At 50.1% G+C, this 57671-nt stretch carries 53 protein-coding genes, 1 tRNA gene and 1 riboswitch (1 of these 55 running past the window's edge); of the genes, 20 read left to right on the forward strand and 34 right to left on the reverse strand.

Features of this window, described 5'->3' with window-relative positions:
* The 6 genes from KJB30_RS14720 to KJB30_RS14745 all read right to left on the reverse strand — a co-directional run.
* Window positions 1–2678: MBG domain-containing protein (locus KJB30_RS14720; RefSeq protein ID WP_214300679.1), on the reverse strand; the 2678-nt coding region annotated here is incomplete at its 3' end.
* Window positions 2679–2716: 38 nt separating this feature from the next.
* Window positions 2717–3682, reverse strand: a complete 966-nt coding sequence (locus KJB30_RS14725; RefSeq protein ID WP_214300681.1) for a peptidylprolyl isomerase — start codon at window positions 3680–3682, stop codon at window positions 2717–2719.
* Between the two features lie 52 nt (window positions 3683–3734).
* Window positions 3735–5243, reverse strand: a complete 1509-nt coding sequence (locus tag KJB30_RS14730; RefSeq protein ID WP_214300683.1) for a S8 family peptidase — start codon at window positions 5241–5243, stop codon at window positions 3735–3737.
* A 98-nt stretch (window positions 5244–5341) separates the two neighbouring features.
* Window positions 5342–6739 carry an IPT/TIG domain-containing protein gene (locus KJB30_RS14735; protein ID WP_214300685.1) on the reverse strand — a complete coding sequence of 466 codons (1398 nt, stop codon included), beginning with the start codon at window positions 6737–6739 and terminating at the stop codon, window positions 5342–5344.
* 312 nt (window positions 6740–7051) lie between these two features.
* Entirely contained in the window at window positions 7052–12250 is a 5199-nt protein-coding gene (locus KJB30_RS14740) for a CxxxxCH/CxxCH domain c-type cytochrome (RefSeq protein ID WP_214300687.1), read from the reverse strand.
* Between the two features lie 71 nt (window positions 12251–12321).
* Complete coding sequence (locus KJB30_RS14745) at window positions 12322–13680, reverse strand: NHL repeat-containing protein (protein WP_214300689.1); 1359 nt, start codon at window positions 13678–13680, stop codon at window positions 12322–12324.
* Window positions 13681–14227: 547 nt separating this feature from the next.
* On the opposite strand from KJB30_RS14745, the gene KJB30_RS18515 reads away from it, so the two are divergent.
* From KJB30_RS18515 to KJB30_RS14770, 5 genes are all read left to right on the forward strand, one after another.
* On the forward strand, window positions 14228–17455 hold the full coding sequence (locus tag KJB30_RS18515; RefSeq protein ID WP_214300691.1) for a YhdP family protein: 3228 nt from the start codon (window positions 14228–14230) through the stop codon (window positions 17453–17455).
* 88 nt (window positions 17456–17543) lie between these two features.
* Entirely contained in the window at window positions 17544–17975 is a 432-nt protein-coding gene (locus KJB30_RS14755; protein ID WP_214300693.1) for a Fur family transcriptional regulator, read from the forward strand.
* Window positions 17976–18049: 74 nt separating this feature from the next.
* The gene (gene feoB / locus KJB30_RS14760) at window positions 18050–20023 is read left to right on the forward strand and encodes a ferrous iron transport protein B (protein ID WP_214300695.1); all 1974 of its coding nucleotides are present in this window, start codon (window positions 18050–18052) and stop codon (window positions 20021–20023) included.
* A gap of 212 nt (window positions 20024–20235) precedes the next feature.
* On the forward strand, window positions 20236–20880 hold the full coding sequence (locus tag KJB30_RS14765; RefSeq protein WP_214300697.1) for a metal-dependent transcriptional regulator: 645 nt from the start codon (window positions 20236–20238) through the stop codon (window positions 20878–20880).
* A gap of 119 nt (window positions 20881–20999) precedes the next feature.
* Window positions 21000–22196, forward strand: coding sequence for a cofactor-independent phosphoglycerate mutase (locus tag KJB30_RS14770; RefSeq protein WP_214300699.1), 1197 nt, complete (start codon window positions 21000–21002; stop codon window positions 22194–22196).
* A 71-nt stretch (window positions 22197–22267) separates the two neighbouring features.
* On the opposite strand, the gene KJB30_RS14775 is transcribed toward KJB30_RS14770, so the two are convergent.
* From KJB30_RS14775 to nudC, 4 genes are all read right to left on the reverse strand, one after another.
* Window positions 22268–22927 (reverse strand): NHL repeat-containing protein, encoded by a 660-nt coding sequence (locus tag KJB30_RS14775; protein ID WP_214300701.1) that lies wholly within the window; start codon window positions 22925–22927, stop codon window positions 22268–22270.
* Complete coding sequence (locus KJB30_RS14780) at window positions 22924–23736, reverse strand: hypothetical protein (protein WP_214300703.1); 813 nt, start codon at window positions 23734–23736, stop codon at window positions 22924–22926. Before KJB30_RS14780 ends, KJB30_RS14775 begins: the two co-directional genes overlap by 4 nt.
* Window positions 23717–24388, reverse strand: coding sequence for a heavy metal response regulator transcription factor (locus KJB30_RS14785; protein WP_214300704.1), 672 nt, complete (start codon window positions 24386–24388; stop codon window positions 23717–23719). Before KJB30_RS14785 ends, KJB30_RS14780 begins: the two co-directional genes overlap by 20 nt.
* Window positions 24389–24476: 88 nt before the next feature.
* Window positions 24477–25346, reverse strand: a complete 870-nt coding sequence (gene nudC, locus KJB30_RS14790) for an NAD(+) diphosphatase (RefSeq protein WP_246545718.1) — start codon at window positions 25344–25346, stop codon at window positions 24477–24479.
* 113 nt (window positions 25347–25459) lie between these two features.
* Between nudC and mltG the strand changes: the two genes are divergently transcribed.
* Window positions 25460–26443 carry an endolytic transglycosylase MltG gene (mltG, locus tag KJB30_RS14795; protein ID WP_214300706.1) on the forward strand — a complete coding sequence of 328 codons (984 nt, stop codon included), beginning with the start codon at window positions 25460–25462 and terminating at the stop codon, window positions 26441–26443.
* A 19-nt stretch (window positions 26444–26462) separates the two neighbouring features.
* On the opposite strand, the gene KJB30_RS14800 is transcribed toward mltG, so the two are convergent.
* The 11 genes from KJB30_RS14800 to KJB30_RS14850 all read right to left on the reverse strand — a co-directional run bounded on the left by KJB30_RS14800 (window position 26463) and on the right by KJB30_RS14850 (window position 33466).
* Window positions 26463–27617, reverse strand: coding sequence for a metallophosphoesterase (locus KJB30_RS14800; protein WP_214300708.1), 1155 nt, complete (start codon window positions 27615–27617; stop codon window positions 26463–26465).
* Window positions 27614–28252 (reverse strand): ribonuclease HII, encoded by a 639-nt coding sequence (rnhB, locus tag KJB30_RS14805; protein WP_214300711.1) that lies wholly within the window; start codon window positions 28250–28252, stop codon window positions 27614–27616. Before rnhB ends, KJB30_RS14800 begins: the two co-directional genes overlap by 4 nt.
* 54 nt (window positions 28253–28306) lie before the next feature.
* A complete protein-coding gene (gene rplS / locus KJB30_RS14810; RefSeq protein WP_214300714.1) occupies window positions 28307–28663 on the reverse strand; it encodes a 50S ribosomal protein L19 in 357 nt (118 codons plus the stop codon).
* Between the two features lie 44 nt (window positions 28664–28707).
* The gene (locus KJB30_RS14815; RefSeq protein WP_214300717.1) at window positions 28708–29280 is read right to left on the reverse strand and encodes an RNA methyltransferase; all 573 of its coding nucleotides are present in this window, start codon (window positions 29278–29280) and stop codon (window positions 28708–28710) included.
* The gene (gene trmD / locus KJB30_RS14820) at window positions 29280–30008 is read right to left on the reverse strand and encodes a tRNA (guanosine(37)-N1)-methyltransferase TrmD (RefSeq protein ID WP_214300718.1); all 729 of its coding nucleotides are present in this window, start codon (window positions 30006–30008) and stop codon (window positions 29280–29282) included. The genes KJB30_RS14815 and trmD overlap by 1 nt, the downstream gene beginning before the upstream one ends.
* Window positions 30005–30526 (reverse strand): ribosome maturation factor RimM, encoded by a 522-nt coding sequence (rimM, locus tag KJB30_RS14825; protein WP_214300720.1) that lies wholly within the window; start codon window positions 30524–30526, stop codon window positions 30005–30007. The genes trmD and rimM overlap by 4 nt, the downstream gene beginning before the upstream one ends.
* Complete coding sequence (locus KJB30_RS14830; RefSeq protein ID WP_214300722.1) at window positions 30526–30756, reverse strand: KH domain-containing protein; 231 nt, start codon at window positions 30754–30756, stop codon at window positions 30526–30528. The genes rimM and KJB30_RS14830 overlap by 1 nt, the downstream gene beginning before the upstream one ends.
* 68 nt (window positions 30757–30824) lie before the next feature.
* Window positions 30825–31082 carry a 30S ribosomal protein S16 gene (rpsP, locus tag KJB30_RS14835; RefSeq protein WP_214300723.1) on the reverse strand — a complete coding sequence of 86 codons (258 nt, stop codon included), beginning with the start codon at window positions 31080–31082 and terminating at the stop codon, window positions 30825–30827.
* A 54-nt stretch (window positions 31083–31136) separates the two neighbouring features.
* Window positions 31137–32495, reverse strand: coding sequence for a signal recognition particle protein (gene ffh / locus KJB30_RS14840; protein ID WP_214300725.1), 1359 nt, complete (start codon window positions 32493–32495; stop codon window positions 31137–31139).
* Between the two features lie 88 nt (window positions 32496–32583).
* The gene (gene yedF, locus KJB30_RS14845; RefSeq protein WP_214300726.1) at window positions 32584–33162 is read right to left on the reverse strand and encodes a sulfurtransferase-like selenium metabolism protein YedF; all 579 of its coding nucleotides are present in this window, start codon (window positions 33160–33162) and stop codon (window positions 32584–32586) included.
* Window position 33163: 1 nt separating this feature from the next.
* Window positions 33164–33466: a putative Se/S carrier protein gene (locus KJB30_RS14850; protein WP_437179737.1), complete on the reverse strand. Its 303-nt coding sequence runs from the start codon at window positions 33464–33466 to the stop codon at window positions 33164–33166.
* A gap of 85 nt (window positions 33467–33551) precedes the next feature.
* Between KJB30_RS14850 and KJB30_RS14855 the strand changes: the two genes are divergently transcribed.
* The 3 genes from KJB30_RS14855 (at window position 33552) to KJB30_RS14865 (ending at window position 34707) form a co-directional block, all read left to right on the forward strand.
* The gene (locus KJB30_RS14855; RefSeq protein WP_214300728.1) at window positions 33552–33821 is read left to right on the forward strand and encodes a hypothetical protein; all 270 of its coding nucleotides are present in this window, start codon (window positions 33552–33554) and stop codon (window positions 33819–33821) included.
* Window positions 33805–34284 (forward strand): DciA family protein, encoded by a 480-nt coding sequence (locus KJB30_RS14860; RefSeq protein WP_214300730.1) that lies wholly within the window; start codon window positions 33805–33807, stop codon window positions 34282–34284. The genes KJB30_RS14855 and KJB30_RS14860 overlap by 17 nt, the downstream gene beginning before the upstream one ends.
* 63 nt (window positions 34285–34347) lie before the next feature.
* Window positions 34348–34707, forward strand: a complete 360-nt coding sequence (locus KJB30_RS14865) for a CxxCxxCC domain-containing protein (RefSeq protein WP_281415678.1) — start codon at window positions 34348–34350, stop codon at window positions 34705–34707.
* A gap of 114 nt (window positions 34708–34821) precedes the next feature.
* On the opposite strand, the gene ettA is transcribed toward KJB30_RS14865, so the two are convergent.
* A complete protein-coding gene (gene ettA / locus KJB30_RS14870; RefSeq protein WP_214300732.1) occupies window positions 34822–36501 on the reverse strand; it encodes an energy-dependent translational throttle protein EttA in 1680 nt (559 codons plus the stop codon).
* Window positions 36502–36661: 160 nt separating this feature from the next.
* Here ettA and KJB30_RS14875 point away from each other — a divergent pair, with 160 nt between their 5' ends.
* The 3 genes from KJB30_RS14875 to KJB30_RS14885 all read left to right on the forward strand — a co-directional run bounded on the left by KJB30_RS14875 (window position 36662) and on the right by KJB30_RS14885 (window position 39776).
* Window positions 36662–37153 carry a ferritin-like domain-containing protein gene (locus KJB30_RS14875; RefSeq protein WP_214300734.1) on the forward strand — a complete coding sequence of 164 codons (492 nt, stop codon included), beginning with the start codon at window positions 36662–36664 and terminating at the stop codon, window positions 37151–37153.
* A gap of 164 nt (window positions 37154–37317) precedes the next feature.
* Window positions 37318–37392: riboswitch (cyclic di-GMP riboswitch) on the forward strand.
* Between the two features lie 88 nt (window positions 37393–37480).
* Window positions 37481–38485: an HD-GYP domain-containing protein gene (locus tag KJB30_RS14880; protein ID WP_214300736.1), complete on the forward strand. Its 1005-nt coding sequence runs from the start codon at window positions 37481–37483 to the stop codon at window positions 38483–38485.
* A gap of 484 nt (window positions 38486–38969) precedes the next feature.
* On the forward strand, window positions 38970–39776 hold the full coding sequence (locus KJB30_RS14885) for a YkgJ family cysteine cluster protein (RefSeq protein WP_214300737.1): 807 nt from the start codon (window positions 38970–38972) through the stop codon (window positions 39774–39776).
* Between the two features lie 32 nt (window positions 39777–39808).
* Here KJB30_RS14885 and KJB30_RS14890 read toward each other — a convergent pair whose 3' ends face one another.
* From KJB30_RS14890 to KJB30_RS14905, 4 genes are all read right to left on the reverse strand, one after another.
* The gene (locus tag KJB30_RS14890; RefSeq protein ID WP_214300815.1) at window positions 39809–41317 is read right to left on the reverse strand and encodes a DHA2 family efflux MFS transporter permease subunit; all 1509 of its coding nucleotides are present in this window, start codon (window positions 41315–41317) and stop codon (window positions 39809–39811) included.
* 253 nt (window positions 41318–41570) lie between these two features.
* On the reverse strand, window positions 41571–42704 hold the full coding sequence (locus tag KJB30_RS14895; RefSeq protein WP_214300738.1) for an HlyD family secretion protein: 1134 nt from the start codon (window positions 42702–42704) through the stop codon (window positions 41571–41573).
* 101 nt (window positions 42705–42805) lie between these two features.
* Window positions 42806–44077 (reverse strand): TolC family protein, encoded by a 1272-nt coding sequence (locus tag KJB30_RS14900; protein ID WP_214300739.1) that lies wholly within the window; start codon window positions 44075–44077, stop codon window positions 42806–42808.
* A complete protein-coding gene (locus tag KJB30_RS14905; protein ID WP_214300740.1) occupies window positions 44058–44501 on the reverse strand; it encodes a MarR family winged helix-turn-helix transcriptional regulator in 444 nt (147 codons plus the stop codon). Before KJB30_RS14905 ends, KJB30_RS14900 begins: the two co-directional genes overlap by 20 nt.
* A 117-nt stretch (window positions 44502–44618) precedes the next feature.
* Here KJB30_RS14905 and rimI point away from each other — a divergent pair, with 117 nt between their 5' ends.
* The 6 genes from rimI to KJB30_RS18600 all read left to right on the forward strand — a co-directional run bounded on the left by rimI (window position 44619) and on the right by KJB30_RS18600 (window position 48088).
* On the forward strand, window positions 44619–45083 hold the full coding sequence (gene rimI / locus KJB30_RS14910) for a ribosomal protein S18-alanine N-acetyltransferase (RefSeq protein ID WP_214300742.1): 465 nt from the start codon (window positions 44619–44621) through the stop codon (window positions 45081–45083).
* Between the two features lie 103 nt (window positions 45084–45186).
* Complete coding sequence (locus KJB30_RS14915; protein WP_214300744.1) at window positions 45187–46005, forward strand: dihydroorotate dehydrogenase electron transfer subunit; 819 nt, start codon at window positions 45187–45189, stop codon at window positions 46003–46005.
* Between the two features lie 4 nt (window positions 46006–46009).
* On the forward strand, window positions 46010–46924 hold the full coding sequence (locus KJB30_RS14920) for a dihydroorotate dehydrogenase (protein WP_214300747.1): 915 nt from the start codon (window positions 46010–46012) through the stop codon (window positions 46922–46924).
* Between the two features lie 163 nt (window positions 46925–47087).
* Window positions 47088–47339, forward strand: a complete 252-nt coding sequence (locus tag KJB30_RS14925) for a hypothetical protein (RefSeq protein ID WP_214300750.1) — start codon at window positions 47088–47090, stop codon at window positions 47337–47339.
* A gap of 75 nt (window positions 47340–47414) precedes the next feature.
* A tRNA-Sec gene (locus tag KJB30_RS14930) sits at window positions 47415–47512 on the forward strand.
* Between the two features lie 192 nt (window positions 47513–47704).
* Window positions 47705–48088 carry a hypothetical protein gene (locus tag KJB30_RS18600; RefSeq protein WP_246545719.1) on the forward strand — a complete coding sequence of 128 codons (384 nt, stop codon included), beginning with the start codon at window positions 47705–47707 and terminating at the stop codon, window positions 48086–48088.
* Between the two features lie 47 nt (window positions 48089–48135).
* Here KJB30_RS18600 and KJB30_RS14945 read toward each other — a convergent pair whose 3' ends face one another.
* Window positions 48136–48909, reverse strand: a complete 774-nt coding sequence (locus tag KJB30_RS14945) for a PEP-CTERM sorting domain-containing protein (protein WP_214300756.1) — start codon at window positions 48907–48909, stop codon at window positions 48136–48138.
* A 1006-nt stretch (window positions 48910–49915) separates the two neighbouring features.
* Between KJB30_RS14945 and KJB30_RS14950 the strand changes: the two genes are divergently transcribed.
* Window positions 49916–50131 carry a hypothetical protein gene (locus tag KJB30_RS14950; protein ID WP_214300759.1) on the forward strand — a complete coding sequence of 72 codons (216 nt, stop codon included), beginning with the start codon at window positions 49916–49918 and terminating at the stop codon, window positions 50129–50131.
* Between the two features lie 86 nt (window positions 50132–50217).
* Here KJB30_RS14950 and KJB30_RS14955 read toward each other — a convergent pair whose 3' ends face one another.
* Window positions 50218–52323: a PAS domain-containing sensor histidine kinase gene (locus KJB30_RS14955; RefSeq protein ID WP_214300762.1), complete on the reverse strand. Its 2106-nt coding sequence runs from the start codon at window positions 52321–52323 to the stop codon at window positions 50218–50220.
* A gap of 23 nt (window positions 52324–52346) precedes the next feature.
* Window positions 52347–52892: a two-component system sensor histidine kinase NtrB gene (locus KJB30_RS18085; RefSeq protein WP_246545720.1), complete on the reverse strand. Its 546-nt coding sequence runs from the start codon at window positions 52890–52892 to the stop codon at window positions 52347–52349.
* Here KJB30_RS18085 and KJB30_RS18090 point away from each other — a divergent pair.
* Entirely contained in the window at window positions 52884–53093 is a 210-nt protein-coding gene (locus KJB30_RS18090; protein WP_246545721.1) for a hypothetical protein, read from the forward strand. The two genes, KJB30_RS18085 and KJB30_RS18090, sit on opposite strands and share 9 nt — an antisense overlap.
* Here KJB30_RS18090 and KJB30_RS18095 read toward each other — a convergent pair.
* From KJB30_RS18095 to KJB30_RS14980, 5 genes are all read right to left on the reverse strand, one after another.
* On the reverse strand, window positions 53090–54199 hold the full coding sequence (locus tag KJB30_RS18095; protein WP_246545722.1) for a cache domain-containing protein: 1110 nt from the start codon (window positions 54197–54199) through the stop codon (window positions 53090–53092). The two genes, KJB30_RS18090 and KJB30_RS18095, sit on opposite strands and share 4 nt — an antisense overlap.
* 474 nt (window positions 54200–54673) lie before the next feature.
* Window positions 54674–54946, reverse strand: a complete 273-nt coding sequence (locus tag KJB30_RS14965) for a PilZ domain-containing protein (RefSeq protein WP_214300764.1) — start codon at window positions 54944–54946, stop codon at window positions 54674–54676.
* 113 nt (window positions 54947–55059) lie between these two features.
* Window positions 55060–55377 carry an RNA recognition motif domain-containing protein gene (locus KJB30_RS14970; RefSeq protein WP_214300766.1) on the reverse strand — a complete coding sequence of 106 codons (318 nt, stop codon included), beginning with the start codon at window positions 55375–55377 and terminating at the stop codon, window positions 55060–55062.
* A 194-nt stretch (window positions 55378–55571) separates the two neighbouring features.
* Window positions 55572–56387 (reverse strand): formate/nitrite transporter family protein, encoded by an 816-nt coding sequence (locus KJB30_RS14975; RefSeq protein ID WP_214300768.1) that lies wholly within the window; start codon window positions 56385–56387, stop codon window positions 55572–55574.
* Window positions 56388–56409: 22 nt separating this feature from the next.
* Window positions 56410–57671, reverse strand: the 3' portion of a protein-coding gene (locus KJB30_RS14980) for an alpha-amylase family glycosyl hydrolase (RefSeq protein WP_214300769.1). Its footprint extends 82 nt past the window's final position; only the last 1262 of its 1344 coding nucleotides appear in the window; its start codon lies off the right edge, out of view; it ends in the stop codon at window positions 56410–56412.

Raw genomic sequence — 57671 nt, forward strand, 5'->3', positions numbered from 1 at the left:
GTTGGAGTTGTCTTGGTGCTGACCGTCAGCGAAACCGTAGCTGATGCAGTAGAATAGTTGACAGCATCGGTCGGTGTAAAATCAGCCTTTAGCGTCTGCGATCCTGCCGTATTCATCACGGTTCCAGAAACCGGGGTGTAGACGAAGGTACCACCGACAGTTGATGTTGCGTTGAGCTGTGCAGCTGAAAGCGCAGTTCCGACAAATACCGGAGCAGGAGTTGGCCAAGTGATTGCCGGAGTAGCCTTGGCAATGGTCAATGTCCCGGTAGCGCCGCCAATGTAGTTAGGATTATTTACCGTAGCCACGACTGCATAAGAACCTGCTGCAGTCGGAGCAGTTGCACTGCCTGCATAGGTAATTGCAACTGAAAGACCAGCCGGAGTTGTTGCTGCTGTTACTGCCTTGGCGCTGCCGTTATAGGTAGCGGTCAGACCCGAGAGGGTGACCGTCGCCGCTGCCTGGTTGACGTTTAGGGTGACCGTCTTGGTGGTGGTGTTGTAGGTAGTGGTATCGGTAGGTGTAAAGGTAGCGGTCAGAGTCTGGTTATTACCTGCGTTCAGTACCGTACCGCTGGCTGGAGAATAAGTGAATGTACCAGCCACTCCACCGGCTGTTGCATTCAGCTGGGTGGCGGAGAGTGCTGTACCGTAGGTGATTGCTGCCGGAGTTGCCCAGGTGATGGTCGGAGTTACTTTTGTGCCTGGGATACCAACAACAATGCTGTAGCTGAAGGTTGCTATGCCGCCAAATCCATCACTCACCTGTGCGGTTACTTGATGAGTTTTATTGTTTTGAGCCGCAGTTGGAGTCCAGCCGATAACACCAGTGGTACCGATTGTCATTCCTGTGGGCACTGGATCTGGGTTAGCTATAAGAGAAAAGGAAAGAGCATCACCATCAGGATCAGTAGCGGTTACTGGATAACTGTAGAATACTCCGACAGTAGCAGTGGCTGGTGGCGCCGTTGCAAGTGAAATATCGGGAGGACTATTCACGTGGGTCACAGTAATGGTGAAATCCTGATACACATAATGGCCTTGGCCATCCGAGACCATGGCCTGGACCGCCTGGGAACCAACCTGAGCCTTGGTTGGCATCCACGTAATAACGTTTCCTGTGAGTGCCATACCAAGGGGAGCGTTGATAAGGGCATAACTTACCGTATCTCCGTCAGGGTCGGTGGCGGTAAGTGTGTATGTATAAGGTTGATTGTCAGTAGCTGTGATTGGAGGTTTACTGGTTATTGATGGAGCAAAGTTGGGCTTTTGAACGGTTAAATTAAAAGCTCTGCTGGCCGACAATTTTCCTGTGCCCGCATCAGTAGCAGTGGCGGTGACAATATAAGTGCCTGCAACGCTAGAAGCCCAGCTGATAAGGCCGGTGGATGATACTGTCATACCAGCAGGGGCTCCGCTTAAAGTGTAGGCCAAAGAAGTTTTGTCCGGATCGTTGGCAACAACTTGATAATTAAAGGCCGTTCCTGCTTGAATGGTCACATCAGGAATCACATTCATCGAAGGGGGGTGATTACAGAGTGCTGCAAAGTCGGTGATTCTAGTCGGAAAAGCTTGGTCGCTGGTAAGTAGAACTTCATTCGTGATGTCTATTGCCGAAGAGACAAGCACTGACAATGAATTTGTCTGTTGGCTTGAGGCTGCAGCAATGGAAGCCACGTTCCAAGAAACAGTGTTAGTAGCAGCGTCATAAATACCTCCATTTGAAGGGGGGGAGGCAACCGCAGTGTTTTTAGGGAGAAAGTCAAGAATTCTAACATTGGTGAGGCTGTCGACAACATTGTTTAGATTGTCAAATGCAATAGTGTAATTTGTCTGTCCGTTATAGTCAATGCAGGCCCCAGAATGGGTTTTGCTGGCTGTCAAAGGAAGAGTTGGATAAATATTGTCACTAATAGTGAAAGAAACTTTCTCACCTGCAGGAATCGTAAAATCCCACTGGTAAGCAAACTGCATCTCATCCTCGTAGCTATACGTTGTCTGCGGTGTGAAGAGTTCGGTGGGGCTTGCATCTTTCATTTCAGGTTTTAAATAGATTTGATTGCTGTCAAGATCCCACTTGCTGGGTGGAATCGATGCTTCATGTACAAGAGTAACTCCGCTACCGTCCAATTGAGTGCCATTCTGATACATCTTGTTGTTAATACCCTCCAGGTTATCGTTGTCACCTCCTATAACTCCGGTATCGCTAAAATCGAAGTCCGAATATTCAAAAAGATGATAATCAAGTTCTGCTCCAGAGGTATTGGTAATGGTAACGGTTTTTTTAAGAATGGCCTTTTTAATTCCGCTAGGGTAGGACTGTAGTTCATAAAGAATTGAGATATCGAATTTACCAGCAAGGGTGTACGTAACAAGGAGGCTTAAAGGTGTAGGTTGGCTGGTGGCAACTTTTTTAGGCAGTTTGTCCAGTGAGGTTTCACCACCGGCAGCTCCTATTCTGTACCAGAACCATTGTTGAAAGGCTCTTTCAACACCATCCACGACGAATGAATTCAGGCCGGTAAGGGTTGATGTACTGTCATCAACTTTGACAGCCGTATCAAGGTTGACAGTTGAGTCTCTTAGTGTTCTGTTGACTGCCTCGCTGTTTGAAACAAGTGACAAACTTGTCAGCATTGTGATTACAGCTACCAACATTACCTGGCAGAATCTTTTCATGATTTGCTCCCCGTAACTCTTATTCATTCTCAGTCCAACTACTTAATAAGGATTTCAATTGCCGCGTTCTTTTTTAGTTCTTGAACTAGGTCATTAATTTTGCGCTGTTGATAATCTTTCTGAAGATACCCCGCAATAAATTGCTTCACTTCAGGGAAACTCATTTGCTTCTCAGGGAACTGCTCCCCAACTCGGATGATATGCAAACCATCCTTGCAATTGACAATGCCGCTGGTTTCACCAGGTTTAAGCGTAAAAGCGATGGCATCGAACTCTTTGGATATGTAATTCTCTTTGATGACGCCGAGGTCACCCCCGTTCTCCTTGTTTGGAGAATCCGAAAACTGGCGTGCTACTTCAGCAAAATCTTTGCCTTTTTTAAGCTCGGAAAGAGCTGTTTCCGCTTTCTGGCGTGCCTCCAATGTCTGGGCCGCTGTAGGCTTCTGAGGCAAACGGATCAGAATGTGTTGTGCTTTCACTGATTTGGATTCGATGAAGCTCTTGCGGTTTTTCTCGTAGAAGCTAAGTAGTTCCTGCTCATCGACCTTTAGATCAAGTAATCCCTTATGTTCGAGAAAAACTTCTTGAAGAGTTTGTTTGCGTAGATTTTCTTTGGTTTTAGAATCAATTTCGTTGGATGAATGTATGGCCAGGCGTTTTTCGAGTCGTGCTTCAATATCCTTAGGTTTCAGGGAATCACCTGCCTGGGCCAAAAGCTCTTTCCCTATCACCCCATCCACTTCTTTTAGCAGAAATTGTTTTCGCAGTTGATCTGGGGACAGCTTTGATCCCATTTTCTGGTACTGGGCTATCCGTTTTTCAATCCCTGGTGCAATATCGTCGCTATAAATCGGAACTCCATTAACCCGTGCAATAATCTGGGCAGAATTTTCAGCACCGGATGAAGAGCTGGCTAGTACCAATTGGGCTAATGTGCAGGCAGAAATAAATTTAATTATTGATTTTGTAAGTGGACGGTACTTCAGATGTGATACGTAAAACACAATAAATCCTTTGTCATTTGCAGCCGCAATGAAGAATTATTTTGCGGCAGGTTTAAGGAACAGGAGTTATGCTGATAGAAGCGGTTGAACCGCGTTTTCCACCCGGAAGAAAAATAAGAGTACCTTCAGCTCCGATGGATACTTTGAATGAGAAAACAACAGGAACTGCGTCTGTGGAGTCCCGTTTTTTCTCTTTACAATTGGTTTCTATTTTAATTTTTCTGATGCCATCGGCATCCTTAACGGCAACTTGAACTGCCATGGTGCTTGCCACCTTCACAGAGTAGGTGCCGGCTCTAAGAGGGACCTTCAATACATCATCTAGAGGAAGGGCATGGCTTCTGGTGATGGTGTATTGTAGCGTAACGGGTGGGGGAGGGGCCAAGGCCTTGATAAGATCAATACGCCCGAATCCGAAATATTGGTCTCTGCCCGCTGGTCCTAAATCTGTAGCGCTAGCACCGAGAAGATTCCTGATATCATCAGCATAACGGCCGTCACCGTTTGTATCAGAGATCTTTTTTGAGAATAGAATAGCTGCTGCACCGGCAGCATGCGCGGTTGCCTGGGAGGTACCGCTTAGGACTCCATATCCTCCGCCACGCAGAGTGGAATTAATTTTGACACCCGGTGCGGCCAGCTCAACCTTTTGTCCGTAATTAGAGAAGGTTGCAATAGTGTCAGTTTCATCCAGAGTGGTTGCGGGGTCATCGAGAGTGGTTGCAGAAACAGCAATAACCGAGTCATATGCAGCCGGAAATTCAACTGAATTACTATGTGTGTTTCCGCTTGCAGCAACTATGACAATGCCAGCTTGATATGCCCTGTCACAAACATCCTTGAAAGCAGCTGAGTTAATCGGTGCTCCGATACTCATGTTAATTACATTCATCTTATTCGTTATTGCCCACTCCATGCCTGCCAGGATGTCACTGAGATCACCCATAACCATTCCACCTAATACTTTGACGGCATAAAGGGATACTTCAGGAGCTACACCAACGACCCCTGTTCCATTATTACGGGCACCTATAATGCCTGCTATGTGTGTTCCGTGGCTGATATATCCATCATCGAAAGGATCGTTATTGTCAGATACAAAGTTATAGCCACCCTTGTAGTTATCTTTCAGGTCAGGGTGGGAATAGTCAATTCCGGAGTCAAGCACGGCTACTTTAATGCCCGCACCGGTAAATCCAGCGGCTACGGCAGTGTTGCTGCCAATCTTTGCTACTCCCCATGAGTCAACGTACTCTTGTGAGAGAGGTATAAGTTCAAGAGGTTCTGAAACTCCAACTGTTATATCTGTTTCAATATAAGCTACAGTCGGATCATGTCTTAATTTCTCGATTTCTTCTTCTGGTAGTTGTCCTGAGACCGCGTTGATTAATTTATGGCTGCGCTTTAAACGCCCACCTGAACGATGAAATTTCTGTATTTTTTGATCTTCGGTTGTAGAAATGTTCTTTTTAAAGCCAATAATAACCTTTTTGTCGTCAGCAATGGCAATGGTCGTGAACCCGAATATTATGATGATTGTGAGTAGCAGCTTCTTTGGCATTTTTAGTCCTTCCCGATATGGAAGAGTCACTCGTTATTAATGATGTCATGGGGGGCTGATGCCCCCCATGACTTTTCACTGAACTGCTTGGTCGAAAATTACCTGCTTTTCTTTCCTGCATCCAGAACTGCTGCGGAAACTGCACCGTTAAGGGTTTTTACAGTAACCTGATTGCCAGCTTTAATGGATTGGAAAGCTGCTACGATTTTGGTGGGAGCCCAGGAAACGATCCTAGCCTGAGTTGTACCTGCAAAAACGCCGAGTCCGGATTTGTAATCAGCAGGAGGAATTGAACCAAATCCGCTGCCGCTGATAGTTACGTTTTTAGACGCAAGAATAATTGATTTTATTGCCAATTGTGGAACAACACTAAGTTTGGCTAGATTACTCTTAACCTCAACAATTCCACTTCCTTTAACAACGTTAAGGTCATAGTTTCCTTCAAGAAGAGCAGGGATAATAACCTGAATCTCGCTGTCAGTGAAAGACGTGGGGGTGAGAGTGATCGAGGTTGTGCTGTTGCTGATAGTTACTGTCGGATTGTAGGTAACACTGTCGCCGCCAACATTGGTGAAAGCAGAACCTGTCAGTGTCAAGGTAGCGGCTTTGTTTGCAGCCACAACGTGAGAGCTTTGTCCACCTATAGAAGGAACAGTGGCTTTAGCTGGATTTTGATCTGCATTGCCAAACCAGGACCAGTGGCAACCCTGACAATCCCAATTTGCACCGATGTGGCCGAGACCAGCGGTTTCGGCTCCTGGGATAACAGTACCTACTTTGGGCTGGATGTTATGCAGTGACTTTATGCCGTGGCATGATTCACACTGACGGATAGCCAGGCCTGGCTGATCAAAGTTATGGCACCACGTACATAGACCGACTCCGCCAGTTTCAGGATGGCCGATGTTTGTGCCATGATGAGTGTCTGCATTGCTTGAAATAGCACGGACAGTGTTTGTTTTGGGGTCAATTGCAGTTGCGTTTGGCTGATGGCAGGCAACACAACCTTGAACCGTAACGATAGCGCCGGTAGTTGGGTCAACAACCGGTCGCCCGTTGATCTTGGGAGTTACTGAAGTTACAGCGTAGGTTGGTATGGTGTGGCCGTCCAGCGGATTGTCGATGGTGCTACCATGGCAAAGCTGGCAATTCCGTGCAATTGCCGCAGCGGTGGTATGGTGCGGTGATGTAGAGTGGCATTTGTTGCATGTCCTGAAATCGTCGAATGTAAATCCGCCGGTTGGGTCAGAAATCAGGGTGTGGCAGTCAAGGCAGGCCTTGTTTTTGGTGTTGATCAGGTTGTGGTGACGTACAACTAGCACCTCATCGCTGACATGGCAACCGAGACACTCAGTTTTAGTGAACGAAGTGAACTTGGCATCGTAAAGACCAAAAGTCTGGGGAACCGGCGGTGGGGTTTGCGCCAGCAGGACCGTAGCAGCACCGAGCATAATAGCAATGGCTGCTACTACGTACATAACGACATTCTTTTTCATTCTGTTGCTCCTTTTAACTGGTTGTAATTACTTGTTCATTCTTCCAAAGTTAACTACTTCGCAATGTGTTTTGAGTCACCTCCCTATGAGATTATTGATTATTCTTTAATGGCAGTTTTGCTGGCCTAATGAATGTCGTGGAAAGGTAGAAACCTGACCTGACACATTGCAATACATTTCAGATATCCCGGCGGGAAGCCCGCCGGGATAACCAGCAGTCTAGCAAGGATGCACGTCTGCGGAACCAACTATTCTCGGCTTTACATAGGTCTGCTTTTTCATGTGTTCACCTCCTTTCGTTGTGATGGACGATTAGTTACTGAGTCTGAATGAATCGACATTCGACCACGCTGATGTCAGCGCATTGGCTGCATCGCGCGCCTGAACTCGCCAGTACCAGGTGCCGCTCGGCAGGATGGCGTTCCAGGTTCTTCCGGTTTGCCAGGCAGACTGGGTCTTGATCGAGGTGAACGTTGAGCTGTTGCTGACCTGGATCAAGTATTCCACGGTGCCACCGCTCGGGTTGGTGGAAGTGCTCCATGCCAGGCCGATGGAGCACCCGGAGTAGGTTCTGCATGTGCCGTCAGGTTCTGCGGTCAGAACCGGCTTGGAGGGCGGGGTGGTGACCGGAGCTGGGACCGAAATCACAAAGGTGTCCACCGTCGACCAAGCCGAGATCAATGCAGTGCTGGAGGCGTTGCGTGCCTGGACGCGCCAGTACCAGGTGCCGGCGGCGAGGCTCGGGGTATAGGTGGTGCCGCTGATCCAGCCGGAAGCTGCTGCTATTGTACCGAACGTCGAGCTGTTGCTGACCTCCACCGAGTACTGGGCAGTGCCGCCGGTGACGGAGGAGGCGTTCCAGGCCAGGGCGATGCCGCAGGAGGCGGTGGAACAGGTGCTGTCGGTTTCGGCGATCAGGGATGGCGTGGACGGTGCCGTTGGTGTTGGCGCCGGTACCGAGACCACGAAGCTGTCCACAGCGGAGTAGGCAGAAACGCGCGTGGTGGTGGAGGCACTGCGTGCCTGAACGCGCCAGTACCAGGTGCCGGTGCCGAGACTTGGGGTGTAGCTGGTAGTGCTGATCCAGCCCGAAGAGGCCTTGATCGTCGAGAAGGAGGAGCTGGCACTGACCTGGACAGAGTACTGGATTGCGCCGCTGGAGATGGCGGAGGGATTCCAGCTGAGAGTGAAGCCGCAGGAGGTCGCGGCGCAGGTGCCGTCTTCTTCGGCGATCAGTGCCGGTACCGTCGGCGTGGTGGACAGGGCGGTCGCCGAGATGGTGAAGCTGCCAACCGTTGACCAGGTCGATACTTTAGTAGTTGCCACGGAATCACGTGCCTGGACTCTCCAGTACCATGTGCCGTTGGCAAGGGTGGGGGCGTAGCTGGTGCCGCTGATCCAGCCGGAAGAGGCGGCTATGGTCGCGAAGGTGTTGCTGGAACTGACCTGAACCTGGTACTGCACTCCGGCGCCGCCGGTGTTGGTGGAGGCGTTCCACTGCAGGGTCACTGCGCAGGCGGAAGAACAGGTGGTGTTCGGTTCAGCAATCAGGGTCGGCATGGTCGGGCCGGTGGAGGGTGGAGCTGCGGTGGAGCTCCAAGGAGTTACATTGTTCCAGAGCTGTTTTGGATCATAGTTGTCATGGCAGATCGATGAAGCAGTCGTGCTGCCGGTGGAGCTCCAACTTCCGCCGCCCCAACTGCCACGGCCACTGCGTCCGCCTTCGCCGCCACCGAAAATGCCTGGCATCTGCCCGCCGCCGTTGCCTTCGTCGCCTCTATAAGAGGAGGATGTGACGGGGTTGCTGTTGTATCCTACGCGGCCGCGGTGTGTGGCATCAAGGCAATTGGTTACCATAAGTTTTGGGAGGTCGGAGTTATGTACCGTATGGCACTTTGAGCAGGAGTAGTTATGCTGCTTAGTTGTATTGGCAGTTTTCCAGCCCTTGACTGCCTGGTGAATGCGGTTTTTGTCCTTCCAAGTGTTTGTCGTACCGTTGGTAAGGTTCGCTTTGGTATGGCACCTTAGGCAAAGACCGCCGAACTGCACGTCTGTCTCTACGATGCCGGTAACAGCGGCGTTGTAGTTGGTGGTGGTGGAGAAGGTGTTCTGGTCGATATGGTATGAGTTAATGGCGTTCTGGAAGGCTGTTGTTGTAGCAGAGCTTGCCCTCGGCCCCTCTTCGCCACTAGTGTTGTCCATACCTTGATAAGCAGTGTTGTCGGCCGTTGCGACATCCTCTTTATAGGGAGAGGTTAGCCAAGTACCCTTGAGCAGTGGCACACCATACTGTTTATTGGTTCCGAGAACAGGACTGACACCATGAGGGTCATGGCAGGGCGTACAGAGACCGCTGATGCCATTCAAGGCAGGGGATGTCAGTGATGCGGAGGCCCCAAAGTGACCACCTTTATGGCCGGTAATGCCTTTATAGGAGTACCGCAACTGGTTGCCAAAGGTGTTGTTGCCGAAGTAGGCGCTATCCCAGTAGCTCATGATCTGCTGAGTCGAGCCGTAAGTTGTCTGGTAGCCCCAAGGGGTGGAGGTGGCCGAGTCTTTCATGTGACAGTCGAAGCAGATGCCGGCGCCTGGGGCGTAGGCATTTTTCTCTGCGACGGAACCGCCTGCAACAGGTTTGTACGAGACGGCGTAGCCGCCTTTATTGGCTTCGGTTTCCTTTAAAATACCGCCATTGATAGTGGCGCTGGCATAACTGGTGGTTGTGCCGCTGATGTTGGAGCCGTGTGAGTTGTGGCAGTCAAAGCAAAGGACATTGGCAGTTGCACCGCGATCTGCCCAGGTTTCAGCAGTATTCCATCCACCTTTGTTTGCTGCAGCGTTGCCGTGAGCTGAGAATGCCTTCACGACACCCGCTTTAGGCGTGATCTTGGTGCCGGTGTACTTGCCCCAGTTTGTGGTGGCGGTATCGGCGTACTTGGCGCCTGCACTCGAACCGTCCCATGCATAGATGGCCGGTGTTTTGCCGTCGCCGAAGGGCTGGATGGTCTTGTTCTGCTCACTGTGGCAGCCGATACAGACGCTGTTGAGCTTGGCCATTTCCGTACGGGAGCCATTGGCGAGGTATTGAATGGCGGTGGTGCCGACCGTGTAGGTGGTCGGGCGTGCACCGGCTCCGTAAATGACGAGCTCGACCGGACCGCCAGGAGTTGAAGAGTGGTGATAGTTGCGGTTTATGCTGCCATCACTGTTTGCTTCCCAGTGGCACTGGTAGCAGTGTTCACCGGAGACGGTCACGTCCTGGATATGATGTGAGTTGGCGCCGAACTGGGAGGTGATGGCGGCACGTTTGTTGATCGAATTTGCGTGGCAACCGAGGCAGCCCCCCTTGCCGCCCCATTGGGCGGAGGAGTTGCCGTGGCAGGCGATGTTGCTACAGGTGCCGGTAACCGGGTCGTAGCTGGCACTAGGGCCTGCTACTGCGGGATCAAAGTTTACGTTTACGACTTTGTTGAGGTGAGCAGAGTTGGTGACCAATTTGCCGCCGGTGGTACTTGCTGTGGCGAAGTGGCAGTTCGAACAAACACTGGTATCTGCATAGCCGGAAGTGTGTGCATTGTGGCTATTGGCCAATGCGGTTCCGGTGCCGCCGTTTGTATAGTCTGGCGCGCCGAGGGCGTTGCCGGTGCCGTGGCAGCCGTTGCAACCGTAGGTTGTGCTTGAATTCCAGGCAGCCGGATTAGTGTAAGCAAGAGCATTGGGATTGCCGTTGGAGTGGCAGTAAACGTTGCTGCACTGTTTTGTAGCGCTGTTATAGCTACCGGCGCGACTGCCGGAGTAATCTTTCATGCCGTTGACATGGTTGCTGCGGTTGCTGAAACTGGTGCTGGTGCTGATGGTTTTTGCATGGCACTCGGTACAGGCAAGCTCATCCACGTGGGCACCGTGTTTACCGGTCGTTATGGGATTTGCGCTGGTTGAAGTGCTGCCATGGCAACCAGTACAGCCAAGGCTTCCGGCGGGCGATGTCCAGGTAAAGGTCGTATTGTTCGGTGTGCCGCCATCGCCGTTACTATGGCAATAGACGGAGCTGCAGTTGGATGTGGACGTATTGTATTGGGGCACCATTCCGCCGGTCGCGGCAAGAATCCCCGTTTTGGCTATAAAGACCTGTTGGAAGTTGCCAGAAGCATGTCTGTTACCAGCATGACATTCGGCGCATTTGAAACCGTAGGGATTTTTACCGGCATGGACATCATGTGCGGTTTTGGTTTCATCTTTGAAAACACCGGAAGCTACATAATCATAGGTCCCGGTTTTTGCATAGCCATTGGGTCCGCCAGGCACGTTGAGAACAGGCGGAAACCCATGGCAGGTGGTGCAACCGCCGGAGAAGGACCCGGAGGTGGAGTTGTGAGAGTGGCATGATGCACAGACAGCAGGATCGGTGCTGGTGTGTTCAGGCGGATAGGCATCACCTGTCGGGACAGTATGGCACGCCTGACATACACCAAAAGGTCCGGCAAAGTTACGTTTAGAGCCGGTATACTGATAGAAAGCTTTTCTTCTATAAGAGTCCAGTTGGACTCCGCCGGAGTAGTTCATGTAACGGCGAACCAGCCAGACGTTAGGGGCCGTGCCGTCTCCCGCATCTACATGGCCGGCATGACAATCGGCACATTGGATGTTCTGGCCTTTGTAGTTGTGGGCAACTTTGTTGGCGTGGCAATTAGTACAGATGTTGATGGAGGTCGCTGAAGCACCGCGCATGTCGGTACGCAACAGGTAACCCTGAGACGGGGTCAGTTTACCCAGTGCCGATGAAGAATGGTTGTCAAAAGTATTAGAATTTGAATCGGTAAAGTGAACGCCGTGGCAGGTAGAACAGTTGAGCCTGCCGCTGGAAAGCTTCATGGCTGCAGTCGTGTTGGATGGATTGGAGCTTAACGGAAGTGCGTAGTAGTCACCTGGCTTGGTTCTGACCTTTGAGGTTGCGCTGGTGTAGTTAAAGTTGACGGGGTGGGTGCCGGTCAGATGGCTGCGTGTGTTGCGTGATCTGTGGCAATCGAAACAGAGTTTATCCCCTTCAAGAGGTAGACGGAGAAGTTTTGAGCTGATGCCTGCTTTTCCAGACCATGCATGCGGATCATGACAGCTGGCGCAACTAATGACCCCTGCAAATGTGGCTTTTGTATCTCTTATTGCTGGATCAAGTGCAATTTGGGCGCCGGCACCAGGCACATTCACTGGTGCGGCCCAATTATGTGACGACTGGATTGGTTCAGTTGTATAGGCGCCAAGGTCGGTGGAGCCAAAAGGATTAGCCATATCCTTGATATTAAAAGCACTGCTCATTTTTGCCGGGTTATGGCAGGTAAGGCAAAGATTGTTCACGCCAATGGTACCGGCTGCCGCATTGTTCATGACATCGAGGTGGCAACTGGTACACATGAGTGAGGGTTGGTGGGGCATATCTTCGGCATGTGCTGTCGGTGCCCCCACCATCAGTACAAACAGCATTGTTACCAAGACATGTAGAAAAAGTCTTTGCATAGTTCCACTCCTGAAGGTCTTATTATATTCAGTACGACTTTTCATAGTTAATCCTTGTTTGGTTTCTGTTGTCAGGGGGTATAGGTGATGCTGACAGAATGTTTTGAGACAACGCCGTTGAAATCTGTGGCGGTGATTGAAATTTGGTTGGGACCAAGAACAAGCCCTTTGATGATGCAGGTCCATGTGCCAGATGATGTGTAGGTAATAGTGGAGGCAGTAGCACTGGTATTTGTTTTTACTGTGATAGCGGCACTGGATTTTATGGTTCCGTTAACACTTATGGATGAGGTCCTGACAACATTGGGAAGTGGGGAAACGCTCAATGTTTGAGTGATTTCGGTGGGTGTCGCTCCACCATCTATGCCAAAAAAGCTGACTTTTCCTGATGAGCTGACAACCGCCAGGCGTTGGGTTGCAGGGTCGAATACAACATCTACAGGTTCTGTCAACTGGCCGCTGGCCAAACCATTGTTGCCGATAGTGGCGAGATATGCACCGGTTCCGGTGGCATCAATTACCTGAATGCTATTCAGATACGTATCAGCAACATACATTCTGTTTAGGCTGCCTGTTGTACTGTAGTCAAAGGCAATACCGCCTGGTGATCTGAACTGTAGTGGAGCAAAACCGAAGGTCCCAATGGTTTTGATATAATCATAATTACCAGAAGCATTGAAAAACTGGATGCGGCCATTTTGAGTATCAGCAACTGCAATTTGATTGGATGCTTTTTCGTAGGTTATTCCAGTAGGCATGGAAAATTGGCCCGGACCTGTTCCCTTCGACCCAAGCGTCTTTACAAACATGCCGTTTGCAGTGAAGACCTTTACATTGTTGTCCAGTGTGTCTGAAACGTATATGTAGCCTGCAGCGTCAATGGCAATCCCATTAGCTTTTTTGAACTGTCCCACACCAGAACCCAAATGGCCGATTTCGGAACCATTCTGATCCAGAATAGCGACTGAATTTCCCTGGCTAACAATCAAATTGCCTTGATCATTTATTGCTATTCCTTGTGGTGCCTCCGGTGTCTTGATTAATTGAATAAATTGTCCGAGGCTGTCGAACTTGGAAATTCCGCCCATTCGGGGATCAGTCACAAAAAATGCGCCTTTTGCATCAAAAGCCAAACGCAGAGGTGAACCAAGATGTTTTGTTACCGGCGGTGTCAATACAGTGGTAACTGGTGCAGTTGCGGCGAAAGACGCACTTGTAAGCGAAATCGCTAGGGCGGCTAGCGAAAAGGCTACCTTTTTCAGGATCGGGAACAATCTGTCTGGCATGTAATTTCCTCCGTTTATTGTTATTCTGATGAGCAGGAAGCGCAGGTTTTTAAAGCTAAATCTTAGGCGTAGTATGTGAAGACTGTTTCTTATAAAACCTAAGTTAATTATAATCAACAAATATTTTCTTTCGAAAACCGTCATATGATTTGCAAAACACTCGCCAAAATACATTTAGAAAATTGTGTGAATAAAAGTTTAAATAATTTCAACAAATTAAAAAAGTTTAAATTTAAAACGCCTAAAAAACAGTATATTGTAATTTTTATAGGTGGCCAGCAAATTTGTTTACACTTTTAAAGATATTTACACAATGAACATGATTTATTGGATTTGATGTGATGTACATCACAATTGTCGGGAGGGTGTAGAGTTTGAAAATAAAAGCCTGCGTGTTTCGAAAAACTACCTCTTCGATCTTTATAAAATCATTTCAGTCGTCCTGATTGACAATTAAAGGTGCACGAGTGAAAATGGGCAACACTATTGAAGATTCAGTGAATAAACACACCGCTGGATCTATTCTGGTTGTTTCAGAGAGATGCAGTGCTACAGTGCATCAGCATCAGATGCGCTGACTGCAGACAAATATGATGGTTTAAGCTTGCAGGTCACATCTGAGGGCCTGATTCGAAAGTTGACCAGGAAGTGATTCCAATATCATTTTTGAAATTAGACAACGGAATAAAATGTGCCTGCTTTTAGAAAAAACCCTTACATAAAAATTTCAGGATTATTTCTACTCACCATTGGTGCTACCCTGATCAGTCTTGCCTTCTTTCTTCCCCGTCTTATAGAGATCAACGCCTATCGCAATGACATAATAGAAATTCTGCAGCAATCTCTCAATCGCAAGGTAAGTTTCAGCCGCGGCGAATTTTCTATGCATCTCGGCCCAACCTTCACGTTTACCGATCTGACTGTCCGGGAACCAGACAACTCTGCGGATTTTCTTGTAGCCAAACGTATTATTGTTCATCTTTCACTGCTTCCGCTGCTGGACAAGAAAGTGGTTCTGCGTGATGTTGTCCTGGATGATTCCTCCATCCATCTGCAGCGAAACAGTCAAGGTGTATTGAATATTGCAGATCTGCTGAAACCTGAGCCTGGCGCCTATCGGATTCACCTTAAAAAGTTCCTGCTTCGCAAGGGTACTCTGTATTGGAAAGACATGACAATTCAGCCGAACGGTCTATCGGACACTGCTGAAAACATTTTCTTCTCAATGGATGGAATCTCGCGTGGACATAAGGGGGATTTCAAGTTGTCCTTTAATCTGCCATCGCAGAGGGGGGCCGGTGCTCAAGTCTTTTTCGCAGGTTCGGCCAAGTTACCGGCGTCTGCGCCGCTCTTGGAAACCGAACTTAAGGCTTCGTGCGAGCTGAAACAGGTAGAACCAGGGCGTTTTTGGGCTTACTACGGTAAATACATACCCTTTGATAATCCCGGGGGGGAAATTGACCTGTCCTCAAAATTTAAGGGCACAATTCGTGAGTTTAGCGCCAAGGGGAAATTAAGTATTGCTGGCACGGTCATAACATGGCCAGGGATTTTCCATCATCCTGTCAATCCGCAGCTTGCCCAGCTCGATTATGATCTCAAGCTGACAAAAGACAGCCTCAGCATGACATCACTTAAATTCTCCGCAGATGGATTCAAAATTAAAGGAAGCTGTCAGCTGCAGGACCTCAGGTCGTCTGATATCCGCATCATTGCTAAAGCATCTTCAGAACCTTTCAAGCTTGAAAATCTGCGCCAGTGGATTCCCTTTGGAATTATCGCTACCGATGCCTCCGAATATATCGAAGAGCATATTACCGGAGGGTTGTTCCGGCTCGATACCGGATTGCTCGATGGTCGCGTCAGTCAGATTGTCCACATGGAAAAGGGCACCAACTATAATGTGCTGCATATTAAAGGCACGGTTGAAAAAGGGGTGGTCAGCTATGGAAAGACTGTGCCAGCCTTCAGCAATATTAAGGCTGGATTGGAGATGCTTGGAAAGGATTTCATCATCAGTCAGGCAACCGGCACATTTGGAGGCTCTCCTTTTACGATGGAAGGTCGCATTACGGATTATCCTTTAGATACTCCTTGCCAGTACCCTTTTAAAATGGAAATGATACCCCGTTCGGCTGAAGTGTCATGGCTGTCGCATTTTGTGCGGGCGCAGAAACTTGATTTCGGCGGCAACTCGCTACTCAGCTTGAAAGGGAATGGTTATATTTCGGCATATCAGCTTTCTGGAGACTGGGAGTTGAAGCAGGCGGCATATGCTTTTCCCGGTGCTGTTCGCAAACCAGCAGGAATGCAGAACCATCTGACCTTCACCTCAGTCCTGGGGCGTAATGAAAGCCGGTTAACCAGCCTGACCTATACTCTTCCGCCATGCATTCTTTCTGCGACGGCACAATTCAAATATGGTGACAAGCCGTATCTGGGATTTGAAATCCAAACCAATCAGTTTTTGATGGGAGATTCTCTTCCCCTTTTCACCCAGTGGCAGTCCCATCACCCTCGAGGAAAAATACAGGCTCATGTTGCCGGCAGCGGTAATCCTGAAGATTTTGCCTCTATGGATTATAAAGGCGCCATCACGCTGAATTCCTTTGCTTTGCACCCCGGAGAAGGATTGCGACCTGTCAGCAACATTAATGGCATGATCAACTTCAAGGGAAGCAGTCTGGAAACATCCAATATCAACGTTAATTATGGTTCATCGTTAGTCACCGTCCAAGGCAAGATCAGGCAGTTCAAAAATCCATCGGCAGAAATAAGCCTGTCGTCACCGGAATTTTTTCTGCGTGACATCATGGCTGCTCCCCCAAAACAGGATGCCAGTATCCGAAGACTGCAGGCAGCTTTAACCGTACGTGATAATGCCTATATCATTCGAAGCCTCTCAGGATCATTCAATCGTTCCACATTTGTCGTTAATGGTGAATACACTGGCGGAACAGATCCCCAGGCCGATTTATCAATTGTTTCCTCCAATCTTGATATCGATGACCTTTTGTTATTGAGTGCAGCCAGTGCCCAGGGCAAAGGAGTGAGGAAGCCGTTGCCTGATATGAAGCTCAAACTATTAGCGGATGCGGGAAAGTATGGCGCTCTTGACTTCTCCCATCTCAAGGCAACCATTGCTGGAGAAGGCGGGGTTATTTATCTTCAGGGACTAGAAGCAGGTATGTATGGCGGTACAATCGCAGCCAAGGGAAGAATTGCCCCTATCGAGACGCAGGGCAGCCGATATGATCTAAATCTTAATCTTGCACGCATTCAGGCCGAACGACTGTTTCAGGCGCTGAATATTTCTCGTGAAGTGACTGGCACCCTGTTCCTTCAGGGGGATATTACTGCGCGAGGAGCTACCCTTTCGGATGTGAAGAAAAGTTCACTGGGTAATTTTCGCTTGCGCCTGGAGGAGGGGTCCTTGCGCAAGTTCAGCGTTCTTTCCAAATTGTTCTCCATCCTCAATTTTTCGCAACTGCTTAAATTTCAGCTCCCGGACATGATTGCTGGCGGGATGCCCTACAATGAGATCAAGGGCAGTTTCTCTGTTCGAGACGGCATCACTTCCACCAAAGATCTGTTTATTAAAGGTGATGCGCTCAATATCTCAATGATTGGCAGTGCTGATATTGTCAAAGAAGAGCTGGATTTTACGATTGGCGTTCAGCCCCTTCAGACCGTGGACAAGATCGTTAACCGCATTCCTGTGGTCGGCTGGTTGTTGACAGGCAAGGACAAGGCTTTTTTAACTGCATATTTTGAAGCCAAGGGGAAATGGTCCGATCCAGTCGTCAAAGCAATTCCGGTTAAATCCGTAAGCAAAGGTGTTCTGAATATATTTAAAAGAGTGTTTGAGTTGCCCGTTCGCGTTTTCACCGATACCGGAGAAGTTTTCCTGGGCAAGTAGTGCCGTGTGGACGATTTTAAATGAATCTTCCATTGACAGTTTTCTTCTGTTTGTATAATTTGATTTTCAACTTCAATATGGGGCTGCGATGATTATAGAAAAGAAAAAAGCATTCAATTCCTTTTCAGCAAAAAAAGGACTGCGTTCGACCCGACAGCGCGATATCATTTTGGATTTCTTCCTTTCGACGCATCAACACATCAGTGTTGAAGAGCTGTATCTCAAAATCAAGGCAATTCATCCAGGCATTGGCAATGCCACAGTGTACCGTACACTAAAATTGTTCGTTGAGGCCGGCCTGGCCCGTGAAGTGCTATTGCATGACGGCCAGACCCGTTATGAGCATATCATGGCCGGAGAGCACCATGACCACCTGGTTTGTACCGGCTGTAATTCCATCATTGAGTTTGAAAATGAAACCATCGAGCAATTGCAGAATGAAATTGCAGCTCGCCATGGATTCATGATTCAGAGCCATAAGATGGAAATTTATGGATTGTGCGCCAGTTGCCGGAGCTAAGAGGGGCGGCGCACAATTTTTTTTGGCCTTATGTGTGAAAATGAATTTCAAAAGCAAGAAAGGATTGCATTGATATGGCAGTAAAAGAAATTGATAAAACATCGAATGGTGAAGCTGTGAAGCGGGTCGCTCTGGTAGGTAACCCCAACGTTGGTAAAAGCGTACTCTTCAACGCCCTGACCGGCGCTTATGTCACCGTATCCAATTATCCCGGAACCTCGGTTGAAGTGTCCCGCGGCAACTCCACCATCAATAGTCAGACCTGGCAGGTCATCGACACACCTGGTATGTATTCGATCCATACGATTACCGAAGAGGAAAGGGTCGCTCGGGAGATATTGCTCAACGAGTCGCCTGATGTCGTGCTGCATGTGCTTGACGCCCGTAACCTGGAGCGGATGCTGGCGATGACGATTCAATTGATTGAAGCCCGCTTGCCGGTGATCCTGGTAGTCAATATCATGGATGAATCGGAACGGATGGGAATCAAAATTGATCTTGAATTGTTGCAAAAACGATTGGGCATTCCGGTGATAGGTGCTGCCACCGCACGAAAGCGTGGTTTGGATGATATCCGTAATGCCATTGCCAATTACCGTGGTCCCGCTGATGTGCCGTTTGTCTACAGTCGTTTGCTGGAACGTGACATTGATGAAGTACAGCGGCTGATGAAAGGCGAGTACGTGCTTTCCAAGCGGGCTCTGACCCTTTTGCTGCTCCAACAGGATGAAGAAGTCTTTGAGCTGGTACGAGCCCTGGAAGGTGACGGGTTTGTCGCTTTGGAGGCAAAAGTGCGTGAAATCGCTTTTGAGCGTCGGGAGTCATTTCATCTCGATCTCTCCCTCGAGCGCAAGGATATCGTACGAAAACTGATATCTGGTGTGGTTGAGTTCCCGGAAAAGCGGGTGGTCACGTTGGCAGAAAAAATCTCGACGCTGTCAGTGCGTCCTATGACGGGTGTCCCTCTGCTGCTGATAGTGCTCTATTTCGGCCTTTATAAATTCGTTGGTGAATTTGGTGCCGGTACGGTGGTGGATATTCTTGAAGGCAAACTTTTTGAAGAGCTTTTCAATCCGTGGGTTACTGCCTTTATCAAAGGCCTCATCCCTTGGCCGATCATCCAGGAACTGTTCGTTGGGGAATACGGCATTATTACTCTCGGCTTCCGCTATGCAGTCGGAATCATTCTTCCGATAGTGGCAACCTTTTTCATCTTCTTCTCATTTCTTGAGGATACGGGTTATTTCCCCCGACTGGCGCTTTTGGTTGACCGTCTGTTCAAGCATATCGGCATGTCCGGCAGGGCAGTTATACCAATGGTACTCGGCTTCGGGTGCGATACAATGGCAACCATGGTGACGCGGACCCTTGAAACCACTCGCGAGCGGATTATTGCTACCTTGTTGCTTGCTCTTGCCATTCCCTGCTCAGCACAATTGGGTGTGATTTTGGGCCTTTTGTCAAAGGCGCCAGGAGCACTGATGGTGTGGGGGATATGCATGCTGCTGCTTTTCCTCCTGGTTGGCGTGCTGGCGGCAAAGGTTATGCCGGGAGAGCCACCAATGTTTTATATGGAATTGCCCCCCATGCGACTGCCGCAGTTTACCAATGTAATGACCAAAACATACACCCGCATGCAATGGTACTTCATGGAAATACTGCCGCTCTTCATTCTTGCATCGGTGCTGCTGTGGTTGGGGAAGGTAACCGGTTTTTTTGAAAAAATGATCATTGCGATGACTCCGGTAATGGCCTCCATAGGTCTGCCCAAAGAAACCGCTGTCGCATTCATTTTCGGTTTTTTCCGTCGTGATTATGGGGCAGCCGGCCTTTACGACCTTCAGGCCAAAGGGCTGATGGATGCCCGCCAGCTGACCGTTGCTGCGGTAACTCTGACTCTTTTCATTCCGTGCGTGGCCCAGTTTCTGGTAATGAAGAATGAACGCGGCTGGAAAACCGCCAGTGCCATTGGCTTGTTTGTCAGCCTTTTTGCCTATGGCAGTGGATATGCATTAAATAAGCTTTTATTGCTGACTGGGATCTTATAGGGAATGGATCAAGGGGGACCCATGCAGTGCGGATTCTGCGGACATGAATTTGATGAAAAAGAGGGAACAAAAGGGTGTGGCGGTTGTTCCGGCGGTTGTCACAGTGTTCATTGCCCTCGCTGCAACTATAAAAACCCTGTTCCCCCTGCTATTTTTAAAAAAGTGCACGACTTCTTAAAAACAAGGAAAACATCTAATAAAAAGGAGCAGGTATGAAATTGACCGAGAAGGCAGAAGAGATCCTGGAGGCTCTCTGGGTGGCGGTTGAAGAGGAGGGGCAGGCATTTCTGGATCCTGAAAAGATGAATATCCCCCTGGCGGATCCGGTATATGCGGAGTTGAGCAAGCATGCCTTGATTGAAGTACGGCAGGGGATGGTACATTTTCGTCCGGAAGGAAGGGATGAGGGTCGGATGACTATTCGTCGCCATCGGCTCGCCGAACGGTTGATGATGGATGTGCTCAACATCCGCGGTGAAGACGGTGATCATCGGGCCTGCCAGTTCGAACATTTGCTGAACGAAGGAGTGGATACCAAGGTCTGCGCCATGCTCAACCACCCCACCACATGTCCCCATGGTAAACCTATTCCACCCGGGCCGTGTTGCGACGAAGCACGTGCGCAGGGCGATCTGGGAGTCGTGCCACTGACGGAATATAAGCCGGGGCAGAATGGGGAGATTGCCTATATTCAGACTGAGGACAGCAAAAAAATGCAAAAACTGATGGCCATGGGGGTGCTTCCTGGTAACAAGATCACCCTGGTACAATCTTTTCCTTCTTATATTTTTCGTGTCGGTTATTCGGAATTTGCCATTGACACCAACCTGGCCAAGGAAATTTTTGTAAGAAAATAACACTTCGATGAAGCACCTTTCAGGTACGCTGGAAGGTGCTTTGCTTGTCAGGTGCATGTTTGGTTGACAATGGTGCATACTGAAACTAGTATAACCAGATCCCATCCGGAAAGGTCAGTATGAAGATCATCGTTCTCCTGGGCGACGGCATGTCCGACGTCACCTACAGCGAATTAGGTAATAAATCTCCCCTGCAGAAAGCTCACACTCCGAACATGGACTTCATGGCACAGCACGGCCAGGTTGGATTGGCTGCTACAGTGCCCGATGGCTTACCCCCGGGCAGCGATGTCGCCAATCTCTCGGTCTTCGGCTACGATCCGCGCACTTGCTATACCGGCCGTTCGCCATTGGAAGCGATCAGCATGGGAGTAGAGCTCGGTCCCGATGACGTTGCCTTTCGCATGAACCTGGTCACGCTCAACCCCCATGGCAGCAAAATCTACATGAAGGACTTTTCAGCCGGCCACATTTCTACAGCAGAGGGTCGCGAACTGGTCCAAACGCTGCAGAAGGAGTTGGGTAACGAGAACATCGAATTCCATGCAGGTGTCGGTTATCGGCATCTGATGGTCTGGCGTGGTGGGAAAGATACCATGAAATCCACTCCGCCCCATGACATCACCGGCAAATCGATTCTGGAACATCTGCCCAGTGGCGATGGTGCCGACATGCTTAACAACATCATGAACCATGCCCAGATGGTTTTATATACCCATCCTCTTAACCTGAAGCGCAAAGAGGAAGGCAAACTTCCGGCCAACTCCATCTGGTTATGGGGCCACGGAAAGACCCCCAAAATTTCTACCTATCAGGAAAAATTCGGGCTTTCAGGGGCAGTTATCTCTGCTGTTGATCTTATCAAAGGTATTGGTGTCTGTGCAGGGCTGGATATCATCAACGTGGATGGTGCAACGGGCTATATTGATACCAATTATCTCGGCAAGGCCAAGGCGGCACTGGCTGCATTGGAAGATCACGATTTTGTCTACGTACATGTGGAAGCGCCTGATGAAGCATCACACTCCGGAAGAATGGATCATAAGATCCAGGCCATTGAAGATTTTGACAAGCAAGTCGTGGGTACAGTTCTGGAAGGGATCAAGAAATTCGGCGATTATGCCATACTCTGTACTCCTGATCATCCTACACCGGTACATCTGATGACTCACACCTCCGATCCGGTGCCTTTTATCATGTACCGTGGCGAAGCAGGGCAGGGTAATGGTGCCGGTTCTTATGACGAGGTGCAGGCCAAAGCGACGGGACTGCTGGTTGAGGGTCATAAGTTGATAAAGATGTTACTGAAGAAATAAATCAAACTGCATATAAATATAACAAGGCGCCCGATAGTTGAGGCGCCTTTTTTTATGAGAGATATTAAGAATCATTCCTGGGAGAGTTGGTACACGCTGATCCCCTGTTTGCGGAGAGCACTGACATAGGCCCTGTTCTGACTGTCTACCAGAATGTCATCAGGACCGATCAGATTGCCCGGCTTCGTTCCACGATTACCGAATTCCTTCAAAAAGCCGAAATTGCTCCTTTCAAAGATCATCACAACGCACCGGAGTTTATCCACCACCAGGATATTACCTGCTTTGTCAGTCGCAATGCCGGTAACGACGCCAAATCGGCCAGGCGCGCTCCCTCGTCTGCCGAAGACGCGCTGTGTGCCGTCAGCGGTAAACAGATACGCCTTGGCCGTGGCTGGGATGGTAAACAAAAAACCGCCGTCCCGGTCAAGGGCAAAGCCACCCAAACCGCTTTCATCCCGCTCCTTTTCGCTCATGCCAAGTTCGCGGGCAAAGTCGTGCCCCTTTACGAAAACACCCTGCTCATCGACAATTACTACCTGCATGTTTGAGTAACTGACCAGATACAGTTTTCCTGCCTGGGCATACACCCGGTTAGGTGAAAAATTAACCAGTTCCGGCGGCATGCCACTCAGACTGATGACGCCCAATGGTTCGGCCCGGAAATTACACCGCACCAGCTGTGTCAGCGGCCCTTTACTGGCCAACATTGCCAGTTGTCCGTTGCTCATGACCGCCACATCCGAGATGATTCCAATGGTAGCGTCATAGTCAAAGCGATAAATCTCCATTCCGCTTGCATTGAAGATGGAAACTGACTCTCCTGCCATGGCATAGATTTCATTCCGTTTGTAATCCTGGCTGAAGCTGTGGATAAACTCCGCAAGGGTATGGACTTCAATTGGCTGAAAGAAAATGGTGAAGGACGAGTCAGCATCGGCAAGTCTCTTAACAACCTTTTTGAAGGGGAACGTTGCTGGTTTGTCCGGATGAGACGTTCCTGAGAGGTAATATCGACAGCTATCTGAATGGCAACCCGTTGTTGCGGCTGTACCATTTCTGTCCAGTAGGTCTCCAGGAGATAGGAGCGGCCATTACGGCCGACGTAGACAAAAGTATCCTTTGCACGACTTCGCTCTTGTTCTTGCTTGGTGAAAATACATGGATCCGGAAAACGCTCGGGTGGGATGAGTTCATTCATATGTATGGTTTCAATGATCGTGTGACATTTGTCGTTGAGAATGCGAGCGTAATACTGGGGAAATTTGACGAAGGAACCCTGCCATTCTATGTCCTGCGTGACAAAATAGAGGAAATCGGGACTGTGCTCGATAATGGCTCTGTACACGCGGATTCTGTCGTCGATGTAATCCTGCTCAGCTTTTAATAGCGAGCTGTGGAGAGTCCAGTTAACGAACCAGGCGGTAATTGCAAGCATGGTAATTGCTGAAAAGGTGTAGGTAATGACAAGGCGCTGGGTGATTGACCATCTCCTGCGAAAGATTCTGGGTCTGAATTTTTCAACGTTCTTCCAGGACATAGCCCACCCCCCGCGAGGTGTGGATAAGCTTTTTTTCAAATGGATCATCAACCTTTGCCCGCAGTCTGCGCACTGCCACATCCACTACATTGGTATCGCTGTCGAAATTCATATCCCAAATCTGTTCGGCTATCAGGGTACGTGAAACAACCTCTCCGGTCCGACGTGCCAGCAACGAAAGCAGTGCAAATTCTTTAGGCGTGAGGTCGAGCCGTTTATTGGCGCGAGTGGCCTTGTGACGGATCAGGTCGAGCACGAGATCGTCAATTGTCAGGATGTCCGGCTGACGCAAAGGGCCGCGTCTCAAAATGGTTCTTACCCGGGCAAGAAGTTCCGAAAACACGAACGGCTTTATCAGATAATCATCGGCACCCAACTCCAGCCCTTTGATGCGATCCTCAACTGCATCCCTGGCGGTCAGGAAAAGTACCGGCATTTCCTTTCCATTCCGTCGAAGTTCTGAAATAACCGACCACCCCGTGCGCTCCGGCAGGCCGACATCAAGAATGATGAGATCGTAGTCACCGGTTAGAGCCAGGTGCAGACCATCTTCACCCTTGTTGGCGACATCGGCGACAAATCCGTTTTCAGAAAAACCTTTGCGGAGATATTCTGCAGTTTTAATTTCGTCTTCAACAATCAGGATGTGCATACTTGAATATTACAGGGAGTTTATGGACCTGCAAGGGGAGGGACTACTGGTGATACATGGAGAGGGTAAGGGTATATTGCGGAAGGGCTTAGCGTGCGAAATTGTCGATTATAAATCTGGCAATGCTGCGTACGGGGGGCAGTGAGGGAAGGGCATCAATGGAAAACCATTTGGCATCTTCCAGTTCATCCCTGTCTACGATGATCTCCCCTCCGGCATAATCGGCCACGAATCCAGCCATGAGCTGCGCAGGAAAGGGCCAGTTCTGGCTTCCCACATACCTGACGTTGCAGATCTCAATGCCGGTCTCTTCCTTTACTTCGCGGATAGCGCATTCTTCCAAAGATTCACCAAAATCAAGGAAACCTGCTACTAACCCGTAGCGTCCAGATTTCCATCCTGGCTTGCGGGTAAGCAGTATTTGACTTCCGCGTTTGACCAGAACTATGGCGCAGGGGTGGATGTGGGGATAATGCTCGGCAGTACACGAAATACATCGTGTACCCCAGTTATGGTTAAGGGGTTCGGTTGGTGAGCCGCAGCGGGAGCAGAAACGGCTGTGGCGGTGCCAGTGCAGAATCTGCTGTGAGAGCCCGGCCAAAGTAAGCGTTGCCATGTCAAGGCGTTGTTCCCCTGCGTTGAACGGTTCAGCGGTATACGGAGCCTCCAGAGGGGTGTCGGAAGGGATGGTGCACGCCCAGAGGGGAATGTCGTTCCAGAAACCGATGCAGATTGGAGGCTGATAGGAATTGAGCCAGACAGGTGCTGCTCCCTGTGGCAGGAAACAGCTTTCGGCTTCCTCCCTAACAACGACACTGTCTCCCCTGATGATAGCCCAGTAGCCCTCGCTGCTGGGTTTTTCCTTGAGGGAGCTGCCCAGTTGGAACGATTGGCTGATGCTGCTGAAATTGAAGGGGAGATTGACAGCTGTCATAGGGGAGAGGTCAATTGTTTTCATGTCGGCATCATATCAGGGAGAGATACACGAGGCAATTGCGGAATGGAGCCGTTGCATGTGCGACGGCATTGAAAGCTTGACTCGCCTGGGATTTTTTTTCATAATTCACCACAATGTTCCCTGTCATCCGCACTCCACGAATCTCCGTCATATTCCTCATTCGCATCTGTCTGGCAAGTCTGCTCGTATGGTATCTGTTTTGTCTTTGGGTGCCGGTCGGTAACGGCAGTGTCGTTAAAGATATATCCTTTCCCCCCGGGAAAAGTGTCAGAACCCTGGCAACGGAGTTAAAAACAAAAGGTATCATCCGCAGTAGCTGGCATTTCATGGTGGTCAGCCGCCTGCGGGGTCAAGCGAACCGGCTTAAGGCAGGCGACTACCGGTTGAATAGCGCCATGACTCCAGGGTACATTCTCCATAAAGTAGCAACAGGGGATGTTGATTTCAGACGTTTCGCGCTACCGGAAGGGTATTCCATATATCAGGCTGCAGAACTGCTTGAGCAGAAGGGTTATTTTCCCAAAGAGCGCTTTTTGGAAAGATGTCGTGATACTGCCCTTTTGACAAGTCTGGGGATACCGGCGTCCAGTGTGGAGGGTTATCTGTTCCCGGCAACCTATGACTTGCCGTTGAACAGTACTGAGGAACAGCTGATCAGAATGATGGTGAGCTGTTTTAAAAAAAATGTGGTGGGACAACAGGGGGGGCTGATTCGGCACGATCTGGTTACACTTGCTTCAATGATCGAAAAAGAGGCCGTCTCTGCAGAAGAAAAGCCGCTTATTTCTTCGGTCTTTCATAATCGGTTGCGTATCGGCATGCCGTTGCAAAGTGATCCTACCGCTGTGTATGGTGTTAGAGCTTTTGCAGGAAAGGTGACCAAGGCTGATATCCTGCGACCTTCACCCTACAATACCTATCTCAATCGTGGCTTGCCTGCAGGCCCTATCGGCAATCCCGGTGCTGAGGCGCTCAAAGCTGCTCTGACTCCCGCCACTACAGATTACCTTTATTTCGTCGCCCGCCAGGATGGTACTCACCAATTTTCTCGTACTCTCGCAGAACATAACCGCGCAGTAACTCGATTCCTCCGGTAGTTACGACCTGCCAATAAAATTATTTCCTAACAAGATCGATAATTGTAATTTCCGGCGGGGCAAATAGCCGCATTGGAGGACCCCAGGTGCCGGTACCGCGGCTGACATGGATGAGTGAGCCTGCTTTGGTTACCGTTGTGCCACAGGGGATGGGAAATTGCAGGCGTACCAGCAGGTTGAAAGGGAAAATCTGGCCCTTGTGCACATGTCCGGAAAGTTGCAGATCAAAGTACCCGTCACTCTCTGGTTGCACCAGTGGGCGGTGCTTGAGAAATAGCTTGAAGGTGTTTTGAGAAAGCGAGTTCAGCAATTGGGATTCAGGTGGTTTTGTAGCCCTAAACCCCATATTTTGTCCTGCCGGATCATCAACACCTGTTATGGATATCCCCTGAGGTAGTGAAACTGTCTCGTTCCGCAGTACCTTGAATCCGCAGGCACGGGTAAAGGAGAGCGCTTGATCCAGCCCTGCGTAAAAATCATGATTTCCTGTCACAGCGTAGGAACCGTAAGCAGGTTTGACTGAAGCCAGTAAAGCTGCCAATCGGTTCTGGTGCGATAAAGTATCTTCGCGTGAAAGCCTCCCATCTACCAGATCACCGGTGCTGACAAGAATGTCGGGGCGAGCCTCCCTGATAGCATCAAGTAAGGCCTTCAGCCTTGATTCGCGATAGAGAAGCCCGATATGTACATCTGAAATCTGCACTATTCGGAGGGTCGGAATAGTTGAAGGTAGTTTTTCGGTTGGAATGGTTACCTGTTCAACATGCAGGTGATGCGCTTCAAAAAGTGCATATGCACTTGCAACGGTGGCAAGAACCAGTGCTATTTCACAGGTGATGCGGGGGGAGGACAGTATCAAAAGACTTTGACCTGAAAAATGAGCAAAAAGCCAGGCAACGCTTCTCAGGATATCGATTGCCAGCAGCAGCGATACAAAGATGAAAAGGCAGCCCATCCAGATGTAACCTGGCCAGGCGATAGCCACTGCGGTGCGCTCGTGATCGAAGTGTTCACCCATTCGAACCAGAATAGGGGCGATGATTCCAAATATCATCCACAATGCCAGAAGTATGGATGTTGAAGAACCCATGGAAAAGGCAGAGCGAACTCTGACAAAGACATACAAATGCATGCTTCCGTAGAGCCCGAGGAAGGTAACCAGAAAGAGTGTCATGGCACGTGTTCGCGAACACCACTGAAAGAGAGACGATGGACCTCGCTGGGACCGAGCAGCCGAATCGCCTCCATGTGGGAAAGACAGCCATAGCCTTTGTGGCTGGCGAAACCGTATCCTGGGTGTCTGACATCAAGCTCGCGCATCAATCGGTCCCGAGTCACTTTTGCCACGATTGAAGCGGCTGCGATGGAATGGCTTAAGGAATCACCTTTTTTTATTGTTTTTTGTGGAAGGGGAAATTCGATCATGCTGATGCCATCTATCAGCAATATATGAGGTTGGGGGGTCAGCATTTTTACTGCTTCGAGCATCGCGTGTCGTGTCGCCTGCAAGATGTTGACGCGGTCGATCATTTCGGCATCAGCCATGCCTATGCCAACAGACATGGCTTTACTCATGATTACATCAAAGAGCCGCTCGCGTGTTTCAGGTGAAAGCTGCTTGGAGTCATTAACTCCAGGAATACGCACTCCTTCAGGAAGGATCACTGCGGCAGCAACCACCGGACCGGCCAGAGGTCCCCTGCCTGCCTCGTCTACGCCGGCAATTAGTGTGTGACCTTGCCGTCTTGCCTGTTGTTCGAAGGCCAGGGTGTCAAGCGGCAGTGCGTCAAAGAGTAGCGCCTGTTTCATGGCGCACCCAAACAAAAAGCCCCGCTTTCGCAGGGCTCATTGTTGTATCGAAAATTATGCTCCGGCAACATATTTCTTTTCGCGGATTCTGGCTGCTTTGCCGCGTAGTTTGCGCAGGTAGTACAATTTGGCACGACGCACATGTCCGCGAGTAACAACTTCAATAGTCTCAAGAACGGGTGAGTGAAGCGGAAAAACCCTTTCAACGCCGATACCGTTTGATATTTTACGCACAGTGAATGTCTCGCTGATGCCACCGTTCTTGCGGGCGATAACCACTCCCTGATAAGCCTGGATACGTTGCTTGTCGCCCTCAACGATCTTTACCTGCACTTTGACGGTGTCCCCAACCCTGAAAACAGGGATGTTCTTCTTCATTTGCTCCAAATTGAGAAAACTGATGGTATTCATGGTTACTCCTCCTCTATGTCTCTCTTGATTGTGATTGTACGAACTTACCGCGTTCCTTTCAACCGGTCGAGCATGATTGCAGCTGCCGACCGTACCGAAAGGTGATTGTAGGAACCGGTTCCCTGGATTGGTTCAAGAATATGTCCGGCAGCTGTAAAACATTCTCCGGTCAGGCCCCAGCCGGTTCCCAGAAGCAACATGAACGGTTGTTCCGGATCAGTTAGTGAATGACGAAGCTCATTGAAGCCAATGCTTCCAGGATGCTTTGCGGCGCCGGTGATTACCGTTTTAACTTCTTTTGAAAAAAAACTTTGAAATTCAGCTTTCGCAGTTTTGAGCGTATCGCAGACTTTGATAATTGAAAGTGCTTCCTTGCGGTCGGTGTTATAGGTAGCGCCCCACCCATCCTGCCAGTGGCCGGCTATCTTCTCTGCCAATATGCGTTGATCAACCGAAGGAGTTACTATGTAAAAACGATCCAGACCGAATGTTCGGGAAGCCCGAGCAATGTCATGCAGATCAAGATTAGTCAGGGCCGTGGTAACAACTTCGCGATGTTTGTTGTAAACCGGATAGTGCAGTAATGCAATGGACAGGTTACAAGGAAATTGTGACATTATACGAGATCCAATTCTGCCAGAAATTTTCGGTCCTCGCGTGTCAATTCAATTCCATCAAGCAGGTCTGGTCGAAGTATTCGCGTCGTGCGCAATGATTCGCGTCGTCGCCACTTTCGGATATTCTCGTGATTCCCCGAGATCAAGACATCCGGTACTTTAAGACCTTTGAACTCAGTAGGCCTGGTGTAATGTGGGTATTCGAGTAATCCATCGCAAAACGAGTCAGTTTCAGCGGATTCCCCACTGCCGAGCACTCCAGGTAAAAGTCGGGTGACTGCATCAACGATAGTCATGGCTGCTATTTCACCGCCTGAAAGTACAAAATCTCCAAGAGAGATATCGTCCTCTACATACAACTCTCGAATACGTTCGTCTATTCCCTCATAGCGCCCGCAGATAATGATCATTCCAGGAAGTGAGGCTAGTTCCGACGCAACTGCATGAGTAAGCCGTCTTCCTCTTGGTGAGGTGATGATGATCTTTGAGGACGGGTGTTGTGACTTGACAGACTCGATGCAACCGGCCAGAGGTTCTACTTTCATTACCATTCCAGCTCCGCCACCGTAGGGGGCGTCATCTGCAGTCTGATGTTTATCAGTCGCAAAATTACGAATATTGTGCAACGAAATGTCAATGAGCTGTTTGTCTTTTGCCCGCCTGATAATGCTTTCGTCGAAGGGCCCGCTGAACATGGCAGGAAAAAGGGTAAGTATGTCAAACTTCATAGATCCAGAAGACCTTCCAACGGGGTCACCACAACGCGACCGTTTTCAAGGTCGACACTCGTAATGACATCTGCGATGGCAGGAATCAGGTACTCCCTTTCGCCCCTGCGAACTACATAGATATCGCTACTGCCAGTTTCAAAAATATCAAAAATAGTACCGAGTTCAACATCATCGACCGTAAAGACAGAAAGGCCAATCAGGTCACACCAGTAATATTCATCCTCATCGGTTTGGGGTAGCTGGCTACGAAACAGGCAAAGCTCACTTCCTACCAGAGGCAGGGCCTGGTTGATGTCATCCACGCCCTTTAGCCCAATCACGGGCTTGCCTCCATGCGGAGCAATACTTTTGAGGTCAAACTCCTGAAGGGTACCCTGTGCAAATTTCAGGGTAATAGTTCTGGCAGCTTTAAGACTGTCAAAATTGCCGGAATATGAGTTGAGTTTGAGCAATCCTTTGATTCCGTGGGTACCGATGAGCTTCCCCACGGGAATTAAAGCGTTCTGAATGGGCATTATTCTACGATCTTGAGGATAGCTTTCCGGTTATCCTTGGTAGAAACTGCATTGAGGATGGTGCGAATTGCCTTGGCAGTCCGTCCTTCCTTGCCGATAATTCGCCCCATATCCTCTTTCGCGACTGTCAGTTTAATGACAAGCGTATCTTCTTCCATTTCTTCTGCAGCCTGGACCTGTGAGGGGTCGTCGACGAGTGACTTGGCGATGGTTTCTACAAGTGCTTTCATGTCGTACCTCTGCTGATATAAAATATCCGGCAGGCCGGAGGTGGATGAAGAAGTGTACGCTCTGCAGTCTAGGCAGCTGCCTTGTCGAGAATGCCGGCTTTTTTGAGAAGCTGACGAACCGTATCGGTCGGCTGAGCCCCCTTGCCGAGCCAGGCGCGGATTTTTTCTTCGTTCAGTTTGAATACTGCAGGGTTTTTGGTGGGATCATACGTACCCATGTTTTCAATGAAACGTCCATCCCTGCGGCTGCGCTCGTCGGCTACTACCACTTGGTAGAAGGGTCTTTTTTTTGCGCCTGCGCGAGCAAGCCTGATTTTTGTTGCCATGGTGTTTCCTCCTGATTATTTCTGTTTTGCGAATGATTTTACGGTCAAACTGGGTTATCCAAACGGCATCCCTTTTCCTAATCCCCCCATACCTTTGAGAAGACCCTTGGGGCCGAGTTTTTGAAGTTGTTTGACAACTTTCTGTGCTTCTGAAAAGCGCTTTAGAAGCTGATTGATTTCCTGTACCGATGTGCCGCTACCCTTGGCTATGCGCAATCGACGACTGCCATTGATGATGCTGTGATTTGCCCGTTCACCCGGAGTCATCGAACGAATGATAGCTTCAATGCGCTTGATTTCATTTTCGCTCGGCTGGGCACCCTTCATCTGCTTCATCATCTTGCCCATGCCTGGAATCATTCCCATTATTGATTCCAGTGAACCCATCTTCTTGATCTGTTGGAGCTGAGCAAGAAAATCTTCAAGGTCAAACTGGTTTTTCTTCAGCTTCTGCTGTAGGCGGGCGGCTTCTTTTTCGTCAAATACTGACTGTGCTTTTTCAACAAGAGTAAGCACATCACCCATGCCCAGGATTCTTGAGACAAGGCGATCGGCATGGAAAACTTCCAGTGCATCCAGTTTTTCACCCAGACCGACAAACTTGATCGGTTTTCCGGTAACCGCCTTAATGGAAAGGGCTGCGCCACCTTTGGCATCACCGTCTAATTTAGTGAGAACGACTCCAGTGATCGCAAGCTTGTCATTGAAGCCGCTGGCAACATTCACCGCTTCCTGCCCGGTCATGGCGTCCGCAACGAACAAAATCTCCAGCGGCTGGACAACGGTATTGATTTCAGCCAACTCGTTCATCAGATAATCGTCGATCTGGTGACGACCGGCTGTGTCGAGAATAACTGTATCGTAGCCATTCAACTCTGCAAATTTCATGGCAGCAGTGCAGATATCAACCGGTTTCTGGTCAGCGGAGGAATTGAATACCTCCAGGCCCAGCTGACGTCCGACGGTTTTGAGCTGTTCAATTGCAGCAGGTCTGTAAACGTCGGCAGGCACAAGCAAGGGACGGCGTTTCAGGCCTTTGAGATGTCTGCCCAGCTTGCCGCAAGTTGTTGTCTTTCCAGCGCCCTGCAGGCCGACCATCATGATTGCAACTGGAGGTTTTGCGGCCAGATCAAGACTGTTGTCCTCATGGCCCCCCATGACGGCTACCAGCTCGTCATGTACGATTCTAACTACTTGCTGACCGGGGGAGAGGCTTTGCAGGACTTCAGAACCGACAGCCTTGCCGCGTACATTTTCTACAAAATCTTTTACAACCTTGAAATTAACGTCAGCCTCAAGGAGCGCCAAGCGAACTTCCCTTAACGCTTCCTTTATGTTGTCTTCTGTCATGACTCCCTGGCCGCGGAGCTTTTTGAAGACGGATTCCAGTTTTTCGGAAAGGCTGTCAAACATCGTGAGTCACATATCTCAAGGGTGAAATAATAATAAAGGGGATCACTATAGAGGTCGGGGCTTTAAAATGTCAAGAAATATTTGTTTTCTAGAGTTTTATCACCTGCCGTGCATTGAGCAGGCTATCGGCAGTTGTCAGCATATTGGTTGTGCCGCCGACACGTGCTTTTTCTTTGAGGTTGAAAAAATCGAGACACAGGCCGCAGGAAAAGATTTCTACTCCCATACCCTGCAACTTTTCCAGAGCTTCGAAGACATCGGATCCTTCTATTGAGAGGAAGACACCGGTGTTCATGAAGAATATTCTCTGAGGGGACGTTTCGGTTTCAAGAAGCGTGTGAATGAAGTTCTTCATCAGCAAGCGCCCCAATTCTTCAGGACCATCTCCCAGGCGGTCGGATGTGATCAGCAGCACCTGGTCTCCATTGCTGGCAGATACTTCGCGCGATTGTGTCGCTTCATTATTTCCTTTGATGATGACGGCCCAACCAGTCCCTTCTCGTTCTTCGATCACTTCCATGCCCCGATTGCGGGCAAAGCGGGCGACATTCTCCCGGGGGGCGCCATCATCCAGGAGCACACGTAGTTCATTTTGTTCCTGTAAAGCTTTTTTTACGCTGATAACCGGCGCAGGGCAGGCCATTTCTCTGCAGTCGATAATATTCATGTCACAATTCCTTTTTATCTTTGCCTTTAGATGTTGGCCATGTTGTTACGTAGTGACCCGCTTCAAGCCTGGTGATGAATTCAGGCAGAATATGTTCACGCTCCATGGCTTCCAAAACATTGACTCGATCCTCTTCAGTAAAGCGGATGGCCAGTCCGCAGTCGGTTAGCAGCTGTCGCGGAGCAGGTATAAGCAGGACCGGTAGCCCCAATGATTTAAGAATGCTTTCCGCTTTCATGACCCTGTGCGTGGAATTGAACACCGCCAGCAGGTTACCTTCCCGTACCATCAGACGATTCTCCATTGTGTTTTCCAAAGCCTGTTTTCGGCGATGATGTGAATTGACAAACAGCCTACCAGCTCATACTATGCCCGAAAGGAGAGGCTCCATGCAAGCATCAATACCGCTGATAGCCGGACTTGTCATTCTGGCGTTTGTCGTCAGCCTGCCATGCGGTTACCTTCGGGAAAATTTTAAAAAATACTCTTTCATGTGGTTTCTGCTGATTCATTTGCCGATCCCATTTATAATACTCCTGCGTATTAAGGCAGGACTAGACTGGCATGTTATTCCACTGACACTTGGTGGATCAGTGGCAGGTCAGGTTATGGGCGGTATTCTCAATCGCCGAAGGAAGCGAAATGGCAAAGCGGGCTAAAATGCGCTTTCCCGCACCACTTGCGGAAATTCTACAGGATGGTTTGAAGGGGCTGGGAATTTCAGAACGGTTGCGTGAAGCAGTCATTTGGAATATCTGGTCTGATGTAGTCGGACCGGCGGTGGCATCACGAGCGCAGCCTTTGCGAATCATCAACGGTATTTTGACGGTGGCGGTATCAAGCGGGCCCTGGATGCAGGAGTTGACCTTCCTTAAGGGAATGATGAAGCAGAAGCTGAATGACCGTCTGGGTGGTGAGGTTGTCAGGGATATTCAACTCAGGTCAGGCCAGGTGCCAAAGCCTGCTGTTTTTGTCGAAGAAGTGCCTGTCCCGAAAAAACCGCTTACTGTAGAACAATTGGTGCGGATTGAAAGTGAATCCGCAGCCATTACCGATGAAGAAACACGTACGGCTTTTGCTGAATTGATGAAGGCCAGCCTGGCAGTGCGGGAAAAAGCTTGAAAAGCCACGAGTTACCCTCACTGAAGCACAACATAAGAAGAAAGGAATTCTACGGCAGAGTCCATGCGAAACAGCAGGAACAGACGCCCTGATATCTCTGTAATGAGTGATAACGCTATTCAAAACGATGCCGGTTGGGACTCACTCTGCAACCAGTGTGGTCGCTGCTGCTTTGAAAAGCTGGAAGACAGTCGCGGCAGGATCATCTACCTTGAAACCGCCTGCAGGTACTTGGATGTGGTTACCCGCCGATGCAAGATTTTCGAGCGTCGTTTTCAGATCAATCCCCACTGTGTAAAGCTAACGGCTGAACTGGTCCCCCAGCTTAGCTGGCTTCCATCTGAATGTGGCTATCGCCCTACGCCACCAAAATTTACCCGCAAAAGTAGTGAGGGGCGAAAAAAACGGACCAGGGGTCGCTGATAAGTACAAATTTTTCAGTTTCCGTTATTTAAAAATTAATCTTTCAGGCACGAAAAAGCCCCGATCAATCGTTATGCAGATTAATCGGGGCTTTTGGTTGTGACCGCTCTTGGCTCAGGCCCTGGTCAGCTGGCGGTATTTGATGCGATGCGGTTGTTCTGCTGCCGCTCCCAGGCGCCGTTTCCTGTCTTCCTCGTACTCGGAATAGTTGCCATCGAAATAGACGACATTCGAATCACCTTCAAAGGCCAGAATATGGGTGGCGATGCGGTCCAGGAACCAACGGTCATGGCTGATGACCACGGCACAGCCGGCGAAATTTTCCAGCGCCTCTTCCAGTGCCCGCATGGTGTTCACATCCAGGTCATTGGTCGGCTCATCCAGCAGCAGTACATTTGCCCCTTCTTTCAGCATGCAGGCCAGGTGGACCCGGTTGCGCTCCCCGCCCGAAAGCATGGTGACTTTTTTCTGTTGATCAGAGCCGGAGAAATTGAAGCGCGAGACATAGGCTCGGGAGTTGACCGAAACCTTGCCGAGTTGGAGGGTTTCATCTCCACCGGAGATGGCCTGCCAGATGGTTTGATCCTGATTGAGGTTGTCCCGTGACTGGTCCATGTAGCCCAGCTTAACGGTATCCCCGATGCGGATGCTGCCGGTATCGCACTTTTCCTGGCCGGTGATCAGCCGAAAAAGGGTAGTCTTGCCTGCGCCGTTGGCCCCGATCACGCCGACGATGCCGCCGGGAGGCAGGTTGAAGGTCAGATGCTCATACAGCAATCTGTCACCATAGGCTTTGGCGACGTCGTTAAATTCCACAACAATGCCGCCGAGACGGGGTCCAGGCGGAATATAGATTTCCAGCTCCTTGGCGTGTTTCTCGCTTTCCTGTGAGAGCAATTCTTCGTAGGAGCTGATGCGGGCTTTACCCTTGGCATGGCGCCCTTTGGGTGACATTCTGATCCACTCCAACTCGCGCTGCAGGGTTTTCTGTCGTTCGCTGGCAGTTTTTTCCTCTACCGCCAGCCTGTTTTGCTTCTGCTCCAGCCAGGAGGAATAATTTCCTTTCCAGGGAATTCCTTCGCCACGGTCAAGCTCCAGAATCCATCCTGCCACATTGTCCAGGAAATAACGGTCATGAGTCACGGCAATGACTGTTCCGGAATAGCTGTGCAGGTGATGTTCGAGCCAGGCAACCGTCTCGGCATCCAGATGGTTGGTCGGCTCATCCAGCAGCAGAATGTCAGGTTTTCTGAGCAGCAGGCGGCAGAGCGCAACACGGCGCTTTTCGCCGCCGGAAAGCACATTCACATCCGCATCTCCCGGTGGGCAGCGCAGAGCATCCATGGCCATTTCCAGACGACTGTCAAGATCCCACGCATCAAGATGATCGAGCTTTTCCTGGAGCTCTGCCTGGCGTTCGCACAGCTTTTCGAAGTCTGCATCAGGTTCGGAAAATTTATCAGTAATGGCATTGAACTCAGCCAGCAGATTGACGGTCTCCTGAACCCCTTCTTCCACTATCTGGCGTACGGTCTTCGTGCTGTCCAACTGCGGTTCCTGCTCCAGATATCCTACCGTATAGCCGGCTGAAAGCACTGCCTGGCCATTGAAGTCCTTGTCCACACCAGCCATGATTCTGAGCAGTGAACTTTTGCCGGATCCGTTCAGGCCGAGAACACCGATTTTGGCGCCATAGAAATAGGAGAGGGATATATCCTTGATGACAGGTTTTTTGTCGTAGAACTTGCTGACCCGCATCATGCTGTAGATAATTTTGTTTGGTTCAATCGCCATTTTGCATCCTCCTGCTGTAAGTTGGAACTTGTTGTACACGCCGAATAATGCCCCTGTCAACCGCTTTGGGCGGGTGATTGTGTGCATAGAGCTTGACAAACAGGACTAAAATGGTATTTTTAAAAAAATTAACTTAAGCCGGCCTAGAAAGGGGACCATCATGAGTATCGACGTGCAGGAAGCCATCAAACGATCCATTCAGACGGAAAAGAATGCCATGAACTTTTACCAGTCCGGTGCCGACCAGATGAAGGATCCCGAGGCCCGCAGGGTATTTGAAATTTTGGCCAGGGAAGAACGTGAACATGCCGGTCATTTCTACCGGATCTACCGGGGGGGCGATATCCCCTCGCTGGAAGCTTTTCTGGACCTTCCGGCTGATAACGAGTCCAGTTGGATGTCATCACTGAACGCTCTGTCGGGCGATGATTTCAATGAGAAAAAAGCGCTGGAATTGGCCATGGACAAAGAACTGAGCCTGGAAAAAGCTCTGTTGGAGTCGGCTTCCAAAATGGGCGAAGGTGAGGTGCGCGAGGTATATGAACTGAATGCACGGGAGACACGTAATCACTACCTGATGATTGAATCGGAGTATGCCCGTTTAATGACAATGGTGCATGAAACGGATATGAATATATTCGTGCGGGAATAGCCCCTTACCGTATGAAGCTGCAAAGCCTAAAGGCCTGTCTTCTGCAAAAGAAGCAGGCTTTTTTGTAGGCAAGTTATGGAAAAAACTCATTTTAACCCGATTCATAGCCCCTAATTAGTTGACATGTACCGCCGTTTCAAGCAAAGTGTTGACACCATAATTTTGTAACGAAAAGGCAAAATCCGAGGAATCGGATGACGCAAAGCCACCTGCCCAGAACGGGGAGAGGGGTTGTCGAAAGCAGACTAGGTTTTTGTTCGCCTGCCTTTTTTAATAAGGGCAGGTTTTTTGCTGTTATGGCTGTAAAAGCTGCACAGGAGATGGTCTATGGGTAGAGATCGTTATTGGCGGGCAATCAGTATTGACAGTATTACTCCAAACTTTTTTCCGGAAGTTGCGCTCTATCTCAAAAGTGGGGGCAATTACGTCCTGTATAAGGATCCGGAAAGGATGTTTACCGTTGAAGACCGCCACCGTATGGAGAGAAGTTTTACGGAATTTCTGTATGTCCGTAGCGGAGATATGGAAGTACTGAACGATTTTATGGAAAAGAACATGGCGGAGATGCTTGCCAGAGATGATCTGAGCAGTGCAGCAAAGGGAAAGATCCTCTATCAGACCTCGGTCAACTGCGTCATTGATGTATTCGAGTCTCCTGAAGCGTCCGCCAATTTTAATCGCTGCCGGTTGATGGTGCAGAACCTGCTCCAGCATATCAGCACTGATCGTCATGCTTTGGAATCCTTTCAATCAATAGTCGACCATAACTTTTACATTTTTGTACATGCGGTTCAGGTTGCGGCGCTTTCACTGCTGGTGCACGAAAGACTGTTCGATCTGGCAGCTGACGAAATGTTGGATGTCGGCGTCGGTTCTCTTATGCATGACTACGGCATGATCTTCATCACCAATGATATTCTGGAAAAGAACGATGCACTTTCTGATATCGAATATTACAAGGTAAAGCAGCATACCCAGAAAGGTTATGAATATCTGAAGCAAAGCGGCAATTACAGCGAAATTGTCCTTAATATCGTGCGCTACCATCACGAGAGATTTGATGGGGAAGGATACCCGACCGGTATCAAGGGTGATAATATTCCCCGCAGTGCCCAGGTCTCCGCACTCTGCGATTGTTACAGTGCCATGATCATGAAACGTGCTTATCGCAAGGCTGTTACGCCTGGAGCGGCAATCGCAGCAATGCGTGAAAAGGCTATCAAGGGCGCTTTTCATCTGGAACTATTCGAAGAATTTGCCAATATCGTGAATGAGACCTACGCTATAATCGCAGCTTTATCCTATGATGAACGGCACGTATTGAGACACTGAATTTGCTCATGTTCCACCTTCTCCGGAGCAACTGTAATTCGCTGTCTGTAGAAAAAACCTGCCAATCCCGCCACTGTTGATAAAAGTATCCCTGTCACCCCCCTTTACAACACAGTTAATAATGCTGACATCTCGCCTGGATAATTTTAGTTGCGGCAAAAGTTGGCTGGCTGCTTTTGTGTGTGATAACAGCAGGTTGATAGTGTGTTGACTTCAGTTTTGACTCTGGCACGAATAGTGGAATAAAAGTTCACACACTATGGTAAAGAGGGGGAAGAACATATGAGCAGGTTTACGCATGACACCCTGAGGTTCGAACCGAATGAGGATGAGTGCAGGACAGAACAGCTGATGCCACGTTTCTCCCGATGTCTCAAGAAAAATACAAAATGCGTGTACGCTGTTTTGACAGGCTCGTATTACTACTGCATGCATCCGAACCACCTTGATTTCAAGGTTAACTCGGTTTTGTCCAAATACCCTTATGAATAAGGGCAGTCTGTATGGTTCCACCGGTCGGGGCTTGATCAGGTGGCGGCAGACTGATATATGTGACGGAAGAATGGAGGGAGCGTTTGCGGATATGTGGAATGAGCTGATTGATGAGGTACGGGGGCAGCAGAGCTGTCTGGATATGCTTTCTGCGGCCTGGTGTGCCGAATATGGTACTGCAGGCGGTAGAATCTTCTGCGGAAAGGGTTGCCACGGATGCTGCACTCTTGCAGTCAACACCACATGTGCCGAAGCTGTTATTATTGCCGCCAGATTGACCGATCAACAGTCGGAAGCTGTACGTTTGCATGTTGATTGTATGAGGAACCATGTGTATCCGGGGATGGAGCTGAAAGAGTACCTGCGGATGCACAGGCGGGAAATCGGTTCCTGTCCGTTCCTGAATAGAGAGGGTGCCTGCAGTATCTATGCAATTCGTCCCCTGTCGTGTCGTTCATTGCTTTCCACAATGGACAGTCACTGGTGCAGCGAGGATTTCACCTCTCTGTCCGCTTCAGTGAAACAGGAATTCGTGGAGAGCCTGGACCGGCAGGTTGTCGCTTTTCCCACCCATTATGCTGCTTCCCCCCAGGAAATGGCCCAGGAAATGGAAGCCAGGGCAAACAGGCTCATGATGGAAAAATTCGGTTTTTCGCTCTACGGCAGTTTGCCGGTCCTGGTCCATCTGGCGCGGGAACATGGTCTGGCGGAAGCATGCAGGAAGGGCAAAGATGATGTGGTTGCTTTGATTACGAAAACGAAACTGGATAATCCGTTGTTACTGCCCCTGACTCCTTGAGTCCCCCCTTTACCCGTCCCCCGTCCCCGCCGTCAATGCCCCATTCCCCCTTCAACAGCATGTGAAGGCCGCTTGAGCAGCAGCAGAAGCGGTATGATTACCAGGAAGGCAATCCCGACAATCCAGAAGATGTGATTGAAGGCCAGGGTGCTGGCCTGACGGCGCACCATTCCATACATCATGGCAAGGCCCGCCTGGTCAGCCTGGGCTGCGCTCATGCCTTTTGCCATCAACGTTTGTTTAAGGCCCTGGATGTGCTCCTGCCAGGTAGTGGAATAGGGAGTAACGTGGCTTACCAGGCTGGTCTGGTAAGTTTGCCCCAGTCGTCCCAGCATGGTGGCTGCCGCGGCAATGCCGACGCTGCCGCCGATGTTGCGCAGCAGGTTGAACATGCCGGTGGCGTTGCCCATCTCCTGACGGGGGATGGTTGCAAGGGTCACCGTGGTCAGCGGCACAAAGATCATGGCCAGGCCAATCCCCAGCACTACGCGCGGCCAGACGAAATCACTGTAGGCCGCCTCAAGGCTTAAGCGCTGCATGATGAACATCGAGTAGCCGCCGATCAGCAGGCCGGCAAAGACGACCTTGCGTCCGTCATATTTCTGCAGCATGGCTCCTACTATCGGCATGGTGATCAGCGTCGCAACACCCCCCGGCGCCAGCACCATGCCGGCATCGGTGGCCGAGTAGCCCATCAGGGTCTGCAGAAACAGCGGGATCAGCATGATTGAGCTGTACAGGCAGAAGCCGACCACAAACATGATGAAGTTGCCCGCTGAAAAAGAAACATTCTTGAACAGTCGCAGGTTGATGATGGGGTGCGAATGGGTCAGTTCGATCCAGATCAGGGCCACGATCGACGCGAAACAGATGATGCTGAAGGTGATGATAAAGGAGGAGTTGAACCAGTCCTCCTGCTGTCCCTTGTCCAGTACAACCTGCAGGGCTCCCATGCTGGTGGTGAGCAGGAACAGTCCCCAATAATCGATGCTCATTTCCGAGGTCTTTCGTTTCAGATAGCCGGGATCAAATATGAAGAAAGCGCACATCACCATGGCAATGATGCCGATGGGGAGATTGATGTAGAAGATCCAGCGCCAGGTGAGGTTGTCGGTGATCCATCCTCCCAGGGCAGGCCCGACTATCGGCCCGAACATGGCGCCGACCCCGAAAATTGCCATGGCCATGCCGCGCTGGTGGGGAGGGAAGGTCTCCATCAGAATAGCCTGGCTGATGGGTATCAGCGCACCGCCGGCAGCACCCTGCACGATGCGGAAGAAAATCAGCAGGCCCAGGTTGGGGGCTGCTCCGCACAGCAGTGACGAGAGCGTGAAAAGCATGATGCAGGTCATCAGGAAACGTTTGCGGCCAAACACGCTGGCCAGCCAGCCGGTCATGGGGAGCACGACCGCGTTGCTGACCAGATAGGAGGTCAGTACCCAGGTGATTTCATCTGTGCCGGCGTTGAGAGTTCCTTGCATGTGAGGCAGGGCTACATTGGCCACGGAGGTGTCGATGATCTCCATGATGGCTGGCAGCATGACCGTGATGGTGATCAGCCACTTGTTTATGTTTTTTTCGGAAGTGGTCAAAGATTTCTCCTGAATCCGTAACGCGCCGGGAACTCTGAATCCGCAACACCTTCACACCTTCACGCGCCCGGAACACCTCAGTTTCAGGCTTCCATGACTCCCACTGCTCGACGGAGGGCCAGCATTGCAGTTGAAGGTTACAGTGGTGGCGACGATGAACTCTGGCATTCCGTGCGCGTTCAGGTGTTTCGGTGTTACGGATTCAGCGGAAAGGGTTTGCATCCCTGAGAACATCACGGGTGGTGCGATCAACCAGCACCGTGGGTACTACGCTCATGCCTACCCGCAGCAGATGTTCGGGGTCGCTGTTGCTGTCAATGGCGATCTTTACCGGTATGCGCTGAACCACCTTGACATAGTTGCCGGTGGCATTCTCGGGAGGCAGCAGGGAGAAGGCAGCGCCGGTACCGGCCATGATGCTGTCCACCCGTCCGGTAAAGGACCTATGGGGGTAGGCATCCACCTTGAGTTCCACTTTCTGCCCTGGTCTGATATGGCTGAGCTGTCCTTCCTTGTAGTTGGCCACCACCCAGGCCTGCTGCAGCGGCACCAGTGCCATCAGAGGCTGTCCGGCCTGGATGTTGGCGCCCTGCTCAACGCTTTTGCGGGTGATATAGCCATCAACAGGAGCGGTGATGCGGGTATAGGAGAGGCGCAGTCTGGCCTCCTCAAGCTGTGCCTGTTTCTGCAGCACTTTGGCTTTGTTGCCCCCGGGAGATGAGAGCCCCGCCTCCGCCAGATGGCGCTTAAGCTCTTCTTCAGCTTCCTTTAGTTGGGAAGCGCTGATACGGTAGGCAGTTTTCAGGCGGTCAAGCTGCTCGCGGGGGATTACCTCACGCTTGAGAAGCGCCTCCCCCCGCTGCAGGTCAAGTCCTGCCTGTTCGTGCCGGGCCAGGGCAAGCTGAACCGCAGCACGGCTTGCTTCAGCTTTCAGGTGTTCTCCACTGGTTTCGTTCCTGGCTACTTCGACGCCGGCAGTTGCCTGGCTGACCTGCACACGATAATCCTGCTCGTCTATCTCCACCAGCAGCTCGCCTTGTTTGACAAACTGGTTGTCCCTGACCAGAACGCGTTTGACAGTGCCGGGCACCTTGGCCGAAAGGGCCACCACATTGGCTTCGATAAAGGCATTGTCGGTCTCGATATGGGTCTGCCCCTTGATCCACCAAGACGCTCCGAACCATGTGCAGATCAGGATCAGCACCAGGAGCAGCAGCATCGCCTTGTGTCGCCTGGTGAAGCCTCCCGGTCCATTGGTCCCCGAATTGCCGTTGACTGCTTCCTGTTCGGATGGTTCCTGAACAGTTTCATTCTTTTCGCCTGTTTCTTCAGACATTATTCCTCCAGCTGGCAACCATCTTTCCATTGATAATCTCAGGGATGCCTGGCCGCCAGTAACTTATATCTGTGATGTTCAATCCTGTTCTGCTTATACCTTTACAGCTCTCCCACGGCCCGCTTCAAGCGAGCAGATGCCACCTGGAAATCGAACAGGGAACGATAGTGGTCGGTGCGGATCTGGGTCAGCAGGGTCTGGGCATCCAGCACATCGGTAGCCGTGCCGACACGTTCCTCATAGCGTTCGCGGTTGATGCGCAGGTTTTCCTCCCCCTGCCGGATGGCTGCTTCTGCCACCGCAATCCGCTCCCGGGCCACCTTTACATCATTACGAGCCATGTCGATCTCCAACTGCATTTGGGTCTTTATCTGGCGCAACCTGTCATGGACGCGGGATCGCACCTGCACCGCCCTGGCTTTGGCCGAAGTTGAGGCAAAACCGTCGAACAGGTTGATCCGCAGCCCGAGAGTGGCAGACAGGATAACCTGTTCACGGACTTTGTCGTTTTCGAGGTAATCCAGGCCAGCACGTGTGTACAGCTCGGGAAAGAAACTGCTTCCTGCCTCCCGCACACCGGCTTCGGCTGCATTGAATTCATGTCTCAGAGCCTGGAGTTCCGGCCGTTTCGTCAGGGCATCTGCCGCATCAACCTGTTCTTCGTCAACGCTGCCAACAGCGGCGGAATCATCCAGTTCGGCGCGATGGGAAGGGTGGGTTCCGGTGAGATAATTAAGCTGAAGCCAGCTGTTCACCTGGAGATTGTTCCTGGCCAGCAGGCTCTGGCGGGCGGTCGCCAGTCGCACTTCGGCCTGCAGCACATCATTGCGGGTGACCACCCCCTCCTCAAAAAGAGCCTGGGCCACGCGGCGATGCTGCTCAACCTGGGCCATCTCTTCCTTGGCCGCCAAAATCATTCTGTTGGCCTGAAGGATGCCGAAATATGCCTCGATAACCTGCAGTGAAAGATCCTTGCGCTGGGCCTGAAACAGGCTCGCAGCAGCATCGGCCTGCAGTCGTGCCTGTTTCAGGCGGGCATCACGCCGGCCAAAATCATAGATCGTATATGAAGCAGCCACACCGCCGAATGCATAGTTCGGTTCCTGAGTCTCTGCCGTAAAGCCATTGATTTTAACAGCCTGGGCACTGTCCTGCACAGTGTACCCGACCTGGGCGTCAACACGAGGGTAGAGGGAAGATGAAGTCTGGCGTACATTCTCTTCCGCAATCCTGCTGTCCCAGACAGCTGTTCGCAGGGTCGGGTTGCTGTGGTCGGCCCGCTCAAGACACTCTTTCAGACTCAATGTTTCGGCGGAAGCCACTGAACTCCAGAGCAGGGCAGGCAGCAGCAGGCTAATAAGTTGCTTTTTCATAGATAATCCTCTCTCCCCGCAGGATCCCCAGCATCCTGGTCAACTCCTTGATCTCTTTGACGCTAAGGCCTGTTGTAAACTGTTCCGTCGCCCCCCTGGCCGCTTCGATCAGCACCGGTTCCAGTGCTCTACCTTTGGGAGTAAGCCGGATCTGGTAGGCGCGTCGGTCTTTGGGATGCGGTTGCCGCTGCACAATGCCATTCCGTTCCAGGCGGTCAATCAGTCCGCCGACTGTTGTGCGGTCCACCTGGCTTTTCTCTGACAATTCCACCTGGCTCAGACCATCCTGCTGCCAGAGAAAGGCCAGCAGGGCAAATTGGGGCGGGGTCATGTCCCAGGGTTCGAGCTTTTCCTTGAACAGCGACCACCCTCGCTGGTAGGACTTGGCCAGAAGGAAACCAAGGCTGTTTTCCACGTTGAACATAGTGCCACTCCTGATCAGAAAATAATGCTCATTATACTGATAATCAGTATGCTGTCAATTATGCTTGTGACGGAAAAGCGTTTACAAGACTTGGTGTTTTGAATATCATGTCCGGTCATGTCCCAGCCCGGCAGAATTACCATACGCCCCATGATGGAAACTGATCTGGACGCTGTTCTGGCCATCGAACAAGCCTCCTTTTCCTCGCCATGGAAGAAGGATCATTTCCGGCACGAATTGGAGGCAGCCCACTCGTTTCCTCTGGTGGGCCTGCTGGACGGGAAGCTGGCCGGCTATGTCTGTCTGATGTCGCTCTTCGAAGAGGCCCAGATCCTGGATATTGCAGTAGATCCGGCCTGGCGCGGGCAGGGAGTGGCCCTGCAACTGATGGAGCAGGCGATCTCTCTGGCCTTGGAAAAAGGAGCCGAGGTGCTGGCGCTGGAGGTACGAACTTCCAGTATTCCGGCAATCACTTTATATGAACGACTCGGTTTCAGTCGTACCGGCATTCGCCCTCGCTATTACGACGGCAAAGAGGATGCCCTGCTGATGGAAAAAACACTAAACAGAGTTGAGATTTAGATTGAGATTGAGGGAAAGGCGTGATGCAGGGAGGGACCGGAAGCAGGGACCAAGGCTAGACCACTCTCAACCTTAATCTTAATCTGCAACTCAAGGAGTTTTCATGCAGTTCAAAGCCATGATTCTTTCCAACGCAGAAGTCTCGCCCGGTTACTGGCGTATGCGCCTGACCGCTCCCCAGGAATTTGCCGCTGCGAAACCTGGGCAGTTCGTCATGGTGCGGGTTAGCGGCACCATCGATCCATTGTTGCGGCGTCCCTTCGGCATTTTTGATGTCGCTGTCCATGTTCCGGCCCAGGCCGGCGCCGTTGAACAGCCCTGCTTCGATATATTGTACCGGGTGGTTGGCAAGGGCACGGCCATGCTGTCGGCCCTGCACGCGACCGATCTGGTGGATATCCTCGGTCCTTTGGGACGCGGTTTCGAGCTTGGATCGCCAACTGAAGAAAAATTGATTGTTGGCGGCGGAGTGGGGCTGGCGCCGCTCTACCTGCTGGCCAAGGAGTTGGTAAAACAGAGCCCGGTGCGTTTGTTTGCCGGTGGGCGGACCCGGGACGACATCCTCTGTATCACTGAGTTCGAACGACTGGGTGTGGAATGTTATGTGGCCACGGAAGATGGTTCGCTGGGAGAATGCGGACTGGTGACTGAAGCGCTGGTCCGGCGGTTGGATCTGGTCCAAGGCCAGGCCTCGATCTTCGCCTGCGGCCCCCACGGTATGCTCAACGCTGTGGCCGGGATTGCCGAAAAGCGGTCAATTCCCTGTCAGGTCTCACTGGAAGGGTATATGGCCTGTGGGGTAGGGGCCTGCCTGGGATGTGTGACACCCGGCAGCAACCATTCGACGGAAACGCCTGACTTCCGCTGTGTCTGCGCCGAAGGGCCGGTATTTGATGCCAATGAACTGGGATGGGGGTGCTGATACAATGAAGCCTGATATGACTGTCAATATAGCCGGGATGTCCCTGCGCAACCCGGTGATGACCGCTTCCGGAACCTTCGGGTATGGCCAGGAATTCGCAGAATATGTCGATCTGGAAAAGATCGGCGCCTTTGTCACAAAAGGGCTGTCGCTCAAGCCGCGGGCAGGCAATCCCACGCCCCGCATCGTTGAAACTCCGGGAGGCATGCTCAACGCCATCGGTCTGCAAAATGTCGGCATCGATGCTTTCATCGCAAAGAAGGTTCCCTTTCTACGGACAGTGAATACTCCCGCTATCGCCAATTTCTTTGGCTACACTTCGGAAGAATATGCCGAACTGGCTCTCCGGCTGGATTCAATCCCCGAAATTGCTGCCCTGGAAGTGAATATCTCCTGCCCCAATGTCAAGCAGGGGGGCATCGTTTTCGGCACTGACCCGAAATGCGCCTTCGACGTTGTTGCCGCCTGCCGCAAGTCCACAACCAAGCCGCTGATCGTCAAGCTCTCCCCCAATGTCACCGATGTGGTCGCCATGGCCCAGGCCTGTGCCGATGCCGGTGCCGACGCCCTCTCGCTGATCAATACCCTCACCGGCATGGCAATTGATCTGCAGCGCCGCAAGCCGATCCTGGCCAACGTCACCGGCGGTTTTTCCGGCCCGGCCATCAAGCCGATCGCTTTGCGCATGGTCTGGCAGGTAGCACGGGCAGTCAAGCTCCCAATCATCGGCATCGGTGGAATCATGAATGCCACCGACGCGTTGGAATTCATCCTGGCAGGTGCAACTGCAGTACAGGTCGGAACCGCCAGCTTCATCAATCCCAATGCTGCGGAGCAGATCGCTCTGGATATGGAAGCCTGGTTGACGAAAAATAACGTTGGAAGTGTTCAAAGTCTGATCGGAGCGCTGGAATGCTGAGGCGCGTGACATTTCTGAGAAATAGATGATGAGCGGCTTTTATGATGGGGACAGATGTGCCTATGCGGAAGGCACTCGGGACATTGAGATAGCAGTTTAATTTTTTGTTTTGGGATATAGTGTCAGTAGTATGATGTCTGCCAGACCTTGGGGAGATGACTACATGATTCGTTTTGTCGGTGTATTGCTCATAGTGTTGATTGCAATAGTACCAGCGTACGGAGCTGATGTTGCTGTTCGAGCGCGGAAATTGAAAAAGCCTGTGCAAATTGCTTATGTCAAAAAAATCGCACACAATAAATGGGAGATGCGCTATGGATCTCCATCTAACCCTAATGAGTTTGTTTATCATTTTGACGGAGACAAGCGAATCTATATCAATGAGTTTTGCGAATTTCAATTTATCTGGAAATAAATCTCGTCACACTTGAAAGGCAATTTTCTAAGCAGAAACTTTTGCAACTTATGATAAGGTGTAACTTCATTAAACGGAAGCACAACGGTCACTGGTGGGCCGCCCGGTCTTCAAAACCGGAGAGGGGGGTGAGAAACTTCCCTGGTGAGTTCGATTCTCATGTGCTTCCGCCATACATAATCCGGCTTAGTCCGACGATGCAGTATTGAAACCCGTTAGAAATAGCGGGTTTTTTGTTGTCCAGTGTCCAATGTAGTGCTGTTTTGTCTAAGCACATCCTAGGTATGCTGGGGGTATGTCTCGGGGTATCAGGAATGTGATGGGGGTATGTGGCTCTCAAAAAATGGGGGTATTGGGGGTATGTCATGGCACTGAAGGATATCCAGGGTAAGGCGGTAGCCAAAGGACAAGGATTACAAACTAACAGACGGGGAGGGGCTGTTCCTGTTGGTTACGACTGGCGGCGGCAAGCGGTGGAGTTTCAATTATCGCTTCGGAGACAAGGAAAAGCTTCTGGCCATGCCGACACTTGCGGTTTAAAAAACTTTACAATCTACTTCTTAGCCCTTCTCCTTAGGAAACCAATGCCATCAAGGCCAGCGCCGAACAGGAGGAATGTTGAAGGCTCAGGTACTAGTGCACTGTACGGGGTTGGTAGACCAAGAAACATCACTAAAAATATTTCACTTGTTAATTATTACAATAAAAGTACCGGTACCGGCTATCCAGGCACCGCCTTTCCCTGCTAAGGCAAGCCGCCAGCTCAATCAGCCGCAGATTTTTTTACCACCTTACTTCACGTGCTTTTTATACTCCGCAGACTTGCCATGCCTGCCAACCCCGCAAACATCAACATTATGGCCGAAGCCGGCTCAGGCACAGGGGCAGGCCCAACGGGTGCGGGCTCAGTTATAAGAGCAACATCATCAAAGCCGATTATTTCTGACATGACTAGGTAGGGATTGAAAACAAGAAACGATACTTCATATTCTGTGAAATAATATCTGTTACTGTAATCGATAAATCCAGTACTCGCACTTCCAGTAACCACCCCTTTTGTAGGACCGTTTTGAGGCGTACTCCAAGAAACATCATTGTAGCCAAGAAAGTAATTATCTCCCGTAGTAGCTTTCCCTTCGACTTCTATTCTTAAATAACCCTCGTAATAAGACTGACTTTCGCCGAAATATGGCTGATTATCGGGATTCACCACTTCCCAAGCCACAGCGTAATTAAATGAAGCCATAATAGGATTCGAGGGACCTGTCGTAATACCACCGACAAGGTTTGGCCGTTCGGCAGAGGCGACCTGTATCAACGCGAAATTACCGTTCATCGTGTTGTTCCAGGGTGATAAATCCCAGTTTGACGAATATGACGGGGGTATAGTAGCAAACGAGACAACATCCGCGCCTTCTGAAGCTCTCCACCCAGTAAGGTCGCCGGTCGAGAAGTCTCCGTTGGTGATGAGTGAGGCCTGTACCCCCATAGTGGATCCCACCACCAAAAGAACTGTCAGCATCAGTACAGCAAAGGTGCGGTAAAGCGGGATTTCACTCGCAGATCTCATGGCCGTACCTCCTCGAAGATTATTCCTTGCTAAAGCAAAAGACGCTCCAGTTCGTAACACCTCGTTTTTGCGATCATTGCGCCTGGTCGTTATCAGAACTATCTGCATAACTGTAAAAAAGTATTCTGGTCGATTCGGTCTTTTTTACATATTTCTAGTTATTACGCCCGTGTTTGCAAACCTGGACCAGGGTGTCTCGCATGCTGTAGCTGGGCAGAGCTGATTTGAGAAAGGGCGGCAAGGCATTTTGCCAGAAGGGGAAGTGAGCATTGTTAAGAGATTAAAGAAAGGGACGTCTCTTGCCACTTTCGAAAAATGCTCTGTCAACGGAACTCGAACCTGACCGCTTACTGAAGTGGGTCAAGCTTTGACAGGGGAATGAATGAGACTACTTGCTATCGGTGATGTCTATGGCGACTTAAACAAACTTATCAGTTTGATCTATATCATTGCGCCCACAGAAAAGGAAAAAGTTATCTTTCTCCGTGGCTACATCGACCGAGGACCCGATTCGCCTGGCGTGCCCTCCCAAAAAAGTGGATATAAGCGGATTGGGGAACTCCGTTATTTGAACATAATCCCGGGCCAGTATTTATCAGTAGGAGTGGATACTTAACGTCGAGTCAAAAGGGGGTGATCTACTTGATATCCCGCAGAGCCACATCGAATTTATTGCTGGCTGTTTTTTGGAGATCTTCCGAGGGTGCTATCCTGTAATATCTAAGCCTATTCTGATTACATTTTTATACACCCACACAATTAGCTCAAATAATCGTTAAACCCGCATCACAACAGGATTCCACATGAAGTTGAGTGATCCTTGTGCTGTACGTTTTTCTTATACACGTAATAATCCCGAGACTAACCGCCATACTGCCCATTAGCATCTAAATCCTTATTTCATAGGCATTGGAAGCAAACATTCCCACTTCTGATTCTTTTGGCACAGCGGATGCAAATATAAAAGCAAAGCACTTAATCCCACTCAAATATACAGGAGGACGTCATGAGAGCACTTATTACCACCATCATCGCAACAATCATCCCCGCTACGGCATTCGCATCTTCCAGTGCACATGTAGACAACAGCGGCCTCTTCGTCTGGCTCTTCCTCGGTTTCTGTGCTCTGATCATAGCAGCACAGGTTATCCCGGCAGCGCTGATGTTATTCGGGATTGTCAAAGGGGTTACCGGCAAAGTGGAAGCCAACGTAAAAGCATAAGTGTAAGACAATATCTGGATCACAAAGGGCAGGCACCTGATGGTGGCCTGCCCTTTGATTTGGTGGTTCTGAGATTTTGGAGCTACTCAGGCGGTCTCGATCATGATCTCAAAGGCTGCACCACTTCCGGTGTTGAAAGCCGTGATGGTGCCACCCATCGCCTCTATTATGCTCTTGGCCATATACAGGCCTATTCCCGTCCCTTGTACCCCCTTCGTACTGAAGTACGGCTCAAAAAGCCGGGACATTACATCAGGCGCAATGCCACCGGCATTATCTGTAATGATAATAAGCAGATTGTCTGCTTCAGATTTGGATTGGATCTTGATTCGCGGTGTGATCACTTTACGTTCTACAAGCACATCTCGGGCGTTTTGTAAAATAGACATAAGCGCTTGGCAAAATTCATTGAAAAATCCGAAAACCTTACCCTCTTTTTGTAAATCCATCACAATTTCGATTCCTTTATTAGCCATGTCTGCGTTTATTAAAGAAATGGTTTTATTTGCCGCCTCCTGTAGGTTAAACAATCTCTTTTCCTTGTTGGGACGAAAGAAGTTCCTGAAGTCATCAATGGTAGAGGACATGTGTGTAATCTGCTCCATTGCCGTTTGTATGGAAGCGTTGAGATTTTCAGTACTGAGTTGGCCCTGGTCATGGAGCAACTCCAAATGTTGCAGATGCAGCCCGACAACGTTTAACGGCTGGCGCCATTGATGGGCAATGTTGTTGACCATTTCCCCCATGGCAGCAAGACGGCTTTGCTGGATCAGCAATTGATCCTTTTCTCGGAGATTATTTATTGTCTCCATTCGTTGAATGTGCTCCTGTTTCAGTGCCTCCAGTGACTGAGCAAGTTCATTTGTCCGCTGGTTGATGCGATCCTCCAACTGCCCATTTAGTTTCGCCAGCGCCTCCTCTACATATTTACGCTGTGTGATTTCCGTAGCTACGCCAATCAGCTTTACAAGCTTCCCCTCGGAATCAAACTCCCCTTGCCCCATCTCCTCCAGAACCACTATGTGGCCATCTTCATGTACAACCCTGTATTCAACCTCATATTTATTATTCGCAGGGTTAAGTTCCTGAGTGACCCGTTGGACCTGTGCACGGTCTTCAGAACAGATTCGTTCTATGAAATTTTGACCAGTGTCATGGATAGCCTCATCACCAGATAATCCCAAGATCTCGGCACAACTGTCAGACCTGATAACCTTGTCTGTATCTGGTTGCCACTCAAACGTGAAACTCCGGCTAACTTGTAATGCCAATCGCATTCGGTTTTCGCTGTCATGCAAGATTTTTTCAGCTAGCTTCTGCTCGGTAATGTCACGCACGACAGAGACAGAACCCAAAATTTGCCCGGCAGCTCCTATGACAGGAACAGCATTCACCTGTCGGTGCCGGAACTCTCCTGTGGACGGAATTAGCACTATCTCTTCTACATTGGATACCACTTCCCCTGCCAGCGCTCTAAAAGGAGCTGCTTCTTCCGATGGGCGCTGAGTCCTGTCTGATCGAAGAACTTCCACCCCCGCCAAGAGTTTTTCCATTTCTACTTCCGCATTCTGGGGAAGGTCAAAGGCTTCTCGCCCGGAGCGATTGATAAGGACGATCTTGCCATGAGTATCGGTAAACCACACTTCGTCAGTGATACTTTCAAGAAGGGTAGACAAACGATCTTTTTCTTCCTGAAGGCTTGTAACCAACCTTTGTAGCAACTCTTTATCACGTACCCTTTCGGTAATGTCCTCGGTGAATACGGTGATACCATCAGGTGGGTTGAAGTTTCCCCATGGTCTCATTTCCCAACGCTGCCACTGAATTTTGCCATCCTGCCGGACAAAGAAATCCTCATCGGCACTGATGATTTCACCAGTCAGTCCACGTCTGTGAACATCCTTCCATTTTTCTGGGATCTCCGGGAAAACGTCATAGTGAGACAATCCAATCACAGATCCGGTTAAATGATAATCCTCCATCCAGCGACGACTGACAGCTAGGTATCGCATTTCCCTGTCAAACATCGCAACTGCGACAGGCATCTGCTGGATGAAGAATTTGAGATGCTCCTGGGTTAACAATGCTTCTTGAATAATTACTTCGGCTTCATCATTTACCATTTGTTTACCTATAGAGCCTGCCGCAGGGTTCTTGGCTTGCCAGCTACCGTTTTCGCCAGCTCCGAACATCCAGTTTCCGATGAGCTCCTTGCCTAAGAGCGTACCTTTGTTCCAACCCCTATGGCCGCTTCATCATCCACCAATGGAACTGCACAGCTTAACGGCCAATCTTTTGAATGATAATTGTTTTCCGATGCCGGCAAAAGAATTCTGAACGTACTTCCTTTACCAGTTTCGCTATTAATTTTGATTGCTCCTTTGTGACTACGCACAATACCAAGAACTGACGCCATCCCTAAACCTCTGCCAGTAAACTTGGTGGTAAAGAAAGGATCAAATATTTTTGTTAAGGTATCATTGTCCATGCCACAGCCGTTATCTGCTACTTCCATATAAACATACTGCCCCGCGGCAATCTTTTCATCCATCCAGATGTCGTCTCCATAGCTCTCGTCATAGTTTGTGCAACCGGTGGTGATGGTAATTATGCCGCCTTCGTTACTAATGGCCTCTGAGGCATTGATTACCAGGTTCATAATTATCTGACGCATCTGCGTGGCATCCACATTTACAGGAGGCAGGTTGGAGGCGAGGTTGAGCTTTAATTTCGCCTTTTTGGAGATGGATACTTGAAGCATGTGAAGTATCTCCTGCAACAGGAGATTCAAGCTTATGATCTCGATGACAAACTTCCCTTTACCGGCATAGGCAAGCATTTGCATAGCCAGGTCCGCTGCTCTGGAGGCGGCTTTACTGATGTTGTTTACGTTTGTGACAGCCGGAGAGTTTTCATTAAGGCAGTTAAGAGCCAGATCCGCGTTGCCGATGATGACCGTTAAAATATTATTGAAATCGTGGGCAATACCGCCTGCCAGAATTCCGAGGCTTTCCAGTTTCTGAGTATGTATAAGTTGTTTTTCAAGGATACGCCGCTCTTTTCCAGTCCGGACCTGACGGAAAAATCTTCGTGCTCGGCAGATCTGGCAACAGTCGCCAGTCGTTCCAATGGCTTTATAAAAAATCGCCTTGAAAAAAAATGGGTAGTCCACAAGGCGAGGAGCGAAGCAACTGCAAGCATACCTGCCATTATGGCTAAATGTTGATTGGCATTTGCCAATGCCTCACTTTCTGGAATTGAAACACGGATGTACAGGTAAGGTCGTTCGTCAGGATGTAAGCGCAACCGTTTGAATGCCAAAAAGCGCTTAGTCTTATCCATGCCGATTTCGTTGAAAACCCCTTCATCCCTGGGACCTGTCATTCGTTCCCGCAGGTCCTGCCGATCTAAAATCCCTTGCTTTACAACCGGGTGATCCGGATATCGATGGAGCAGCACCCCATTATGGTCCGTGATATTAAGAGCTGAGTTAGGAGGAAGGTGCTGAGCACGGAAGATACTGTTGAAATGGGTCAAGTCAAAAGTGGTGTAGATAACCGCGCTGACATTTCCTGTATCAGTAAGAACCGGGAGCGCAAAATGGATGGCTGGTTTGCCTACAGCACGGCTGATGACATACTCCCCGACGCTAAACCGCTTTGTGCGAAGGGCATCCTTGAAATATTTACGGTCCGCAATTGAAAATGTTGCATTAACCCCTGATGCAATCAAGTTCCCTTGTATGTCCGCTATTCCGATATTTAAACTTGTTGGATTTTTTTTCAGGATTGTTTGCAGAAGTTGCTTGCAACGTTCGGGATCTCTCTGTTTTACCTCAGGAAATTGAGACACGGTGACCAGAAGGGTATGAATACCATTCAGGTAGGCTTCATGCTGGGCGGCTATTGCTTCCGTTGTGACTTGAATTGCATGTTCTGATTCTCTTAGGTCGGTCCTGTATTCCGATATGAGTAGAAAAGCAATTGATGCTGTTACAGGTATACCTGCGAATAGCATTATCAGCAGGAGTTTGGTTCGTATGCGGTAGTCTTTGAAAAAAGAGAGCATTCCTGCCTCCATGGGTAGATGTGATTATCCGCCAATCCTTCGCAGTCCCCTTGGTCGTTCGTAAAGTGGCTCAATTTTTTTTGAGATTTTGATGTGTATAACACGGTTATCTTTAGTAAGAAATAAGATTAAAAGAGTGGAGACATCGTAATTTATACTTGCGTCGAGACAGCGACAGCAGTGCATTAGCGGAAGTATGCCTTAGGTTTGCGAATTAGTGCGTCTGTTGTTCAAGTAGGGGAGAAATGGTTGTTTTTACCGTGGCTGACGAAGGGCGGGGTGCTGGGGAGGAGATGCGGGAACGGATTTTTGAGATTTTTTGTCCTCGGTTGTTCCGAGAGACGTGCTGGTACGGTACTCCAAGGTTTCGTCGATAGATGATGTATCTCCATAGGTCGCTTCCTGCAGACGATCCTTGGAGAGGAGTGGGTAGTCACAGGTTCTGGTCCGCCAGATCGTTCAAAGGGTGTAAGGCTACTTATCCAAAAAGAGGAATTGTAATCCGATACTTTCCGAAGTATGTCGGGAAACGCTGCATTTGAGCTTCCTGTGGTTCAGTTGCGGATCATCAAGCTCAAGTACGCATTGTTCTCCGTTTTTCAAATCTACGGCGGCAGCATTCCGGCAACTCACCAGAACACCTGTTGTTGATATATCCTGCAATTCGCAATCAAGATTTTTTTCCTTGTACTGCAGGATGCAGTGTCGCGAACTATGAATCCTTTCACTTTCCCTTCGTGAAATCATGAATGCCTCCCTGGGAACAGTTTGTATAATTATCGCCTCTTGTCGTGGAATGACAAGAGAGACTGATAAAAAACTGTGCGAAAGGCTCAATGTGATTACTCTCCTTGCTCCGGTTACCTTTTGGCACTGACGTTCCTGGCTTTACCTGTCTTGCTGTCACCTGACGAGCCAGCTTTCTTGCCAAAAACTTTGGTCGACTCTTTCACAGCGATCAAACGATCACCCAGTAAAGCTCCATTCAACAGTCCAATGGCCTCTTTGGCTTCATCTTCGGTAGACATCCTCACATACCCACACCCTCTGAATTCTCCGGTCGGGGGATCTTTTACCAGGTGGACCGAGGTAACAGTACCTGACACGGAAAACAGCTTTCGCACTTCATCCTCAGTGACAGATCCTGCTAATTGCCCCACATATATCTCTACGCCCATTGCAATTTCCTTTCTTGATGTGGCCTGTTTTCGAAATTTAATTCCAACATTGAAGACTATGGCTGGAGGTGCTGGGAGGTAGCGACCTCAGCACATCAACCCAACGTCAGGCAGTTTTGTATCAAGTCGCTTTCCTGTCTGTCTAGATATCGATTGGCACAGTATACATCACCTTTTGATCTTCCCTCGAATTTTCATAATGGCTGTTGACGATAGATGATGTGATATACAAGCCCAACCAGCACACTGCCGCCGACAATATTGCCCAGAATCACCGGTATCAAACTGCCGAAGAAACCGGTCCATGTAATTGTATCTGTTGCCCCTGTACTGCTGAAGTTCTGTAGCAGCATTGCCAGCGGAATCATGAACATGTTGGCGATGCTGTGTTCGAAGCCTGCGGCAACGAATGCAGATATGGGAAAGATAATTGCCACTGCCTTGTCAATGACGCTTCGTCCGGCAAACGCCATCCACACAGCCATGCATACCAGGACATTACAGAGGATGCCCTTGAAGAAGGCTGTCCAGAAAGGCATAGCGACCTTGGCCGCGGCAATCCGGAGATACTCCTGCGCAACAGCGCCGTTGTTCATGTCAGGGTGATGGGAGAGAAACACCAATAGAGCTAATCCGGTCGCTCCAATGAAATTGCCGATGCTGACAATCGCCCAGTTCCGCAGCAGCTCGAACGTGGTGATCTTTTTATCGGCCCATGCCATCACCAACAGATTGTTTCCTGTAAATAGCTCCGCACCTGCGACAATAACGAGAATTAATCCTATTGAAAAAGTGACGCCTCCGAGAACTTGTTTGGCAGCAAAGCTTAATGCCGGGTCGGATTTGACAATAACGAAGTAGAGCGCGCCCAGACCGATAAAGGCTCCAGCCAGCACACTCAGCATCAGTGTGGGAATGAGCGGCAGGCGAGCTTTGGTTACACCGATGGTTTCAATCCGCACAGCAATTTCTTTGGGTGAGAATGCATCAAAACCGAAGATTTCAGACATGGGCGTGTCCTTTCAGCTTACATTATACCCCATACACCACATATCCCCTCTGTGGTGCCTCAATCTCACACCAGCCACCCCCGTTTGTCGTGATCGTCTGCGGGTCGTAGATCCTGTCCTTTGCCCGCCACGCCAGGGGCTTCAGCGGCTTTCCATTGAAACTTGTCTTTACTGAATGTCTGATGGTCCCACCGGAATTATTCAAGGCAAACAACAGCCCGGGCTGGGTCCCGGCACCGGTGCGCTCCATGGCGTAGAATGTGTCATCCACATACAGGATGTTCGTTCCGCCGCCGGCGTGGCTCTCATGCACCTGCACCAGGCGTTCGATGCCGCTCGGTTTTCCTGGCTCGGCCAGCCCGTAGCGGTAATAGTCCTTCCAGAAAACGCAGGGATATCCTTCATGGGTGAGGATGTAGGCGTAGGCCAGCAGCTTGTCACTGACGATTTCGTCGTTGCCGTCGCCGCGGAAATCGTGGTTGTCCACAAAGGTGACTGCCTCGAAGGGGCGGTCCTTCATCAGTACGCCGCCGGCGGCCAGGGTTCGCAGGCTGAAACTGCCGTTGTCGCAAAGATCCTTCAGCCGGTAACGCAACGGAAAATCAAAGGCACCGATACGGTGCTTGGCCCAGTTGTTGACAGAATCGAGCCAGCTGTCGATGAATTCATCTCCTGCCCAGCATTCGCCGACGCCGAAAATCTCCAGCTTCTTGTTGTCCCGGGTGTAGTTACGATCATGGATCGCCCGCACGATCCAGGCTCCGAAGCCTTTGACAAAGTCGTAGCGGAAGCCGTCGAAGCCGATCTCTTCGATCATCCATTTGGCATGGTTGAGGATGCCGGTGGAGACGCGGGGGTTGATGTGGCAGAGATCGGGCATGTCGCCGAAGGCCACATCATCAAATTCCCGGTAGGGTGAGGGGTTGAAGCAGGTCCAGTCCCGGGTGAAGCGATTGCTCTGCGGGTTGAACAGGGTCCAGCGGTCCTGTCTGGCGATGGGATTGTATTCCTGTTGATCTGCACCATTGTTGTGATTGAGGATCAGATCGGCATAGGCCTTCATCTTGTGATCGTGAACCGCCTGGATCAATACTTTCAGGTCATCTTTCGAGCCGAACCAGGTCCGTGTCTCTCCCGGTCGTACAGACTTCTGGACATATTCTCCCAGGTCGTAGTAGTCGTAGACGTCATAGCCCATGGATATACCGCCGATGTTGGCCGCCTTGCTTGCCGGAGGCAGCCAGAGTGCGCTGAAACCTGCCTGCTGCAGTTCGCCCAGTTTGC

This window comes from Pelotalea chapellei, assembly GCF_018531195.1.
Taxonomy (GTDB): domain Bacteria; phylum Desulfobacterota; class Desulfuromonadia; order Geobacterales; family Pseudopelobacteraceae; genus Pelotalea; species Pelotalea chapellei.

Excerpts from the sequence above, each read along its gene's own strand:
- KJB30_RS14945 (WP_214300756.1), bottom strand. The coding sequence starts at position 48,909 with ATGAGATCTGCGAGTGAAATCCCGCTTTACCGCACCTTTGCTGTACTG.
- KJB30_RS14770 (WP_214300699.1), top strand. The coding sequence starts at position 21,000 with ATGAAGATCATCGTTCTCCTGGGCGACGGCATGTCCGACGTCACCTAC.
- trmD (WP_214300718.1), bottom strand. The coding sequence starts at position 30,008 with ATGAAGTTTGACATACTTACCCTTTTTCCTGCCATGTTCAGCGGGCCC.
- KJB30_RS14780 (WP_214300703.1), bottom strand. The coding sequence starts at position 23,736 with ATGTCCTGGAAGAACGTTGAAAAATTCAGACCCAGAATCTTTCGCAGG.
- KJB30_RS14735 (WP_214300685.1), bottom strand. The coding sequence starts at position 6,739 with ATGAAAAAGAATGTCGTTATGTACGTAGTAGCAGCCATTGCTATTATG.
- KJB30_RS14950 (WP_214300759.1), top strand. The coding sequence starts at position 49,916 with ATGAGAGCACTTATTACCACCATCATCGCAACAATCATCCCCGCTACG.
- KJB30_RS14955 (WP_214300762.1), bottom strand. The coding sequence starts at position 52,323 with ATGTTCGGAGCTGGCGAAAACGGTAGCTGGCAAGCCAAGAACCCTGCG.
- rnhB (WP_214300711.1), bottom strand. The coding sequence starts at position 28,252 with ATGAAACAGGCGCTACTCTTTGACGCACTGCCGCTTGACACCCTGGCC.
- nudC (WP_246545718.1), bottom strand. The coding sequence starts at position 25,346 with ATGAAAACAATTGACCTCTCCCCTATGACAGCTGTCAATCTCCCCTTC.
- KJB30_RS14965 (WP_214300764.1), bottom strand. The coding sequence starts at position 54,946 with ATGATTTCACGAAGGGAAAGTGAAAGGATTCATAGTTCGCGACACTGC.
- ffh (WP_214300725.1), bottom strand. The coding sequence starts at position 32,495 with ATGTTTGACAGCCTTTCCGAAAAACTGGAATCCGTCTTCAAAAAGCTC.
- KJB30_RS14900 (WP_214300739.1), bottom strand. The coding sequence starts at position 44,077 with ATGAAAAAGCAACTTATTAGCCTGCTGCTGCCTGCCCTGCTCTGGAGT.
- KJB30_RS14970 (WP_214300766.1), bottom strand. The coding sequence starts at position 55,377 with ATGGGCGTAGAGATATATGTGGGGCAATTAGCAGGATCTGTCACTGAG.
- KJB30_RS14855 (WP_214300728.1), top strand. The coding sequence starts at position 33,552 with ATGCAAGCATCAATACCGCTGATAGCCGGACTTGTCATTCTGGCGTTT.
- KJB30_RS14765 (WP_214300697.1), top strand. The coding sequence starts at position 20,236 with ATGAAATTGACCGAGAAGGCAGAAGAGATCCTGGAGGCTCTCTGGGTG.
- ettA (WP_214300732.1), bottom strand. The coding sequence starts at position 36,501 with ATGGCGATTGAACCAAACAAAATTATCTACAGCATGATGCGGGTCAGC.
- KJB30_RS14865 (WP_281415678.1), top strand. The coding sequence starts at position 34,348 with ATGCGAAACAGCAGGAACAGACGCCCTGATATCTCTGTAATGAGTGAT.
- KJB30_RS14905 (WP_214300740.1), bottom strand. The coding sequence starts at position 44,501 with ATGTTCAACGTGGAAAACAGCCTTGGTTTCCTTCTGGCCAAGTCCTAC.
- rimI (WP_214300742.1), top strand. The coding sequence starts at position 44,619 with ATGTCCCAGCCCGGCAGAATTACCATACGCCCCATGATGGAAACTGAT.
- KJB30_RS14755 (WP_214300693.1), top strand. The coding sequence starts at position 17,544 with ATGATTATAGAAAAGAAAAAAGCATTCAATTCCTTTTCAGCAAAAAAA.
- KJB30_RS14875 (WP_214300734.1), top strand. The coding sequence starts at position 36,662 with ATGAGTATCGACGTGCAGGAAGCCATCAAACGATCCATTCAGACGGAA.
- rpsP (WP_214300723.1), bottom strand. The coding sequence starts at position 31,082 with ATGGCAACAAAAATCAGGCTTGCTCGCGCAGGCGCAAAAAAAAGACCC.
- KJB30_RS14850 (WP_437179737.1), bottom strand. The coding sequence starts at position 33,466 with ATGGAGAATCGTCTGATGGTACGGGAAGGTAACCTGCTGGCGGTGTTC.
- KJB30_RS18085 (WP_246545720.1), bottom strand. The coding sequence starts at position 52,892 with ATGCTTCAAGTATCCATCTCCAAAAAGGCGAAATTAAAGCTCAACCTC.
- KJB30_RS18600 (WP_246545719.1), top strand. The coding sequence starts at position 47,705 with ATGGCACTGAAGGATATCCAGGGTAAGGCGGTAGCCAAAGGACAAGGA.
- KJB30_RS14815 (WP_214300717.1), bottom strand. The coding sequence starts at position 29,280 with ATGTCACAATTTCCTTGTAACCTGTCCATTGCATTACTGCACTATCCG.
- rimM (WP_214300720.1), bottom strand. The coding sequence starts at position 30,526 with ATGCCCATTCAGAACGCTTTAATTCCCGTGGGGAAGCTCATCGGTACC.
- KJB30_RS14925 (WP_214300750.1), top strand. The coding sequence starts at position 47,088 with ATGATTCGTTTTGTCGGTGTATTGCTCATAGTGTTGATTGCAATAGTA.
- KJB30_RS14745 (WP_214300689.1), bottom strand. The coding sequence starts at position 13,680 with ATGACGGTTTTCGAAAGAAAATATTTGTTGATTATAATTAACTTAGGT.
- KJB30_RS14915 (WP_214300744.1), top strand. The coding sequence starts at position 45,187 with ATGCAGTTCAAAGCCATGATTCTTTCCAACGCAGAAGTCTCGCCCGGT.
- KJB30_RS14975 (WP_214300768.1), bottom strand. The coding sequence starts at position 56,387 with ATGTCTGAAATCTTCGGTTTTGATGCATTCTCACCCAAAGAAATTGCT.
- KJB30_RS14890 (WP_214300815.1), bottom strand. The coding sequence starts at position 41,317 with ATGCTGCCAGCCATCATGGAGATCATCGACACCTCCGTGGCCAATGTA.
- KJB30_RS14880 (WP_214300736.1), top strand. The coding sequence starts at position 37,481 with ATGGGTAGAGATCGTTATTGGCGGGCAATCAGTATTGACAGTATTACT.
- KJB30_RS14860 (WP_214300730.1), top strand. The coding sequence starts at position 33,805 with ATGGCAAAGCGGGCTAAAATGCGCTTTCCCGCACCACTTGCGGAAATT.
- feoB (WP_214300695.1), top strand. The coding sequence starts at position 18,050 with ATGGCAGTAAAAGAAATTGATAAAACATCGAATGGTGAAGCTGTGAAG.
- KJB30_RS14830 (WP_214300722.1), bottom strand. The coding sequence starts at position 30,756 with ATGAAAGCACTTGTAGAAACCATCGCCAAGTCACTCGTCGACGACCCC.
- KJB30_RS18095 (WP_246545722.1), bottom strand. The coding sequence starts at position 54,199 with ATGCTCTCTTTTTTCAAAGACTACCGCATACGAACCAAACTCCTGCTG.
- KJB30_RS14895 (WP_214300738.1), bottom strand. The coding sequence starts at position 42,704 with ATGTCTGAAGAAACAGGCGAAAAGAATGAAACTGTTCAGGAACCATCC.
- KJB30_RS14730 (WP_214300683.1), bottom strand. The coding sequence starts at position 5,243 with ATGCCAAAGAAGCTGCTACTCACAATCATCATAATATTCGGGTTCACG.
- KJB30_RS14920 (WP_214300747.1), top strand. The coding sequence starts at position 46,010 with ATGAAGCCTGATATGACTGTCAATATAGCCGGGATGTCCCTGCGCAAC.
- yedF (WP_214300726.1), bottom strand. The coding sequence starts at position 33,162 with ATGAATATTATCGACTGCAGAGAAATGGCCTGCCCTGCGCCGGTTATC.
- KJB30_RS14800 (WP_214300708.1), bottom strand. The coding sequence starts at position 27,617 with ATGACACTCTTTCTGGTTACCTTCCTCGGGCTCTACGGAAGCATGCAT.
- KJB30_RS14740 (WP_214300687.1), bottom strand. The coding sequence starts at position 12,250 with ATGCAAAGACTTTTTCTACATGTCTTGGTAACAATGCTGTTTGTACTG.
- KJB30_RS14785 (WP_214300704.1), bottom strand. The coding sequence starts at position 24,388 with ATGCACATCCTGATTGTTGAAGACGAAATTAAAACTGCAGAATATCTC.
- KJB30_RS14775 (WP_214300701.1), bottom strand. The coding sequence starts at position 22,927 with ATGAGCAACGGACAACTGGCAATGTTGGCCAGTAAAGGGCCGCTGACA.
- rplS (WP_214300714.1), bottom strand. The coding sequence starts at position 28,663 with ATGAATACCATCAGTTTTCTCAATTTGGAGCAAATGAAGAAGAACATC.
- mltG (WP_214300706.1), top strand. The coding sequence starts at position 25,460 with ATGTTCCCTGTCATCCGCACTCCACGAATCTCCGTCATATTCCTCATT.
- KJB30_RS14885 (WP_214300737.1), top strand. The coding sequence starts at position 38,970 with ATGAATAAGGGCAGTCTGTATGGTTCCACCGGTCGGGGCTTGATCAGG.